The organism is Lysinibacillus sp. RC79, assembly GCF_041262405.1.
GTDB lineage: Bacteria > Bacillota > Bacilli > Bacillales_A > Planococcaceae > Lysinibacillus.
Map to the genome: position 1 here is coordinate 1 of NZ_JBGCCD010000009.1, position 57,671 is coordinate 57,671.

The 57,671-nt window shown below is 37.0% G+C and carries 59 protein-coding genes and 2 riboswitches (1 of these 61 running past the window's edge); of the genes, 50 read left to right on the forward strand and 9 right to left on the reverse strand.

The window, feature by feature from the left end; translation table 11 throughout:
* Nucleotides 1-164 precede the first annotated feature (164 nt).
* The 4 genes from ABH968_RS10730 (at nucleotide 165) to queE (ending at nucleotide 4,098) form a co-directional block, all read left to right on the forward strand.
* On the forward strand, nucleotides 165-1,673 hold the full coding sequence (locus ABH968_RS10730) for a leucine-rich repeat domain-containing protein (RefSeq protein ID WP_370044021.1): 1,509 nt from the start codon (nucleotides 165-167) through the stop codon (nucleotides 1,671-1,673).
* A gap of 253 nt (nucleotides 1,674-1,926) precedes the next feature.
* A riboswitch (PreQ1 riboswitch) is annotated at nucleotides 1,927-1,973 on the forward strand.
* Nucleotides 1,974-2,240: 267 nt separating this feature from the next.
* Nucleotides 2,241-2,900, forward strand: a complete 660-nt coding sequence (gene queC, locus ABH968_RS10735; RefSeq protein WP_370044022.1) for a 7-cyano-7-deazaguanine synthase QueC — start codon at nucleotides 2,241-2,243, stop codon at nucleotides 2,898-2,900.
* A 3-nt stretch (nucleotides 2,901-2,903) separates the two neighbouring features.
* The gene (gene queD / locus ABH968_RS10740; RefSeq protein ID WP_370044023.1) at nucleotides 2,904-3,377 is read left to right on the forward strand and encodes a 6-carboxytetrahydropterin synthase QueD; all 474 of its coding nucleotides are present in this window, start codon (nucleotides 2,904-2,906) and stop codon (nucleotides 3,375-3,377) included.
* Nucleotides 3,370-4,098: a 7-carboxy-7-deazaguanine synthase QueE gene (gene queE / locus ABH968_RS10745; protein WP_370044024.1), complete on the forward strand. Its 729-nt coding sequence runs from the start codon at nucleotides 3,370-3,372 to the stop codon at nucleotides 4,096-4,098. The genes queD and queE overlap by 8 nt, the downstream gene beginning before the upstream one ends.
* Nucleotides 4,099-4,236: 138 nt before the next feature.
* On the opposite strand, the gene ABH968_RS10750 is transcribed toward queE, so the two are convergent.
* From ABH968_RS10750 to ABH968_RS10760, 3 genes are all read right to left on the reverse strand, one after another.
* Nucleotides 4,237-5,091, reverse strand: a complete 855-nt coding sequence (locus ABH968_RS10750; RefSeq protein WP_370044025.1) for a transglutaminase family protein — start codon at nucleotides 5,089-5,091, stop codon at nucleotides 4,237-4,239.
* A 61-nt stretch (nucleotides 5,092-5,152) separates the two neighbouring features.
* Nucleotides 5,153-6,118, reverse strand: a complete 966-nt coding sequence (locus ABH968_RS10755; RefSeq protein WP_370044026.1) for an alpha-E domain-containing protein — start codon at nucleotides 6,116-6,118, stop codon at nucleotides 5,153-5,155.
* Nucleotides 6,072-7,562, reverse strand: coding sequence for a circularly permuted type 2 ATP-grasp protein (locus ABH968_RS10760; RefSeq protein ID WP_370044027.1), 1,491 nt, complete (start codon nucleotides 7,560-7,562; stop codon nucleotides 6,072-6,074). Before ABH968_RS10760 ends, ABH968_RS10755 begins: the two co-directional genes overlap by 47 nt.
* 76 nt (nucleotides 7,563-7,638) lie before the next feature.
* Here ABH968_RS10760 and ABH968_RS10765 point away from each other — a divergent pair, with 76 nt between their 5' ends.
* The 13 genes from ABH968_RS10765 (at nucleotide 7,639) to proS (ending at nucleotide 19,647) form a co-directional block, all read left to right on the forward strand.
* Nucleotides 7,639-8,052 (forward strand): hypothetical protein, encoded by a 414-nt coding sequence (locus ABH968_RS10765; RefSeq protein ID WP_370044028.1) that lies wholly within the window; start codon nucleotides 7,639-7,641, stop codon nucleotides 8,050-8,052.
* Between the two features lie 398 nt (nucleotides 8,053-8,450).
* Nucleotides 8,451-9,428 (forward strand): tyrosine recombinase XerC, encoded by a 978-nt coding sequence (locus ABH968_RS10770; RefSeq protein WP_370044029.1) that lies wholly within the window; start codon nucleotides 8,451-8,453, stop codon nucleotides 9,426-9,428.
* A 56-nt stretch (nucleotides 9,429-9,484) separates the two neighbouring features.
* Nucleotides 9,485-9,805 carry a Gfo/Idh/MocA family protein gene (locus ABH968_RS27840; protein WP_483308124.1) on the forward strand — a complete coding sequence of 107 codons (321 nt, stop codon included), beginning with the start codon at nucleotides 9,485-9,487 and terminating at the stop codon, nucleotides 9,803-9,805.
* 336 nt (nucleotides 9,806-10,141) lie between these two features.
* Nucleotides 10,142-10,657 carry a DinB family protein gene (locus tag ABH968_RS10780; RefSeq protein WP_370044031.1) on the forward strand — a complete coding sequence of 172 codons (516 nt, stop codon included), beginning with the start codon at nucleotides 10,142-10,144 and terminating at the stop codon, nucleotides 10,655-10,657.
* 280 nt (nucleotides 10,658-10,937) lie between these two features.
* Complete coding sequence (locus ABH968_RS10785) at nucleotides 10,938-11,423, forward strand: hypothetical protein (RefSeq protein WP_370044032.1); 486 nt, start codon at nucleotides 10,938-10,940, stop codon at nucleotides 11,421-11,423.
* A 205-nt stretch (nucleotides 11,424-11,628) separates the two neighbouring features.
* Nucleotides 11,629-11,778, forward strand: a complete 150-nt coding sequence (locus ABH968_RS10790) for a transcriptional regulator (protein WP_370044033.1) — start codon at nucleotides 11,629-11,631, stop codon at nucleotides 11,776-11,778.
* A gap of 259 nt (nucleotides 11,779-12,037) precedes the next feature.
* Nucleotides 12,038-12,208, forward strand: a complete 171-nt coding sequence (locus ABH968_RS10795) for a transcriptional regulator (protein WP_370044034.1) — start codon at nucleotides 12,038-12,040, stop codon at nucleotides 12,206-12,208.
* A gap of 385 nt (nucleotides 12,209-12,593) precedes the next feature.
* The gene (locus ABH968_RS10800; protein WP_370044035.1) at nucleotides 12,594-14,297 is read left to right on the forward strand and encodes a putative bifunctional diguanylate cyclase/phosphodiesterase; all 1,704 of its coding nucleotides are present in this window, start codon (nucleotides 12,594-12,596) and stop codon (nucleotides 14,295-14,297) included.
* A 272-nt stretch (nucleotides 14,298-14,569) separates the two neighbouring features.
* Nucleotides 14,570-14,875: a hypothetical protein gene (locus ABH968_RS10805; RefSeq protein WP_370044036.1), complete on the forward strand. Its 306-nt coding sequence runs from the start codon at nucleotides 14,570-14,572 to the stop codon at nucleotides 14,873-14,875.
* A 748-nt stretch (nucleotides 14,876-15,623) separates the two neighbouring features.
* The gene (gene rsgA / locus ABH968_RS10810) at nucleotides 15,624-16,400 is read left to right on the forward strand and encodes a GTPase RsgA (RefSeq protein WP_370044037.1); all 777 of its coding nucleotides are present in this window, start codon (nucleotides 15,624-15,626) and stop codon (nucleotides 16,398-16,400) included.
* On the forward strand, nucleotides 16,378-16,692 hold the full coding sequence (locus tag ABH968_RS10815) for a hypothetical protein (protein WP_370044038.1): 315 nt from the start codon (nucleotides 16,378-16,380) through the stop codon (nucleotides 16,690-16,692). Before rsgA ends, ABH968_RS10815 begins: the two co-directional genes overlap by 23 nt.
* A complete protein-coding gene (locus ABH968_RS10820; RefSeq protein ID WP_370044039.1) occupies nucleotides 16,689-17,705 on the forward strand; it encodes an aminoglycoside phosphotransferase family protein in 1,017 nt (338 codons plus the stop codon). Before ABH968_RS10815 ends, ABH968_RS10820 begins: the two co-directional genes overlap by 4 nt.
* Nucleotides 17,706-18,210: 505 nt before the next feature.
* Nucleotides 18,211-19,647: a proline--tRNA ligase gene (gene proS, locus ABH968_RS10825; protein WP_370044040.1), complete on the forward strand. Its 1,437-nt coding sequence runs from the start codon at nucleotides 18,211-18,213 to the stop codon at nucleotides 19,645-19,647.
* Between the two features lie 48 nt (nucleotides 19,648-19,695).
* On the opposite strand, the gene ABH968_RS10830 is transcribed toward proS, so the two are convergent.
* Nucleotides 19,696-19,902, reverse strand: a complete 207-nt coding sequence (locus ABH968_RS10830) for a hypothetical protein (RefSeq protein ID WP_370044041.1) — start codon at nucleotides 19,900-19,902, stop codon at nucleotides 19,696-19,698.
* 242 nt (nucleotides 19,903-20,144) lie between these two features.
* Between ABH968_RS10830 and ABH968_RS10835 the strand changes: the two genes are divergently transcribed.
* The 21 genes from ABH968_RS10835 (at nucleotide 20,145) to ABH968_RS10935 (ending at nucleotide 39,373) form a co-directional block, all read left to right on the forward strand.
* Complete coding sequence (locus tag ABH968_RS10835) at nucleotides 20,145-20,528, forward strand: hypothetical protein (RefSeq protein WP_370044042.1); 384 nt, start codon at nucleotides 20,145-20,147, stop codon at nucleotides 20,526-20,528.
* A 381-nt stretch (nucleotides 20,529-20,909) separates the two neighbouring features.
* On the forward strand, nucleotides 20,910-21,401 hold the full coding sequence (locus ABH968_RS10840) for a CbrC family protein (RefSeq protein WP_370044043.1): 492 nt from the start codon (nucleotides 20,910-20,912) through the stop codon (nucleotides 21,399-21,401).
* 367 nt (nucleotides 21,402-21,768) lie between these two features.
* Nucleotides 21,769-22,347, forward strand: a complete 579-nt coding sequence (locus ABH968_RS10845) for a DUF1963 domain-containing protein (protein WP_370044044.1) — start codon at nucleotides 21,769-21,771, stop codon at nucleotides 22,345-22,347.
* A 43-nt stretch (nucleotides 22,348-22,390) separates the two neighbouring features.
* Entirely contained in the window at nucleotides 22,391-22,555 is a 165-nt protein-coding gene (locus ABH968_RS10850) for a hypothetical protein (RefSeq protein WP_370044045.1), read from the forward strand.
* Nucleotides 22,506-23,744, forward strand: coding sequence for a DUF6138 family protein (locus ABH968_RS10855; RefSeq protein WP_370044046.1), 1,239 nt, complete (start codon nucleotides 22,506-22,508; stop codon nucleotides 23,742-23,744). Before ABH968_RS10850 ends, ABH968_RS10855 begins: the two co-directional genes overlap by 50 nt.
* A 321-nt stretch (nucleotides 23,745-24,065) precedes the next feature.
* A complete protein-coding gene (locus tag ABH968_RS10860; protein ID WP_370044047.1) occupies nucleotides 24,066-25,748 on the forward strand; it encodes a DUF6138 family protein in 1,683 nt (560 codons plus the stop codon).
* 256 nt (nucleotides 25,749-26,004) lie between these two features.
* Nucleotides 26,005-26,415, forward strand: coding sequence for a hypothetical protein (locus ABH968_RS10865; protein ID WP_370044048.1), 411 nt, complete (start codon nucleotides 26,005-26,007; stop codon nucleotides 26,413-26,415).
* 328 nt (nucleotides 26,416-26,743) lie between these two features.
* Nucleotides 26,744-27,124 (forward strand): IS200/IS605 family transposase, encoded by a 381-nt coding sequence (gene tnpA / locus ABH968_RS10870; RefSeq protein WP_370044049.1) that lies wholly within the window; start codon nucleotides 26,744-26,746, stop codon nucleotides 27,122-27,124.
* 5 nt (nucleotides 27,125-27,129) lie between these two features.
* Nucleotides 27,130-28,209 (forward strand): RNA-guided endonuclease TnpB family protein, encoded by a 1,080-nt coding sequence (locus tag ABH968_RS10875; protein ID WP_370044050.1) that lies wholly within the window; start codon nucleotides 27,130-27,132, stop codon nucleotides 28,207-28,209.
* Between the two features lie 275 nt (nucleotides 28,210-28,484).
* Nucleotides 28,485-28,742 carry a PQQ-binding-like beta-propeller repeat protein gene (locus ABH968_RS10880; RefSeq protein WP_370044051.1) on the forward strand — a complete coding sequence of 86 codons (258 nt, stop codon included), beginning with the start codon at nucleotides 28,485-28,487 and terminating at the stop codon, nucleotides 28,740-28,742.
* Between the two features lie 409 nt (nucleotides 28,743-29,151).
* Entirely contained in the window at nucleotides 29,152-29,379 is a 228-nt protein-coding gene (locus ABH968_RS10885) for a hypothetical protein (protein WP_370044052.1), read from the forward strand.
* A gap of 14 nt (nucleotides 29,380-29,393) precedes the next feature.
* A complete protein-coding gene (locus ABH968_RS10890) occupies nucleotides 29,394-31,058 on the forward strand; it encodes an Imm51 family immunity protein (RefSeq protein WP_370044053.1) in 1,665 nt (554 codons plus the stop codon).
* Nucleotides 31,059-31,137: 79 nt separating this feature from the next.
* Nucleotides 31,138-31,443, forward strand: a complete 306-nt coding sequence (locus ABH968_RS10895) for a DUF5713 family protein (protein WP_370044192.1) — start codon at nucleotides 31,138-31,140, stop codon at nucleotides 31,441-31,443.
* Nucleotides 31,444-31,554: 111 nt separating this feature from the next.
* Nucleotides 31,555-31,965 (forward strand): hypothetical protein, encoded by a 411-nt coding sequence (locus tag ABH968_RS10900; RefSeq protein WP_370044054.1) that lies wholly within the window; start codon nucleotides 31,555-31,557, stop codon nucleotides 31,963-31,965.
* 19 nt (nucleotides 31,966-31,984) lie between these two features.
* Complete coding sequence (locus tag ABH968_RS10905) at nucleotides 31,985-32,770, forward strand: hypothetical protein (protein ID WP_370044055.1); 786 nt, start codon at nucleotides 31,985-31,987, stop codon at nucleotides 32,768-32,770.
* A 424-nt stretch (nucleotides 32,771-33,194) separates the two neighbouring features.
* Nucleotides 33,195-33,662, forward strand: a complete 468-nt coding sequence (locus ABH968_RS10910) for a WGR domain-containing protein (protein ID WP_370044056.1) — start codon at nucleotides 33,195-33,197, stop codon at nucleotides 33,660-33,662.
* Between the two features lie 9 nt (nucleotides 33,663-33,671).
* Nucleotides 33,672-33,902: a hypothetical protein gene (locus ABH968_RS10915; protein WP_370044057.1), complete on the forward strand. Its 231-nt coding sequence runs from the start codon at nucleotides 33,672-33,674 to the stop codon at nucleotides 33,900-33,902.
* 543 nt (nucleotides 33,903-34,445) lie between these two features.
* The gene (locus ABH968_RS10920) at nucleotides 34,446-34,772 is read left to right on the forward strand and encodes an ArsR/SmtB family transcription factor (protein ID WP_370044058.1); all 327 of its coding nucleotides are present in this window, start codon (nucleotides 34,446-34,448) and stop codon (nucleotides 34,770-34,772) included.
* Nucleotides 34,769-35,185 (forward strand): SRPBCC family protein, encoded by a 417-nt coding sequence (locus ABH968_RS10925; protein ID WP_370044059.1) that lies wholly within the window; start codon nucleotides 34,769-34,771, stop codon nucleotides 35,183-35,185. Before ABH968_RS10920 ends, ABH968_RS10925 begins: the two co-directional genes overlap by 4 nt.
* A 204-nt stretch (nucleotides 35,186-35,389) precedes the next feature.
* Nucleotides 35,390-38,560: an ATP-binding cassette domain-containing protein gene (locus ABH968_RS10930; RefSeq protein ID WP_370044060.1), complete on the forward strand. Its 3,171-nt coding sequence runs from the start codon at nucleotides 35,390-35,392 to the stop codon at nucleotides 38,558-38,560.
* Between the two features lie 120 nt (nucleotides 38,561-38,680).
* Nucleotides 38,681-39,373 carry a Dph6-related ATP pyrophosphatase gene (locus ABH968_RS10935; RefSeq protein WP_370044061.1) on the forward strand — a complete coding sequence of 231 codons (693 nt, stop codon included), beginning with the start codon at nucleotides 38,681-38,683 and terminating at the stop codon, nucleotides 39,371-39,373.
* A gap of 534 nt (nucleotides 39,374-39,907) precedes the next feature.
* Here the strand turns inward: ABH968_RS10935 and ABH968_RS10940 are convergent.
* Nucleotides 39,908-40,024, reverse strand: a complete 117-nt coding sequence (locus ABH968_RS10940) for a YjcZ family sporulation protein (protein ID WP_370044062.1) — start codon at nucleotides 40,022-40,024, stop codon at nucleotides 39,908-39,910.
* A 231-nt stretch (nucleotides 40,025-40,255) separates the two neighbouring features.
* A complete protein-coding gene (locus ABH968_RS10945; RefSeq protein WP_370044063.1) occupies nucleotides 40,256-40,870 on the reverse strand; it encodes a hypothetical protein in 615 nt (204 codons plus the stop codon).
* A 186-nt stretch (nucleotides 40,871-41,056) separates the two neighbouring features.
* Between ABH968_RS10945 and ABH968_RS10950 the strand changes: the two genes are divergently transcribed.
* Nucleotides 41,057-41,344: a hypothetical protein gene (locus tag ABH968_RS10950; RefSeq protein WP_370044064.1), complete on the forward strand. Its 288-nt coding sequence runs from the start codon at nucleotides 41,057-41,059 to the stop codon at nucleotides 41,342-41,344.
* A gap of 131 nt (nucleotides 41,345-41,475) precedes the next feature.
* On the opposite strand, the gene ABH968_RS10955 is transcribed toward ABH968_RS10950, so the two are convergent.
* Nucleotides 41,476-42,390 (reverse strand): C40 family peptidase, encoded by a 915-nt coding sequence (locus tag ABH968_RS10955; RefSeq protein ID WP_370044065.1) that lies wholly within the window; start codon nucleotides 42,388-42,390, stop codon nucleotides 41,476-41,478.
* Nucleotides 42,391-43,424: 1,034 nt separating this feature from the next.
* On the opposite strand from ABH968_RS10955, the gene ABH968_RS10960 reads away from it, so the two are divergent.
* From ABH968_RS10960 to ABH968_RS10980, 5 genes are all read left to right on the forward strand, one after another.
* The gene (locus ABH968_RS10960) at nucleotides 43,425-44,525 is read left to right on the forward strand and encodes a helix-turn-helix domain-containing protein (RefSeq protein ID WP_370044066.1); all 1,101 of its coding nucleotides are present in this window, start codon (nucleotides 43,425-43,427) and stop codon (nucleotides 44,523-44,525) included.
* A gap of 70 nt (nucleotides 44,526-44,595) precedes the next feature.
* Nucleotides 44,596-45,528, forward strand: a complete 933-nt coding sequence (locus ABH968_RS10965) for an alpha/beta hydrolase family protein (protein ID WP_370044067.1) — start codon at nucleotides 44,596-44,598, stop codon at nucleotides 45,526-45,528.
* A gap of 80 nt (nucleotides 45,529-45,608) precedes the next feature.
* Nucleotides 45,609-46,379 carry a CPBP family intramembrane glutamic endopeptidase gene (locus ABH968_RS10970; RefSeq protein WP_370044068.1) on the forward strand — a complete coding sequence of 257 codons (771 nt, stop codon included), beginning with the start codon at nucleotides 45,609-45,611 and terminating at the stop codon, nucleotides 46,377-46,379.
* Between the two features lie 387 nt (nucleotides 46,380-46,766).
* Nucleotides 46,767-47,402, forward strand: coding sequence for an HD domain-containing protein (locus ABH968_RS10975; RefSeq protein WP_370044069.1), 636 nt, complete (start codon nucleotides 46,767-46,769; stop codon nucleotides 47,400-47,402).
* Between the two features lie 30 nt (nucleotides 47,403-47,432).
* Entirely contained in the window at nucleotides 47,433-48,938 is a 1,506-nt protein-coding gene (locus tag ABH968_RS10980; RefSeq protein WP_370044070.1) for a succinyl-CoA:acetate CoA-transferase ScpC, read from the forward strand.
* Nucleotides 48,939-49,028: 90 nt separating this feature from the next.
* On the opposite strand, the gene ABH968_RS10985 is transcribed toward ABH968_RS10980, so the two are convergent.
* Together ABH968_RS10985 and ABH968_RS10990 are read right to left on the reverse strand one after the other, a co-directional pair.
* The gene (locus tag ABH968_RS10985; protein ID WP_370044071.1) at nucleotides 49,029-49,979 is read right to left on the reverse strand and encodes a LysR family transcriptional regulator; all 951 of its coding nucleotides are present in this window, start codon (nucleotides 49,977-49,979) and stop codon (nucleotides 49,029-49,031) included.
* Between the two features lie 274 nt (nucleotides 49,980-50,253).
* The gene (locus ABH968_RS10990) at nucleotides 50,254-50,733 is read right to left on the reverse strand and encodes an NUDIX hydrolase (RefSeq protein ID WP_370044072.1); all 480 of its coding nucleotides are present in this window, start codon (nucleotides 50,731-50,733) and stop codon (nucleotides 50,254-50,256) included.
* Between the two features lie 248 nt (nucleotides 50,734-50,981).
* Nucleotides 50,982-51,175, forward strand: a riboswitch (cobalamin riboswitch).
* Nucleotides 51,176-51,367: 192 nt separating this feature from the next.
* On the opposite strand from ABH968_RS10990, the gene mmgD reads away from it, so the two are divergent.
* The 6 genes from mmgD to ABH968_RS11020 all read left to right on the forward strand — a co-directional run.
* Nucleotides 51,368-52,489, forward strand: a complete 1,122-nt coding sequence (gene mmgD / locus ABH968_RS10995) for a citrate synthase (RefSeq protein WP_370044073.1) — start codon at nucleotides 51,368-51,370, stop codon at nucleotides 52,487-52,489.
* 98 nt (nucleotides 52,490-52,587) lie between these two features.
* Nucleotides 52,588-54,021, forward strand: a complete 1,434-nt coding sequence (locus tag ABH968_RS11000) for a bifunctional 2-methylcitrate dehydratase/aconitate hydratase (protein ID WP_370044074.1) — start codon at nucleotides 52,588-52,590, stop codon at nucleotides 54,019-54,021.
* A gap of 13 nt (nucleotides 54,022-54,034) precedes the next feature.
* Nucleotides 54,035-54,949 (forward strand): methylisocitrate lyase, encoded by a 915-nt coding sequence (gene prpB / locus ABH968_RS11005; protein ID WP_370044075.1) that lies wholly within the window; start codon nucleotides 54,035-54,037, stop codon nucleotides 54,947-54,949.
* A gap of 48 nt (nucleotides 54,950-54,997) precedes the next feature.
* A complete protein-coding gene (locus tag ABH968_RS11010) occupies nucleotides 54,998-56,650 on the forward strand; it encodes an acyl-CoA dehydrogenase family protein (RefSeq protein ID WP_370044076.1) in 1,653 nt (550 codons plus the stop codon).
* A 26-nt stretch (nucleotides 56,651-56,676) separates the two neighbouring features.
* The gene (locus tag ABH968_RS11015; protein WP_370044077.1) at nucleotides 56,677-57,462 is read left to right on the forward strand and encodes an enoyl-CoA hydratase-related protein; all 786 of its coding nucleotides are present in this window, start codon (nucleotides 56,677-56,679) and stop codon (nucleotides 57,460-57,462) included.
* Nucleotides 57,463-57,476: 14 nt separating this feature from the next.
* On the forward strand, nucleotides 57,477-57,671 hold the 5' end (the start) of the coding sequence (locus tag ABH968_RS11020) for an enoyl-CoA hydratase/isomerase family protein (RefSeq protein WP_370044078.1). The gene runs 870 nt beyond the window's last position; 195 of the gene's 1,065 nt are visible here — the first part of the coding sequence; it begins with the start codon at nucleotides 57,477-57,479; its stop codon lies off the right edge, out of view.

The window sequence follows — 57,671 nt, forward strand, 5'->3', positions numbered from 1 at the left end:
TCCATTTAAGTAACGCTCAACTGCTTGTAATTTATCTTCTACAGTATATTTAGCCATAGAAAAACTGCACCTCCAATTGTTAGATGTGTCTAACAGTTGGGGTGCAGTTCAAAAGTGAAGTTCTTTTATTCTTTTTAAAAGATATTTTTGATAAAGGTGGAGCAATGCCGACTAAAGAAGAAATCGCAAGTATCCGTTATTTAAAGGCATACTTTTCTGAAGATCAATGGCATTTGGATTACAGCCTTGACGATCCGTTTACAAATAAGCAAGCCGAAATTTCTAACTATATCATTATGGATAAGTTATTAAATACACAAAAAATTGAACAAAAAGATTTTGAAGCCTTTACTGGTCTGACGGTATTGAATTTGATGGGCGATTATGAAATATCACAAAGTGAAAATGTAAGCTTCCGACATCTAGAAGGTTTAAAAAGCTATACAGGTAGCTTTAATGAATCATTTAGTAAAATTGCTGAATATTTTAGCGATAAGTCTAATGTTGTAGAGCTCTCTATCCAAATTCGAAGTAATGATGAACTTGCTTTATTATTAGAGTTTCCTAATCTTCAATCCCTTGAAATTTCGTATTACACCGAGACGGTTACAGACTTTTCTCTTCTGAATCAACTGCCATTAAAATCATTGTCTTTAAGATCTGCCAATGATTTGAAGTGGTTGTCTTCATTAACTAATTTAGAGTCGTTAGCAATAGATATTAGTGAAGCGACAGATTTTAGCTCGTTCTATTCACTGAATCAATTACAAGAATTGAAGCTTACATCGGTAAGAAATTTAAAAACGCTTGATTTTATACAAAACATGCCCAACCTGCAATCGATTGATCTTGAAAATATGGACATTACGAATTTAGAACCCCTTAGAAATAAGTCTTCAATGACAAAGTTGCGTTTAGCTTCTCTTTATAAATTAGAATTGCTTGATATAGTGAACAGCCTGACCTCACTGACCGATTTATCGATAACTGGTTATAGTGGCCAAATAGCATCGATTGTAGCACCCCATTTAAAAAAAGCGGAACTAAAAAGTACTTTCTTATCCAAGTTAAAGGCACCTGCTTTAAAAGATTTGACTGTTGATATAAGTGGGGCACAGTCGTATTTGAATGGAGCAGAATTACTGAAATACCCACAGCTAGAACAACTTACAGCGATGGAGTCTGGCGATTTTACAGGCATTCGTTCTTTAAATCGTCTGCCAAATCTGCAAACAATAAATTTAAATGAAACAACTTTTTATGAAGAGACGAGTAAATTATTCAATTTACAGCATGTAAAAACGTTAAATTGTAATGAGTGTAGGTTTCAAATTAATAGTCAAAATTCATTTAACAACAACATACTGGAACATTTAACTTTGAATAGTGTATCCTTCCGAATAGGTAATGGTGACTGGGTGCATGAAGTTGATAAGGTTATGCCTTACTTTGGTGGCTTTTCAGCTCTGCGTTCATTCACTATACAAGATAGTTCACTACAATCGTTAAGTTTTATGGAAAATTGGCAACAAATTGAGGTGCTTCATTTGGAAAATAACGCTATTTCAAATGTAGAGCCATTAGTGGATTTGCCCAATTTGAAAAAGCTATATATTTTAGGAAATCAGGTGCAAAATAAATCTGTTCTAGATAATGGAATTGTGATTTATTGAGGTAATGTGACTATATATATCCTCACTTAGTCTAATCAAGGTGATCCGTATCACAAATAGTTGAGGTTATTCTGTTCGAAAAAATATAAATGAATCTAAGCTCAGCAAAGTGTTTAGTGTACTGCTAAAATATAGGGCAGTATAACAGTGATTTTTCCAGAGAAGCATTTATAGGAAGATTTTATAAAAAAATCTATTTGACGTTTTATACTATTTTTTGTATTATATTGAAGAAAAGAATGCCCGGACTAGAACGGGAGAGGTTCATAGCTAATACCCTCTATAAAAAACTATGGAAACATGACAATATGCCATGTCCATATCGGACGTGGCTTTTTTTTATGTTTTTACTTATGTTTTAATAGAATGATTGGTGATGCCTCTCTTGAAAAGTGTTGGGAAACATTTTGCAAGGAGGTTTTTTTATGTTTGGCTGAAGCCATGAAGAAGGTTGAAGGATTTAATATTATTGGGTAACCAAGGTACACAATATTTGTTAAAAAACTAAGAAGAAAGTAGCGCTTTTTCTTAGAGTGCTGTTTTCTCGATATAAGGGAGTTTTTATAGATGAAGCAGGAAAAAGCAATTGTTGTATTTAGTGGCGGTCAGGACAGTACAACCTGTTTGTTCTGGGCAAAAGAACGTTTTGAAGAGGTTGAGGCAGTTACTTTTGATTACGGTCAAAGGCATCGCCTTGAAATTGAATGTGCGAAGGTGATAGCAGAGGAGCTCGGTGTCAAGCATCATATTCTTGATATGTCACTCCTGAATCAGCTTGCTCCGAATGCATTGACACGACAAGACATTAAGGTAGAAGACGGAGAAAATGGTGAGCTTCCATCGACTTTTGTGCCTGGCCGAAATCTTCTCTTTCTTTCATTTGCGGGCGTTTTAGCGAGCCAAGTAGGAGCTAAGCATATTGTAACTGGCGTTTGTGAAACGGATTTTAGCGGATATCCGGATTGCCGAGATGTTTTTATTAAATCCTTGAATGTAACGTTAAATTTATCGATGGATGATTCCTTTGTGATTGATACACCGTTGATGTGGCTGAATAAGGCACAGACATGGGAGCTTGCTGATCAGTTTGGGGCACTTGAATTTGTTCGGGAAAGAACGCTGACTTGCTATAACGGTGTAATAGCAGATGGCTGTGGTGAATGCCCAGCATGTAAACTGCGAAAAAAAGGGCTTGATGAGTATTTAAGTTACAGGAAGGAGTTTTAAGGCATGTCAGATTTTAAAATCGTCGATAAGCTCCAAAAAATAGATGAAGATATTCAAAGAAATCAATTGAACTATCATGCAAAGCGTGTTCTCATAAGTAAAGAATTTACCTTCGATGCTGCTCATCATTTACATAATTATGAGGGGAAATGTAAAAACCTCCACGGTCATACGTATCGCGTAGTATTAGGACTGAGTGGATACACAGATGAACGCGGTTTGATGATCGATTTTGGCGATATAAAAGGAATATGGAAACAAAAAATAGAGATTCATTTGGATCACCGCTATTTAAATGAAACACTTCCTCCCATGAATACGACGGCAGAGAACATTGTTGTTTGGATTTACGAAAAGTTGGCTGAGGCCTTGCTTGATGAACAAGGATATAACGGTGCGCGTGTAGAGTTTATAAGGCTATATGAAACTCCGACAAGCTATGCAGAAGCGAGACGGGAGTGGATGGAAGTTGAGTAGAGTACCTGTTATCGAGATTTTTGGACCGACGATTCAGGGTGAGGGAATGGTAGTTGGCCAGAAGACAATGTTTGTGAGAACTGCAGGCTGTGATTATTCTTGTTCTTGGTGTGATTCATCGTTTACGTGGGATGGCAGCGGAAAGGATCTTATTGTCCAAATGACAGCGGAAGAGATTTGGTCTGAGTTGAAACGTCTTGGAGGCAGTGGCTTTTCATTTGTCACGATTTCAGGCGGCAATCCTGCACTCATTCAAAATTTGGAAGAGCTCATTGCAATTTTAAAAGAAAACGACATAAAGGTCGGGGTGGAAACACAGGGAAGTAGGTGGCAAAAATGGATGTATGAAATTGATGAACTGACAATCTCACCAAAGCCACCTAGTTCTGGAATGACCACAGACTATTCGGTGCTCTCCGATATCTTCGAAAAACTTAAAAATCGAAACAGTAATCACCATGTATCCCTCAAAATAGTCGTTTTTAATCAAGAGGATTACGATTATGCTAAACAAATTCACCATCGATATCCAATGATTCCTTTTTATCTCCAAGTCGGTAATGATGATCTCAAAACGACTGACAATTCACGATTAATTATACATTTATTAGATAAATATCATGCGCTGATTGATAGAGTGATTAAGGATGAGGAATTAAGAGATGTTAAAGTACTGCCACAGTTGCATGCCTTTGTTTGGGGGAATAAAAGAGGTGTATAGTGTGCTATTACAAAAATGTCTTTAAATTTACCTGAGGAGTAATATTATGAGAATATTATTTTATATTTAATAAAACCCCTGATTCTTCTGCTTAGCGTAGAAAAATCAGGGGTTTAATTTAAACCATTGCACGTTTTGTTATAAATGATTCAATGCTTTGACACTCACTTTAACTGATAAATCATGCTTTCCACCTGAATAAACACCTTCAACAGGGCTTATATCAGAATAATCACGGCCAATGCATAAAATAATGTGATTTTCTAATACTTCTACGTTATTAGTTGGATCTAGACCAATCCAGCCGATTCCCGGTATCATGACTTCTACCCAAGCGTGGGTTGCAATATCACCGATCAAGGCAGAGTTTTCATCGACGTATAAATAACCGCTAACATAACGAGCTGGAATTCCTTTAGCTCTTAGCACCGCAAGCATGACATGTGTGAAATCCTGACAAACACCTCGCTTTTGGACGAATGCTTCACTTGCCGTTGTCGTAACATTGGTTGCACCAGGGACGTATTCAAAAGTCGAGTATAAATATTGCATTAAATTTAATGAAAATAGTACAGGATTTTCAGCATGACCAATTGCATGATAAACTTCCTCTAACTGATTTTCTGTCATATACGTAAAGTGCGTAGACTTTAAATAGGGCAAATAATGCTCATAAAACAGTTGCGAGTGAAAAATGGTCTGCATCTCTGGTGAATATTGAATGCGATGAATAAATGGTGCACGTTGAATGCTGACAATAGAGGTCGTTTGAATTTCTAGCTCTTGGTGCTGCTCAGGTATATAAAAAGTGCCAACTGTATTGCCCCAAATATCTGTATGCTCACGCGTTAAAGATGATGGAGTAATGGCAATTAGATAGGATAATAAGCGTTGACGCTCATCGCCCCTTGGCTTTAAGCGGATTGTATTTAGGCTTTGATCGACTTCAGACTCATATTGAAAAATATTAGTATGTTGAATTTCAAATTTCATTGTGTCCGCTTCCTTTGGATTACTGACTTGCTTGTTGAAAGGGAGCTGAGGTTGATTCCTTTCAAGGTTGTACGCTGGGTTCATATAAATGATAAATTGTTGCAAATGTATTTCCAAAATCAATACATTGACACAATCTTTCCTCCATTAATAAAATCGTTTCCTCTAATGTAATATTCCATAAATCTACATTCATCATGGCAAATAATAAACTTTTTAATGGGGTATGAAGCTCTAAAAACTTTGCTGAAAGAGGATCGTTTTCTAAACAAACAAATGCTTCTTCTAATTTTTGTAAGCAAAACATCACTGAACGAGGGAAATGCTTATCATGTAATAAATATTGAATAACGCAAAGTAAATTGGTTTGGCGATGCTTTTGCAAATAAGACTCAGTCGCCCCTGATAAATCGAGTAAAAACGAACCGTCCGCTTCTATTAAGGAGATAGCTATTTCCTTATGTTGCTCCAGTATAATTAAAGCCATACGAATCGTTTTTTCAGCACGTTCTAACCATTTCCCAACTTGTATGAAATAAAAGGGTAAATCTCGATCCATCGAGCCTTCGATAAGCCCAGTAACCGTCAAAGAAGTCTTTCGAACATTTTGCAAAAAAGAGTTAAGTACGATTAGTGGAATTGGTCTTTCACGTCCCATTATTTCTTGCTGTAACGATAAATAAAAGGCATTTTGCAATTCCCAAAGCTCAATCGGGATGCTATCTCGAGTTACACGAGCGTTTTCTCTAATCGCACGTAAAGTAGCATGAAGGGCGTTACTATTATTATTAGAAAAAAGTAGATATTCGATAAGTGGATTGACACGAATCGACTCATAAAAGATCAAGTACTCTTCTTTCGAGGCACAAATATCCAACACCGCTTCCCAATGATCAATGTATTCATTTTCTTTGCCAGATTGCTCCAACATATTCAACAGCTGTACTTGTAATATATGTGCATTCGTTTGTGATCGTTCACTATATCGTGCCATCCAGTATAGTGCATCTGCTACTCGACTTAGCATACTGTAATTCCTCCTTTAATATCCATGTATCTTTTGCTCCTCCGCCCTGAGAAGAATTCACGACTAAAGATCCTTCTTTTAATGCTACACGCGATAAACCACCTGGAAGCACATAAATATCCTCGCCCTTCATCACATAAACACGTAAATCGACATGACAAGGATAGAATCTCCCATCCTGGAAGGCTGGTGCTCTAGACAGACTGATCGTTGGTTGTGCAATGTATTGAGACGGGTTTTCTATAATTTTTTCTTTAAAAATAGCCATTTCTTCATCACTCGCATGCGGACCAATTAACATATCATAGCCACCAGAGGCACTAACATTTTTTATGACAAGTTCTCTCATATGCTTAAGAACCCAAGCTCGCTGTCTATCATCAGCTAGATGATAAGTCTCCACATTACGTAAAATAGGTTCTTCTTTCAAATAGTAGCGAATCATATCTGGTACATAGGCATACATCGCTTTATCATCAGCAACACCGTTACCAACAGCATTTAAAATAGCAATATTTCCAGCCTTATAAGCATCCATAATATGAGGAACTCCAAGTAAAGAATCCTCACGAAAAACAACAGGATCTAAGAAATCATCATCAATTCGTCGATAAATAATATCAATTTGCTCTAGACCGTAGATTGTCTTCATGTACACCTTATTGTCTCGAATAACTAAATCATGCCCTTCGACAAGCTGAATATTGAGCTGTTGTGCTAAGAAAACATGATCGTAATATGCCGAATTATACATGCCTGCTGTTAAGAGGACAGCTTTAGGTTCTACATTTGGCTTCATGCCGGGTGGCCGGTGAGCAAGGAGTGCCTTCTTCATAAAGGCCATTTGTCTATCAAGTGATTGGATCGTATGTTTAGAGAAAAATTCAGGATACACTTCCTTCATAGCAGATCGATTTTGAAAGACATAAGATATTCCTGAAGGATTGCGTAAATTATCTTCTAACACGTAGTAAACGCCATTCTCGTCACGAATCAAATCGATACCAGCTAAAAAAATATGATTATCGATAGGTACTTTTACACCAAGCATTTCTTTATAATAATACGGATTGTTTTCGATGAGCTGTTTCGGAATAAGCCCATCCTCAACAATAGACTGTTCATGGTAGACATCTTGTAAAAAGCAATTTAAGGCTTTTACACGTTGCTTCATACCAGCTTCAATTACTTCCCACTGTTCATGTGGAATAATAATAGGTATAAAATCAAAGGGCATTGTCCGCTCAGTTCCACCTTGTGCACCATATACGGTAAATGTAATGCCTTGTTTAAGGAATCTTGAGTGTGCTTGCTGATATTTTTCTTCTAATTGCTCCTTTGTGAAAGCATTGAGCTTATGGTGGAAAGACCGATAATGAGACTTCGGTTGATTGCCATCGAACATTTCATCAAAAAACAAACCAGATTCATAGAATTTCATCATATGGATCGCCCTCCGAATTTAAGTAGTAGAGAAAACGTGTTAAACTTAAAATAAATACATATAAGGAGCTAAAAAAATGACAATCATTAATTTAATGCAAGCATATGAGCTAGACAAGCTTTCAAAATTAGATTTTACAGATGAGGAAATTGTACGCACATTGCAAGCAGGGGATATATCAGTTTGGCAGGAAAAAGTACCAAACTATGAATTTTCTGAAACAATGGCACTTTATCAAGAAGGGAAACAATCGTTCTTGAACGCTCTGCACGGTAACTACCGTATCAAATATGTAACTTTGCCAGGCATTCAACGTTTACTGTATATTCGTTTCCAATTAGAAGAAGGTAAGGATTATCAATCATTAGAAACAGGTATCCAGCATCTAACTTGTAATGAGGAAACTATAGAAAAGCTTCAACATATGCTATCAACAAACTGGTCTCTAGCAAAACAAGTAGATGGGACGTATAGTATTTTTGTTAAGTAACGGTTTTCGCACAGAAAACATTTATTGCTGTCGCTTCGCATTTGCACCGGTAAATAATGCGTCTGAAATCGACAAAAACCAAATAATCCCATGCGCGTTGTGAGGAGAATCGACACGTACAGTTACCCATCTTTTCGTTTTTCGAATCGTCTCATAGCATTTAACTCACTAGATTTAAATATTCATTTTTTTCGCGTTTTATGCCTAAATAGTGAAACTTTCAAAAAACTTTTAAAAAAGGTGATTTTCTTTCTAAAAGAGAATCATCTTTTTTATCGCTCATAAAAAGAACGTATGTTCCAATCTATAAAAAAAGGCATTTTTTTCACCATAAAGTTCCCAAATTTATATTTGGGAACGTTTTTTCGTGGTAAAATAGAGAAAATAGAGGTGATTTTATGGAAAAGACTAAGCTTCCTAAAATAATGAGAGATTTCCTTGTTTATTTAACGACGATTAAAGGGAAGTCTCATCGCACAAGAAAAGAATATGAATATGATTTGACATTATTTTTCCGTTTCTACATAGCAATCCAGAATGATATTGATTTATCAGATTTAACGAAAATAGATATTTCTACTATTTCAATAGAAGATATTCGAGAAATGACACTGGAGGATCTTTATTTATTTATGGAATATTGCGAGGTGCAGCGCGGGAATTCCGCATCTGCGAGAGCACGTAAAGTAGCAACGTTGAAATCATTTTTTAAATACCTGAAAGGGAAACGCCGTCTTCTTGAGGAAAATCCGGCAGATGAATTAGAAACACCAAAAATTGGACGGAAAAGACCTATCTATATGAATATCGAGGAAGCCACACAATTTATAGATGGCATTCAGCCAAATCGTGCTTCACCAAGAAATTATTGTATGATGATGTTTTTCTTAAATTTAGGGATACGTGTGACAGAGCTTTGTCAGCTAAATAGGTCATCCATACAAGGGCGCTACTTAACTGTTGTTGGTAAAGGGAATAAAGAACGGACAGTTTATTTGAATGATAGCTGCGTTCAGGCACTTGCGGACTATGAAAATAGCGGAAAGACACAATATAAAGGGGAGGAAGAAGAGCCTCTTTTCGTCTCACAAAAAGGAACACGCTTCACCCGTCAAACCGTCGCGAAAATCGTCAAACAAATTAATCAGCAATCTGGACTTCAAAAAGAACGACTGACACCACATAAGTTACGTCATACTTCCGCAACAATGATGTATAAATCAGGGGCAGATATTCGAAGCCTTCAGCATATACTGGGGCATTCAAGTGTTGCAACGACGCAGATCTATACTCATATTGAAGATGAAGAGCTACAACATGTACTCGAAAATAATCCGTTTAATATTGTTCGTACTAGAGAGCAGTTCATTGAATAACACAATGCAACAAAAAAAGCCGATTATCCTTACATAAAGGAATCGGCAAAGGGGGAATAACAGATGAAAAAAGCCGTTATCTTTTACACGAAAATAATGGTGCAACCCTTCTTTCCATTAACGGTGGACACTCTTTAGATGTCCTCTGTTATATTTTAGGTGATTTTAAAGAATTATCGGCTACAATGAATGTCCATTTTACTGAAGCGCTCATACAAGAAACAGGCAAGACAACAGAAAAAAATACAGCTGACCAAATATTAATAAACGGGACGCTAGTTGATGGTACTTCCGCATCTGTACATATACAAGGTGGAGTTTATCCTGCTTTTCAATTAGAAATCAGGGGAGAAAAAGGAGCATTTCGCTTAACATAGAAAAATTCCTATGGTCATGTCCAATTTGGTAACCTTAAAATCGAAAAAATGATTCATCCTAATAATTTGTTTTTTAAAGATGTTTTATATGAAGAAGTAAACATTCTATCAGAAATAAATAATGACGCTATAAGCTATGTGAATCAAGCTTATACGATGTTGGCAAAAGATATATTTAAGTGCACAAAGCAAATTCCGGATTTTAATAATGCTGTCAAACTGCATCGGTTGATAGATACAGTTCAAAAATCTGCTAAGACTGGTAAACGAATACTTCACATCATATAAAACATATACAGAAAAGGGAGTAAAAAATTTTAGTGGAGGAGATACCATATGAATCAGTTAATAAACGATCATTTATATGAAACAAGAAATAACTTAGTAGAGGAAATTAAATTATTAAGTGATACTCAATTGAATGCTAAGCCTGATGCGAACAGTTGGAGTATTGCCCAAGTTTGCCATCACTTAGTATTAGTGGAGGAGTCTTCAGTAAAAGCGATTGCATGGGGATTAAAACAAGAAGATAATAAACAAACGGAACGTAAAAATGTTCAACTTATTGTAGATAGAACAAAGAAAATTACAGCACCCAAAATTGTTGAACCAGCTGAAGACGTTTTTACAGTTCAGCAAATTATTGACTTGCTTGACGATTCGAGAGAAAAATTAACATCTTTCCTCGATACAATTGAAGATCCATCAATATTAGCAGAAAAATCCTTTAAGCATCCTGCTATAGGTGAATTACCCCTGGATCAATGGGTAGAACAAATATATTTTCATGAACAACGACATATTGGACAAATAAAAGAAATCAAAGCATTAAAAAAAGTTGAGCACTCTTGAACTAGCTGGAGACTGAATACAAGAATGGAAAAAAGAAAAACACGACAGTATATTAAAGACATTATAATTGAGATTAAAAATTCAATCGCATTAGAAAAAATATGGAACATTTTGATATTTATTCCTAGAACGATTTTCCGATTATTGAAGAATATATGGTGAATGATTCAATTTCTCGTGAACAGCACATTAAAAGAAGGAAAGGACAGAGAGCCTTTTCTTCTTTTTTGCGTATTATGGTATAATTATCATTATTTACTATTTTTAGATAGGAGAAGTTATGAAGATTTATAAATTAGCATGTATATGTACGTTTATTATACTCTTATCAGGGTGTAATTCATTTTCATCTAAAACAGAAGTATCATCTTCAAAAGTAACGTCAGAGGCTGTAAAAAGTGAACCTGTTGTCGTAGATATCACTCAAAAGGAGAAAGGCCCAGAATCAATAGGAACCTCTCACCCAATTGAGATTGATGAAGAGATAGCGGCTCCGATAGGTGAAAGTAAATCATATTTTACTTATGATGGAGATGTTCCGTTTAAAATATCCTTAGCAAACACTGGTACTGAGAGCTTTATATACAAAATTCGAAACGTAAATAAAGAAACAAAAGTTGTAAATGGTGTTTTAAAAAGTAACGAAAGTTTTGAAAAGGTTTTTGACGGATTTCCCGAAGGAGCTTATGTTATATCTTACGTTGTAGAAGAGGAAGAGCCTCCTGCAGATATAAAACTAAAGGTAAAGGTAGAGTTGCTTCCTTAATGTCCTTAATATTCGAAAATGACGAGAGCCATTGTTTTGATCAATCTTTTTTCAAAGCAATGGCTTTTTTTATGTGTGAAATGAATACTTAAAAGTTATTTTTAATCATTTTTTTGTAAAGCTTGACGAAATAAATCATCTGTTATATATTAAATAAAAATAAAAACAACTGTTATAAAACAGTTTGATTTGAGGAGGAATTCTAATGTCAAAGTATCGTGATGGTTATGAATTTTATTGTGAGATGTGTGAGCGTTATGGTTTAGAGCCAATTTCATTCCGCTATTTTGTGCTACAGTTATCGCAGCAGCAACTTTCAGCTTATAATATGCAAGCGAAACAATTAGGAATTTAGAAGGTTTGTGATTAAAGGATGTGGTTATGACGGAAGCCGCCGTGAATATTTTATGAAAAGCCCAGCCATACTAATTTAAATGGACTGGGCTTTCGTGTGTTTGAAAGAAATATCAGAAAATTTATTGACACAGCAAACTAACTGTTATATATTATTAACAAAAAAATAATTCTGTTATAGAACAAGATGTATCCATCAATTATCACAAGAGCAATTAGAATATTATAAGGAAGCTGCCAAATGAAAGGAAGTTATTAGGATGACAGATTATCGAGAAGGCTATGATTTTTATCGTCAAGTATGTGAGAAACACGGATTAGAGCCAATAAATTTTCACTATTATATTTTAAACTTATCTCAGGAGCAACTAGATGCCTACAATGAACGTGCCAAAACATTGGGAGGTCAAATAGAATATGAAATCTCTTAGCTTATAAAATGCCTACTGCCTATATGTGACAGTAAGGCATTTTTTGGATATAACATAAATGAAGAAAATATTCAAGTATCGTAAAATTACAGAAAGTTCATATATTCTAGAGGTAAATAGACTAAACATAACATATAAATAGCACAAAGGTAATTAAAGTATTCAAAAACAAGCGTTATAAGTAAGTTAAAAGACCTTGTTTTCGGGGTCTATTATATTGAAAACCATCAAATATAGATTTGAATGTTTTGATATTTGGGTTGAATTAACTGCTTTTCTAAGACTATAATATAATTACATAATAAAGGGCGATATCCCATAACTTTATACCCCACTTAAATATAAAGCAAAAGTACTAAACCCTTCTAATGAACGGAGAATGAAAATGACGAATATCATGCCTAGTAGTATCAATCAAATTAACTACAGTCTGAAAGAATTACAAGATATTTTTTCAGCAATGAATAGTTCAATCATTGTAGCAATTACAGATCGAACTGGGAGTATTACGTTTGTTAATGATCATTTTTGCAAAATTTCTAAATATACTCGTGAAGAATTATTAGGGCAAGATCACCGTTTACTCAATTCAGGATTCCATCCAAAATCTTTCTTTAGAGAGATGTGGAAAACTATAGGCAAGGGTGACATGTGGAATGGCGAGGTCTGTAATCGCGCGAAGGATGGTAGTCTTTACTGGGTCAAGACCACGATTATTCCTTTTCTTGATGACAATGGCAAACCGTATCAATATATTGCTATACGAGTCGATATTACCGCCCAAAAGGATATAAAAAAGATAACCCATATTGCTTATCACGATGAATTAACGGGGCTACCAAATCGTCGTAAGTTAGAACAGCGTTTAGAAAATGAATTCCATCAATCTCGACGCACAGGTGAGAAGTTTGCGTTATTTTTCATTGATGTAAATCGTTTTAAAAACATTAACGATGGACTTGGTCATATCATCGGGGATATGTTCTTAGTGGAAATGGCGAATCGTTTACGCAACGTTGATTATACATCCAATTCTATTTACCGCCACAACAGTGATGAATTTGTTATTATACTAAACGATGTTGACCGTATTGAGGAAAAAGCCGAGGAAATAATCAGCGTCTTTAATGAGAGTTTTATTGTTGAAACGTTTGAATTTTACGCAAGTATTAGTATTGGAATTAGTATTTTCCCAGATCATGCAAACTCTGTTGAGGAATTATTGAAAAATGCAGATATCGCTATGTATGCTGCGAAATCTACACGCGGTAATCAATTTCGCTTATATCGTCCTAACATGGAGGAAATCAATGATAAGTGGCTATTACTTGAAACAAAATTACATCAAGCATTAAAAAAAGATATTTTAGAATTACATTATCAACCAAAAATTAATTTAAAAACGAATAAAGTGATTGGCATGGAGGCATTACTTCGCTGGCATGATCCTGAACTAGGTCATATGCCACCGGATCGCTTTATTCCATTTGCTGAGGAATGTGGGCTCATTAATGATATAGGGGTATGGGTGTTAAGAAAAGCATCTGCTCAGGCACGTACTTGGAATAATGTACATAATTTAAACTTACGTGTTGCCGTGAACATTTCCCCGATTCATATTAGTACGACAGGCTTTGTCGAAATGATACATGAAGTGATTGCAGAAACAAAAATTGATCCACACTTCTTAGAAATCGAAATTACAGAAATGAGTATGTTGGATTATACGGAGGACTTAATTAATACAATCAAGCAATTAAGGGCACTTGGTATTACGATTTCATTAGATGATTTCGGAACTGGTTATTCATCGTTAAATTATTTAAAAACTTTCCCAGTAGATGTTTTGAAAATCGATCGTGCATTCGTCCGTGATATTGTGCCTGAAAAATCAGGCATTGCTATGATTTCAGCTATGATCTCTCTAGCGCATGCCTTAAATCTGCAAGTAGTGGCTGAAGGTGTTGAGGAAGAGGCAGAATTAAATGTGCTGCGGGAACATGGCTGCGAGTACGTACAGGGCTATTATTTCAGTAAGCCATTATCGGTAGAGGACTTTACGAAGCTAATAGTTGATAGTAACATGTAGTTAAAGTGGAGGATCTTGTCTTTGGTTTAGGACGAGATCCTCTAAGTGTTTACGGTTACTTTATTACAAACTCAGTACACATAGCCAGTCCAATCTCTTTTAGGTGCTCAATCCTTCGAGCCTATTACAATTTTGTTTCGCCTATAAATCTAACAGAATAATGGAAACGCCCGCCCAAGTAGGTTTTTAAGTGAACTAATTTTTTTAAGGTAAATGGAAAATTTATGTTAAAATATTTATCGATTATTAACGTCAATTGGGGGAACGGTGACTTGAAGAAAAAAGTAATAATTATTGTTTCTTTGTTGGTTGTAATTATACTGTTGCATTTAACACCAAGTATGGCATTAAGAACACATATATTTTTTATGGGTTATCCAAAAGCCTCAATTTCTTCAGGAATTATTGAAGATAAAGATCATAATATAGTAGATAAAGATAAATTTGCTGAATTAAATGCCAAAGCATACACCCTAACAAATCCTCCAATAGAAAAAGCTACTCAGGGCGAATTAAGAAACTTTCTTGTGAGGAAATTTGGATTTTTACATTTTGCAGAATATTTAGGTGATACTTGATAACCTTCGTCAGTCAAACGGAGGCTTCATATTATATATAGTTCAGTCAGAACTTTCTGGTTGAACTTTTTTAATTTTAATCTATCAGTAGCCAGGGTAGAACGTACGGGGGCGTGGGACATTGATCCCGTCGACTAAACTGCTCACCCCCTACTTGTAGAATTATGTTTGAGGCTGGTTGGGACTTAGATCTCGTATCTCTTATAGTTTCTGTAATTGCATTGTCGTTTACTTTTACACAAAAAACTAAACGCAGGAAGCCACCTTCAAATCGAGAACGAAGGTGGCTTTTATCATGTTATATGCGATGGTTGGGGGATTGAGTTGTAGAGATAGCTGACCGATAAAATATGCTAATAACCAAATATTCTGTCGATTTCCTATAAAGGGTTATGGCACACTATAGGAGTGGGATTATATTCCAATTTTTTCTGCGAAAGGAGATGTTTTTAATGACAACTTATATGGTATTGGTGGTTTTAACTTAACCGATATCGGGCATAGTAAATTCCAATTTTTGATTATAACTTGGAATGAGAGCAAGCGGGAATATCATCCGTGTTTTTTGCTATGCCGTAAACAGTAACCTTTCGTGAATACTGCTGTTAGCGGGATACGATGAAGGTCGTATTCCTTTTTGATTATAGTCGACTTTTGACTTTTCTCCGCGAAACAGCAGCTTCTTAGGAGGCTGCTTGTTCGCGGTATTTTTATGCCCAAAAACAACTTTTAGGAGAGGATCGGTTCAATGATTGATTTGAAACAATATGGCTATATCGAAGCAGAAACGCCGCCCATAGGTTTAATACCCGGAAGGATCACGGAACTACAGCGAGAGCAATATACCGTCATCACCGAACAAGGAGAAGTGACGGCTGTATTGAAGGGCACTTTCTACCACACTGCGGTGACTCGGGAAGATTTTCCGTGCGTTGGCGATTTTGTATTTCTGCAATACAACGAAAACGGTGCTTCGCGCATTGCCAAATTGCTGCCTCGCCGCTCGAAATTTTCCCGCGCTGACTATTCGGGACACGCAGTAGGATATGTCAAAACCATACTGGAGCAAGTCGTAGCAACGAATTTTGATTACGTATTTATCGTGTCGTCCCTAAACTGGGATTTTAAGGTCAGCCGCATCATTCGCTACCTGACACAGGCACGGCAGAGCAGAAGCCAGCCTGTCGTAATCTTAACAAAAGCTGACTTGGCCCCGGATTTCAGCGCACCGTTAGCTGAAGTTCAAAAAGCAGCTCCTGATGTGCCAGTACACGCAGTTTCCAGCCACACCGGGAGTGGTTTAGATGGGTTGAGCGAATATCTGCAACCAGGAAAAACCGTGGTATTACTCGGCATGTCCGGTGTGGGAAAATCCTCATTGCTAAACGTCTTGATGAATCAGGAAGTGATGACTGTCAAGGCAATCCGCGAGGCCGACAGCAGGGGCCGGCACACAACAACGCATCGCCAGCTTTTCATGCTCCCTTCCGGTGCGATGGTTATTGATTACGCCTGGTATGCGTGAACTTGGGCTGTTCGGTGCGGACAACGGGATCAGCGCGGGATTTAACGATGTGGAGGAATTATTCACACAGTGCCGCTTCAATGACTGCCGCCATCAGACGGAGCCGGGCTGCGCAGTTCTTGCCGCACTTGCCGATGGATCATTGGCACCAGAGCATTGGGAGCGTTACCTTGTACAGAAGCGGGAAAACAAGTTTGTGGATGATAAATCGGGGGATCTCGTAGATAAACAGGCGTGGCAAAAGTCGATTGCCATGCGACATAAGGGTAAAAAGGGAGGATACAAGAAATGAATAACCATGATGAAAAGTTTGTAAAGCCCGAAATACTGGCGCTTGTTTTGAGTAAAATGCTCGACAAGACGATAATCCGCGCAGATTATCAACTTAAAGAGTTGCAAGGCGGGACAATAGGAGTTGTTCGGCTTGTAACAGGCATGGTTGAAACTTCTGATGGCGAAAATCTGCCGTATAAGATAGTTTGGAAAAAACAGAAAAAATTTGAGCGTTATGGTGATCCGGATTCATGGCGTAGGGAATACGACCTCTATGTATCGGATTTCAATAAGGTTTTCTCCGACTCGTTCCGGTGGCCGGAGTGTTATCACGCCGAAATAAATGGCGATGAGATTCAACTGTGGATGGAATATATTGATGGTGTGTCAGGCTTAAATCTAACCTCGGAAATGTATGAACGTATAGCCGAGGAATTGGGGCAATTTCAAGGCAAGTTGTACACTGAGCGACCAAAAGCATTGCAGAATTTGTCCAATTTAAGCAAGGTTGAGTTTATGAAAAACCACTATCTGCGTTATCGGTCATGGAATGTTTTGTATGATTATATACGCTCCGATGACTGTGAAATCCCGAAGCACCTGTGTAAAATGCTCATAGACTTAGATAACAATGCGGACGAAATATTCAGTCGAATTGAAAAGCTACCAATAGTGCTTTGCCACAGAGATTTTTGGGTGGCAAACATATTCTATTCGGACAGTAAAATCGTACTTATCGATTGGGATACCGTCGGATGGGGGTACATGGGCGAGGATATCGCGAGTTTAATAACTGATGAAGCGGACGTCTGTCATATGATTGAATACTACCGAAAATGCATTCCGGCATATTACAGGGGTTTTTCGGAATATGCGGATGTGTCCCATGTATCCGAACATTGTATCTATGAACTAATTCTTGCTATGTTTGGATACAGGCTTGTGGAGTGGTATAAATTCGCTAAGTCGCCCGAAGATAAATCAAATCACCTTGATACCTTGCAAAAAATCCATGAGATGAGAAATATGTAGATAAATAACTTTGTTTATTTTAATTTAATCTATCAGTAGCCAGGGTAGAACGTACGGGGGCGTGGGATGTTTCAATTACTCAGAAATATTTATGAATTTTGGCTAGTTAGAAGCAATTTGGTCACCGGTGAGTAAAGTAAATTTTCTGATATTTCCCGAAAAATAATCGTTTTTAATTAAATATTTGAAATTATTTAACTGTTTTGCTAAAGTTATATAAAATATGATTTGATGATGTGGCCAAGTAAGTAAGAATCGTGAAACAGAGAATATAGCAATTGCTGAGTGCTATATCACCGCTTCTTATCTGAAACCTACCACGGAGATGTTATGCAAACATAACCGAGTCGTTTTCGTTACAAAACGTTTGAGGGTTTTAAGATTTCTTAAAACTAAATTCAAGGTGGTACCACGTTTAGTCGGCACAAAGACGTCCTTATTTGAAGGACAGCTTTGTGCTTTTTATTTTTTCAGTGTGTAAAGTTGCAGAAATGGAGGAGAGAATATGACAGCACAACAAAACGATTTTTCAAAATGGTACATTGAGACAATCCAAAAGGCAGATTTAATGGATTATACACCAGTTCGTGGCTGTATCGCATTTAAACCAGACGGCTATGAAATTTGGGAACATATTCAGGCAGAAATGGACCGTCGTTTTAAAGAGACTGGCCATCGCAACGCTTATTTCCCTATGCTAATCCCTGAATCCTTCTTTCAAAAAGAAAAAGATCATATCGAAGGTTTCTCACCTGAGCTTCCTTGGGTGACAGAGGCAGCAGGTGAGAAATTAGAAGAACGTCTAGCGCTTCGTCCAACTTCTGAAACGATGATTGGCCATCTATATTCGAATTGGATTAAAAGTTACCGTGATTTGCCGGTCTTGATTAATCAATGGGCAAATGTTTTTCGTTGGGAAAAGAAAACACTTCCGTTCATTCGAACATCTGAATTTTTGTGGCAGGAGGGCCATACAGCACATATCGATGAAGACGATGCACGAAAAGAAACAATGCAAATGTTAGCTATCTATAAAGAGGTAGTAGAAGGTTTACTTGCAATTCCTGTCTATGATGGACAAAAAACACCTTCTGAACGTTTTGCAGGCGCAGTTGATACATTTTCTATCGAAGCAATGATGAAAAATGGAAAGGCCGTACAAGCTGGTACCTCTCACTATTTAGGGACAAAGTTCGCTGAAGCCTTTGATATTAAATATTTAAATAAAGCCAATCAGCATGAATATGTACACACAACATCTTGGGGCACTTCGACACGTTTAATTGGTTCAGTAATTATGGTTCATGGTGATGAGCAGGGTCTAATTTTGCCACCACGAATTGCACCGACACAGGTTGTCTTAATCCCTGTAGGTCCATGGAAAAAGAACCCTGAAATTATGGAGAAACTAGATGACATCTTTGCAATCCTTAAGAACAAGGGAATTCGAGTTCGTTTAGATGATTCGGACCAATCACCAGGTTACAAATTTAATGAATGGGAATTAAAAGGTGTACCAATTCGTATTGAATTAGGACCACGTGACTTAGAGAAAAACCAGGCATTGTTAAAAGCACGAGATGAAGATGAGAAGCAATCCATTGACCTGAACGACATTGTTGCAGCAATTGAAGTGGAACTAACAACAATGCAAACTCGATTATTCGATAAAGCACGTAAATTCCGTGATGAAAACGCTCATACAAATATCTATACACTGAAGGATTTACAGCAGCATATTAACATTTCCAAGGAAAAAGGATCTATTCCTGGCTGGATTCTTGCTGGATGGTGTGGAGATGATGCCTGCGAGGAAAAAGTGAAAGAAGAGACAAAATATACTTCTCGTAACATTCCATTTAACCCACCAACTACGAAAACTACATGTATTTGCTGTGGAAATGAAGCGAAACATACAGTTTGGTTTGCTCAAGCATATTAAAAAGAGTAGTGTATAAAGTTGTCAAATTTTGTTTTCATACGCAAGTATTCAGCTTTTGTAATATCTCCATATTTTCAATCCATCGGCTGTTATTTTTTCTAACTCTTGTTGTTTAGTCTTGTATAATTGTTCTAATTGTTTCGATTTCGTCTGAACGATAGGCTGTTTATTAATTTCCTTGATGACAGTGGTCATATCATCGACAAGTGCTATTTGCGCTTGAATGGCTCGTAATACAACTTCTGTGATGTCCACTATACTCATACTGTGTCGTGTGCATTTCCCTCTATGTTTAACTACATGAGTAGAACAATCGTAGTAGGGATATTCTTTCTATTCTGTTTTTGTTTGTTTACGACTCGTTTTCCCCTGCATCTCCATCTGGAAATGCAGTGTTTTTATCTTGATTCAACAATGTTTTTTCTGTGTTTTCAAAAAAATACTAGTATGCTAGAATAAAAAATAGAACATACATTCTTTTTATAGAGGTGAAAACAATGAGTTATGATTTAATGGTCTTTAATAAAGAGGAAGCTCCAAACAATAAAGAAACATTTTTGCAATGGTATGATGAACAAACAAAATGGGCTGAACCACATGATTACGCAACAATAACAGTTACAACACCAGCATTACAAAAATGGTATCAGGATATGGTGGAACAATTCCCCAATATGAATCTGGTGGATGAGGAATTATTGGATGAGGATGAAGATGACGAGTTAGAGAGTCGTTTGACTGAATATAGTATTGGTTATGCCATGGTTTACACAGCTTTTGCCTGGTCTGTAGCGGATGAAGCATATAGTACGATGAAGGAGCTTGCAAAAAAGCATGGAGTCGGTTTTTTTGATGTGAGTGGTGAGGGGGAGATTTTCTAAATCATTAAATCGTATGTCGAGAGATGGATAAGAAATGACAGAAAATCAATCTTATTGCGCAATGGCAAGAGCAAAGAAAGACGTTTGACGCAAATAATGCCAAAGCAATTAACGCCATGCATAAGCTAAGGGAGCAAATTCAAAAAGCGGAGCGAACAGAGATAAATTTGCGCATGCTCGTCGAAATTTTCTGCATGTTGCAAATGTATGACGAGGCATACAAAATTTTTACATCCGTCATGGATTTACGCAATAAAAAAGATCAGAGAAAATACGGCGCGATTAATATTGGATTGACAATCCACAAAATGTAAAGCCATTATTGCCACGTGTCGTTCAGGAGGAAGCGGAGATGAAAATACCATTACCAACATTAAATATATGCCGAATCCAATACAAGCGAATATTTTTAGAACGGGTGAATTAGTTGTTTGCGACTGCTGTGAGCAAGAAGTGGACACTTATTGTACAAAAGGCATTTATGCGATTGAAGAAGTGGAATATCTTTGTCCAAGCTGTATTCATAGTGGGCTGGCTGCACAAAAATTTGATGGTCAATTTCAACAAGATTTATTAAATTCCGAGCTTGTGAAGAATGATGACTATACAGATGAAGTGTTGCATCGAACACCCGGATATATTAGTTGGCAAGGAAATGATTGGGTAGCCCATTGCACGGATTATTGCGCATTTATTGGTTATGTTGGCTGGCAAGAGCTGGTGGAGATGGGCATTACGGAGAAGTTTGAACATTTTAATGGTCATACCAAAGAAGAGCTAGCTGCTACTTTGCGTAATAATGGCTCGCATCAAGGTTATCTATTTCAATGCTTAGAATGTCAGCAATACATTCTGTATTCCGACTTTGATTAAATCTAGGTTACATTGGTGAAATATGGTGAAGTTGACCACGGATCTGGAAAAATGTACCAGATCTACTACACTAGTTAGTGCGGAGAAATGACCAAGAAATAATAGATGAATTTCATGGAGAATATTTGTTTCATTTTAGCGAAATACGCTTGTTTTATAGATTGGAAGGAGACATTTTCAAGCATCTGGATAATCGGTAAGGCATCGATTTCCAGCTTGCGATAATCCTTGTTAATTGGCTGTTCAGGACGGACTAGTGTAACAGCTCTAGCTAAAAGAATGGTGAGTAAAAGTACAATGATTTCTTTTTGGCACAGGATTATTTCAAGTAAGTACATGAATGGTAATAGAGAAAGGAGCTACGAATATGGATAAATTACGCACAGCATTACATGATTTTGAGCTTGAAGAAGCTGCTGAGCAAATTTTACAATTCGCTAAAAATTCTATTCGCGCAATAGCGACACCAACTGCGGATGAAGAAATTCGAATGGGTCATTCTAAGGAGTCTATTAATAGCGCGGTGCTATCCTTTAAAAACGAATGGACATTGCCGTCATGGGAATCGCCTGATGGTCAAAAACTAACAGTTCTTTTAACGGAAGAACAGGCAGATGCTTACGATGACTTCTTATGGAGAGATGAATCAGAACGTACGGCACATCGCATTGATGGATATCCTAATACGATTCAAGGGGATATGTACTTACAATGCGAGTTAGTGACGAACGGTTTGTATTGTGGCGATTCCACAGGCTACGAGCATCCTTTGCGCAAGGAGCTAGAACCTAACGTAAAAGATTGGCAACTGCTATTACAGCTTGATTCTGAAGATGATCTCGGCTATATGTGGGGCGACAGTGGTAGACTATATTTCTGGATTCGCGAGCAAGATTGTAAAAATAAAGCCTTTGATAAAGTATGGGCCATTTTGCAATGTTATTGAAACTACTAGAATTGTAGAAATGGAAGAGGATAGGGTGTTATTCATGGTGTCGAAAGTGCATGTTTGGCTAGGCATTAGTCATGTAGATGATGAAATTGCAGATCCATATGACCATCAATATAAAGTATGCCATTTTGCTGATAATAGGAGGCAATCGGATGAAAGTAAAACAATTTACAGAAAACGAAGCGTTATGGCTACAGCTTGAACAAGAGCTACTAGCAAAGCAACATAAACTTGACGAAGAAAGCTATCCTGCTAGTATTATTACGCCTTCTTTTTCACTAGATGCCTTCGCATTAACGGAGGTGCTTTGCCACTATCAACAACTTACATTATTAGATGAATTTCGCCAAGAGCTTGGCTTTGAAACACAGCGTTACTGCCTTTCTCGCTTCACACAAAAACAACAATCTTTGAGCTATTTGCCATTACTACGCTACTACGCTATCAATTTAAGAAAATACGGTGCAAACTTTGAATCGTTAACGGTTGAGGAATTATTGCGAACGATTAAGGAATTAGATGTGGAAACGTATAACAATCTACTCACAATTGGTTCTGGCGATTTGCCAATCAATAAGCAACGAGCTGAATCTGATCTTATTTTTTGCTATGCAAATGATGTGCTCGCTACCATCTTGATTCATATTAAAGAAGAAACAGAGGAAGCGTATCGTGAAGCCATACTCTATTTAAATGCTTTATTGGAGGAGGATTTCCCGAAAAGCTACAGCATTTTCTATGAAGGCGAAAGTGATTTAGTGCTGCCAATTGAGCGTTTACCTGTCACACCTTCCCATCATTTTTTTGCAAAGGTATTGAGCTATCCAAGCCTACATGCCGCGTTAGTGGAATATAGCTACAAAGCGATGGCTGAGTATCATTTTTACGAGGATGTTGCGGATGAGGAAGCGGCAATGCCAAGCACATTTGCCGTTTTTGGCCTTGGTTTATACGATAAAAGTTATAGCAAGCTCATTATCGACTATATGGAAATATGCGATGCTGATCATTCACCACCGACTGAATATTTTGCGAAAGCCTATGTGGAAAGGTGGGGGTTAACACCTGAAACATTGCCAATCTTTGCTTACATTGTCGCAACTGTGCCAACTGTTCCATACGAACCTTTCTTTGAACAGGCGATGAATACGGATGAAAATTTACAATGGCTTGAAAAATATATGACAACGCCCTTTATCGAGCTTTGTCCCGTGATTTCACCTGAACAAAATGAACGTATGGAAGAATACAAAGATCTAGATGTAGGATCATTACTGTATACATGCTTTGCGATTGTCCATTTGAATGACTTCACCAACCCGAAATTTATGCGGATTTTATCGCCATATCGCGAACGTTTTGAGGAAATATTGAAGGAGCTCGTGTCATGACAATAGAAGAAAAAATCATACACCGAACGAAAGGAACACTCGTTGATTTAGTTCATCAACATTAAAAGTAATTGACAGAAAAGAATATCCTTAATGATGGAACGGTTGGTTTTTGTAAAAGAAGTCATAGCGATCCAAGGGGGCACTGACTTTGCCGTCTAGTGATGAATTGATGGATATTGAAATATACGAACAAGGATAGTCGTGGTTTTGGTGCAAAAATTAGGTACTAGTTTGATAATTAAGAAATCACGATTATCCTTTTTGTGACGCGAAATCAACTACTGATAGAACAAAACAATCAAATGGGGGGAAATGAATTTGTCACAGTATATAGAACAGTTTTTGGCGGATGTATGGCAGCAGTTAGAGCGATTTTATCAGCAGGAAAACGACCGAATTAGTAATACGAAGGACTGGAGCCGGCTCCATATAGGGGTGAAACATTATGTAAAGGTGAAATGGACATCAGAAAAATTGAATAAATTACAATGGGGAACCCCTCATTATGGAACGATTTCTATTTATACATACGAACCATTTAGTTGGCATGATGATGCTTATAAAGTAGCAGCGGGCGATTACATGCAAGAGATCACAGACATCAACCAAATAGAAGAATTATTTTCCGCTTTATGTGCCAAAATGGATACGGTTTTCCAATCCGATGAATATCATGCGAAGCTTTTTGATTATCGCCTTCAACTTATTTTGGAATTTGAGCATGATGGGCGTGAGATATGCTATCAAAAAGAGCTACTAAATAACGACAAATTCACATTAGCGAAACAAACGTTAGCTACTTTTATTGAAACAAAAGTGATGGCTGATTTACCTGTATGTCCTGTTAAGAAAGATGGATTTTTCTTTGCTCGTTGCCTAGTCAATCCTCATTTTTTCCATCAGCGCGTAGCTGATATCGAACCAATAATGCAACGGTTATTGGAGAAGTATAGCGGGAATGAAGAACGCTTAAACCAGTGGATATATGATTATACATCGGCATTTAAAGATTGGACAGAGGAGTATATTTTATCGGTTTATTTTGAGGAGACAGGAGAATATGAAACGAAATGGATACTAAACTCAGCGGCTAGACCTAAGCAGAGGGAGCTAGAGTTCTTTGTTTATATTGCCTTACAAATCGGATCTAAAGAACCTGATACACGTAAGCAATATCTTGAATTGGCGCAGCAACTTGGTTCACAAGAGGCGGAGGATTATATACAAAATGGCAGTGATCATTTTGAACATAGAAGGAAAAGTGCGCGCTTTCAAGGAGCAGCCAATGATATTCGAAAATTCATTTCAATTCACATCATTGTTGAGGAAGAAGAAGCCTATCGTGAAGCGTTGCATTACATCATCGATTTGTTACAAGCGGGCTTTGTCAAGGGCTATAGCTTACAGTTAGAGAGTCAGGAAGAAAACTATTTACCGATTCAAGGCCTTGCGAAAACGGAGCTGCATCAATTTTTTGCAAATTGCCTTGCGTATCCAAACCTGTTCCCATTGATTGCCGACTATGCAAAAGTGGCAATGGAGGAATATGCATGGTATGAGGACGTGGAGCCTAGCGAGCTATCCGCTATGCCTGGAACATATGCTGTATTTGGTCTAGGGCTTTTTAGCGATGCTTATTTTCCCCTTGTGCAAAGCTATATGTCACTTGTTGATTCAGAGCACCAGCTTGTACAAAATAACTATGCAGAAGCTTTTCTTAACATGCACGACCTATCAGTGGAACAGATGCCTGTTCTGATTGACATTTTACTTAGCGCAAATGAGGGGGAGCTCGAGCAGTTAAAAGGAATTCACGTTGATGAACTGGAATTGCTAGCTGAATTAATACATCAACTGGAGAACAAAGAAGATTACCAACGTAGCTATGTATTATATCAAATTTTTGGTAGTATGGAGGATCTAGCACAGCGAATTGAAAAAGAATCAGCGCCAATCCAAGAAATGCTAGAAAAATTACTAGGTTGGATGGAAGATTATTAATTGGTTAGCTTTCCTTAGTTCTTTAAAGAGCAAGACTTCTCATTAAAGTAGGAAGTGCAATGTTGAGGAGATGCTAGCTAATATGTCATTTTTATTAGCTGTCATGTTTTAGATGAAAATAGATGAAATCAGAGCATTACTTAAATCGAGAGCAAAAGAGCTCCGAGATAGTTAAAATCACAATTGCTTTTGATAAAAAATCAGATTTGTTCACCACCTTCGAGTTGCTGAACAATCAAGAAAAAGGAGGATTCCATTGTTAGATATTAATCATACTACTGCTTGGATCGATTTGTTGTCCACCTATGAAGTCAATCCGAAATATGGAGATCCTGATGTCATTGATCAGTACCTGGATCAGCGGGATGCCGATCCGTTTGATTCACAATGGATGGTTGCACATGGCGACCTGACAGCTATCATTGACAGTATGTTGGTGGCGGATCGAAAGAAGATAGAGATGCTTCAGAATCGTGCTAGTAAGCAAATTTACGAAACAATCATTGGACAGACTAGTCACTCTGACCTAGCAGCCTATGCATCCGATGATGTAAGGCTGATTGTTGGCTTCCTTGTGACGGGCCAAGTTAACAGTTTTGTTCTTGAAATGAAGGAAAGTTACGAACGAGGCGATTTACCCAATGTTGAAGAGAGTCCTTTTTCATGAGAAAAACCGTGCCTGCAGATGTTTCAATCCGCTGGGCGCGCAGTGATATCCGGCAATCTAGGCATAGTTCGTGGCTTGATTTAGAGAAAGAATGTGTGCTTGTCAGTGATGGTTGGGGTGTAGCGTTTGCCGCATTGCGACTATGGGCTCTTGACCTGAGTAATGGACGCGAAATGGCATTTTCTGTCTTTTAGAAAAGGAGCCTTATTCATGTATCTAAAATATTCGCCAAGAACCATTGCCTTTTACTGTCCTTTCGGTACAGGAAAACACCGCTATTGCGGTAGTTACAATAGATGTTTTCTACGACGAATAATTGCAGGAGGAGATGCTTTTTACGCGAAAGCGAAGCGTCAGCAGCAAATTGTCACTATCCTCGTCGCAAAGGAGATGTCTCATTAACGCAAAAGTAGAAGAACGTTTCAAAGAGTTAGTTCAAGAAATATGTGGGGAACTGGATATTGCCATTATCGCTATGGAATGCGACAAAGTCCACGTTCACTTGTTTTTGAATACACTGCCAATACTTAGTCCTGCTAATATAATGGCAAAAATTAAAGGAGTGACATCAAAACGTTTGAGAGAAGAGTTTCCTCATCTTCAACATTTGCCGAGTCTATGGACACGTTCTTATTTTGTTTCTACTGCTGGAAATGTATCTAGTGAGACAATAAAACATTATGTTGAAAATCAAAAGACAAGGGGGTGAAACTTGTGTCACAAACTATCACAGTCAAAGTTAAATTGCTTCCAACAAAAGTACAAATTCGGCTATTGGAACAAAGTAGTCACGAGTATATCAGAGTCATTAATACACTTGTATCCGAAATGGCGGAAACAAAGAAATGCACTAAGAAAAGTACAAAAGATGTTGAAGCTAATATACCAAGTGCAGTGAAAAACCAAGCCATTAAGGATGCAAAAAGTGGGTTTTCTAAAAAAGTGAAAAAAAGTAAATACAAAATCGTTCCGATTCTAAAAAGACCTGTTTGTGTATGGAACAATCAAAACTATTCATTTGATTTCACGTACATTTCAATTCCATTTATGGTAAATGGGAGATCAACTCGTTTAAAGGTTCGTGCATTATTGATTGATAAAGACAACCGAAACTTGGATTTGTTAAAACACAAATTAGGCACACTTCGAATCACGAAAAAATCCATTAAGTGGGTTGCACAAATATCTGTGACGATTCCTACAAATGAAAAAATAGGAACAAAGATTTTAGGTGTAGACTTAGGTCTCAAAGTTCCTGCGGTAGCCATCACAGACGACGATAAGGTTCGTTTCTTTGGAAACGGTAGACAAAACAAATATAAGAAGCGTAAGTTTGCTTCAAAACGGAAGGAATTAGGAAACAAAAAGAAAATCAACGCTATTCGTAATTTAGACGATAAAGAAAAAAGATGGATGCAGAACCAAGACCACAAAGTAAGTCGCGCAATCGTAAATTTCGCAACTGATAATAACATTTCTGTCATTCGTTTAGAACAACTAACGAATATCAGACAGACGGCAAGAACAAGCCGTAAAAACGAGAAAAATCTGCATACTTGGTCATTTTATCGTCTATCTCAATTTATTGAATACAAAGTGAATTTAGTTGGTATTAAAGTTGAATACGTGTACCCTGCTTATACAAGTCAATCCTGTCCGAAATGTTCTGAAAAGAACAAGGCACAAGACAGAAAATACAAGTGTCAATGTGGATTTGAGAAACACCGTGATTTAGTCGGTGCAATGAATATTCGATATGCACCTGTGATTGATGGTAAAAGTCAATCAGCCTAAGATGCTATATGCACTGTCTTAGGAGGGGCAATGAGATGCCCTCATCTTGAAGGCTGTTCAAAACAGAAATGGACTACGAACGCTTAGTCATTCAAGAATCCCACCCGTCACACCGTGTGGTGTAGGGCTTGCGGTTTTAACCGTGGGAGTCTCAAAATGGATGTACGCTAGGTATTTCACTCCATGATGTTGAACAGTACAATAATGAAGAACCCCCTTCAATAGATGACAGTATGCGTGTATATGCCGGTGTTGCAGTGCAAGGGGGCAATATCATGGGTGACGCATATGGTTATTTGCGAATGATTGATTTTGAGGGGAATGAACTTTGGCGTTACTTCGTATCTGGGACAATCAGTGGCATGGCATTAAACTCTGACGAGACGATATTGCTTTTCGGTACATACAATGGAACGCTCCATGTACTTGATTTGACTAGTACAGAGCCAAGCCCGTATGAGATTGGCACAAGTTCAATACGTGAATCGTACCGTTGGATCTTCTGGGATACTCAACAACCACTGTACTGGTAGTTTTTATAGGCAAAGTCGACGAAACTATAAGGTTCTTTTTATCAACATCATATGTATTTGAAATGACAGATACTTTTAATAGTTTGCGTTTGGTCTAAATTTCAAGTGTTAGTAAAAGTAATTAATGGCTAGAGGTGTCACGATGAAAACATCTATATGGATTCCTTTAATTAACATCTGAGATGAAGAAAAGATTTGGGTAGGAACAAGAGTTAGATTATACAATGCAGATCTAACTCTTGTTGAAGATAGCAAAGATGATTACTACGAATACTTAATATCATCTATTTATGACAATGAAACTCACTTACAGCTAATGGTTCACTTTAGATATTTATAGATTTATAGTTCAGACAAGAACAAATGTTTGTTGTTTAATAATTTTTTTAATATCTAAGGAAGTGAAAGTATGTTTTATCCGATTGGCAACACAACAATAGATTCTGATAAATATAGAGAAAAATTTGCAAAACGTTATTATCTGCCTTTTATGAAAGAATTGATAGACTTATCAGGATGTTCTTTAAAGGAAGCAAAAGAGTTGATTGATTTAGTGATTCAAGAGGAAGGTATTATTGTTAGCCAAACATCACAAGTGATACAAGATACTTGTTTAGCTGAATTACAAGATGATTGAGAGGGAGTGGGATTATGCAAAAAAAATTATTGAATATGTTAGAAAAATGGTATGAGGAAAATCAACATGACAAAATTGTAGAAGCGATTGAACAATTGTCTAAGTCAGAGCGAGATTACGAAATAGTAGGTCATTATGGTCGTGCGCTTAATAATTTAGGGCGTTATCATGAAGCGTTGTCCCAGTTATGCACAGTTAAAAAACAGGGGCAACAAGATGCGGATTGGCATTGGCGTGTTGGCTATGCTTATTTCTATATCCAAGAATGGCAAGAAGCACTGGCTGCATTTGAAAAAGCGAAGGAATTACAGTTTGATACTAGAACTGAAGAGTATATAGTAGCCTGTCGGAATATTATGGAAAAGTCAGCGGAAGCTCTAGATGATATCAAGCTTGTACCTTTTCATGAGCGTGATTTCAGTCAATTTTGGGAAAAAAGCGATTATGCGGATAAAAATTATGTAGAAGTATCCCCCACTACTGAAATGATTGCTTCTATAGAAGAGGAACTTGGCTATAAATTGCCAGCAGATTATATTTGGTTTATGCAACAACAGAACGGCAGTATGCCAGTTAACACTTGTTTTCCAACGGCTATGCCGACTTCATGGGCGGAAGATCATGTGGCGATTACAGGGATTATGGGCATTGGTCGCGAAAAGGCTAATAGCTTGTGTGGCAGTTTGGGAAGCAGTTTTATGTTGGAAGAATGGGGCTACCCAAATATTGGCGTTGTCATAGCCGATTGCCCGTCAGCAGGTCATGATGTCATTATGCTTGATTATCGTGCATGTGGTGCAGATGGTGAACCTGCTGTTGTACATGTAGATCAAGAGGCAGATTACTATATTACTTTCCTTGCGCCGAACTTTGCGACTTTTATTATCGGATTGGTGAATGAGGAAGTATTCGATACATCAGAACAAGATAAACTTGACGATTTGGATATGGTGAAACATGTACCATTCTCTCCTTTGTTACAGTCGTTATGTGAGAAAGCTGGAGAGGGAAATCGGATAGAAGCAGTTATTCGAGGTATTTGTACGCAAATTGTAGAGGACAAAGGCTATTTTGCTTTACATGCAGACGAGATATCCATGCTGATGTATGATATCCAGTTTTGGTTGTACACTGGTGCTAATTCGAAGGTGACGCAAGCTCAATATTTAGCGGATTACAAGAATATCATTGCACTTGCACAAGGTTTCAGTACAGGAGGATATGCCCCAGACTTTGTTTCAAGTTGGTTAAATGAACGCATAGAGCAGGGGGAAATTGTAAGTCAAGAGGGGATATTAAGTTTTACAGCGGATAAGCTAGCTAGTCTACATGCTCAAATGGTGAATGAAGAACTAAAACCGTTTAGATGGTTAGAACATGATAGTGGAAATATTTCGTTTCTATTAGAAGTAGGCATTTATAAACAGGAGTTGTTTGAAACACGGGCAGACGAAGGATTCCAAGGTAACGGCTACGATTGGTGCTCGCTTGCGGATGTGTATTTGCAAGAGAAGTTGCCAGAGCTAGAAGGCATTGTGCGTTTCGACCCAGAAGCAGATATGTTCTGTGCATATGCCAGCGAAAAGGACGCATTGTTGCGATTCGCTGTTGGATTTAAACAAGCGTGTGAAAATGATGAAAAGATACATGATTTATTTTCTAGGGCGATATTGGATTAATAGAGGGGAAAAGGAACTGGTTTTACTTGGAGATTATTGAGGGAAAGTAGAGTTAAAGGAGGAGTTTTAGACGCAAGAAATAAATTATTTAAAGGGTATGTATCAAGATAGTTATTATCCTAAATTTTTAGTTGATAAAATTAAAGGTATATTGGAGCAAATTGTCCGCTATTTAGAGCAAGGTCCCCATTCATTAGAAGATATACAAGTAAAATTTGATGAAATTACACGTGCGATTAATGATTTAGAAGACGAGTTCTTAGAACATGACAGTGAAATTGAAACGATTGCACGAGATAGTATTGCATTAACTGTTATTGATATATTGGATGTATACAACGTGAAGCTTGATATTGAAGACGCATTAAGAGAACGTGAATGGTAGTGAGTTATGTTTAAAATAACTGTTACGATGCTACCCAATACTCTATATTATAAAGGCTTTTAAAGAGGGAATTTTTACTAATTAGAAACTCAAGATAAAGGGGAATGGCCTATGCAAGATATTCGACCAACGTCACGCTGGCGCAATGCTAAAAGAAAAGAAGAGGAAGAATTTACTGCTGGATTGATTGAGAAAGATGACTGTATTTACGCAGAATTGTTTCCAGATAGTTTTATTCATCAGACAGAAATGGTGCTAGAGCAGTATACAGCATCCATTGCGAAACTGCCAAATCACCCAGATAGCTATCCTGCAATTATGAAATCTATTGAAACGGCGGTACTTGCCCTAAATGAGATTAATGAGGTAGGTGGAGGCGGATTAATTGAAACTGGAGAACGAGAGGAGCTTTGCGACTATTTTGACCAAGTGCTGATTCATTGTGGACTTGATATTGATGACCTTACTAAAAGTCAGAATCTTGGACGTTATGAGTTAACAGATAATTGGCGTGAGTGGTAATTAGAGGGAGGTGTACGTTTTGCTTGAATTGACGAGTGCGGTATGGGGAAATCTGACAGGACCAAAGGGCTCTGGAAAGAATGTGCCAACGTTATTACAGCAATTGAAGCAAGCATACGACCAAGAAACAGTTGATGCGCTTTTTGAAGACTATTTGTTTCATCAAAATACCATTTATACAGTTACCTATGCGGCTGTTCCTTATTTGATGCAGATAGCTTGTTCAACGAACTATCCCGAAGTGCAACATCATTTATTTATTATATGCGGTATTATTGAGATGAGTCGCGGTGATAGCGGCTTTCCGACAGCGTTAAAGATACTTGATGAACATATCGGAGCAGATATTTACAATAGCTATATTGAGGCAATACGTGAGATGGCGTTATTAGGAAAAGATGTGCGTACCTATGCAACTACTTTGGATGATAATGTGGAAAAGCGTTATGTTCTCGCCGCCGATGCAACTTATCGAGGAGCATACAGACTGGCGGATATGCTAATGACGTTTGTGACAGGGGATGAGTATATTGCTATATGTCCACATTGCAAGGAAGATGTATATTTGTGGGAGGGAGCTACACAGGCATTTGTACAAGACCCTGTTTTCGACAATGAACAAGAGGCTCACAAAGTTGTACCTGCCTCGAAATTTTCAGATATGGAGCAAATATTGTTAGCGGAACAAGCGGCAGTGATTGGTGAACACGAACTTGTACATGATTTGCCGTATTTAGCTGGTGAGGTAAACTGTCCTTCGTGTAGTGTAAATATACAAATTTGGTCGGCGCTACTTGAGCAGTAATGGATATATTGAAAATTGAAATGCCAAGAAGAAATGAACTCTATTTTTGTCTCAATACAGTCTCAACAGTGGCGTTGATCCAAATTTTCAACAAAGGGATGCTGTGATTTTGGTCGATGCTTCTTCTATTCATAAATAACATTTATACTTGGGAATAATGAGTTAATTGACAGCCAGAAATACGAGATGACTCTTTCTTTACCACTTAATGCCTTTGACTATGGTATCTACAAATTGTGTGAATTCATCAATACAGGGAATATTTCTCAAAGTATCAATTGATTTAGTGTGATTTTAATAATTATACGATAGTAAGAAGCATTTTGGTGAATGGATTATAAACAGCCTTTCTACCACAAAAGAGTGTGTAACAGTATTACGAAAGTTTGAAACAAAGACAACACAGGAATGGATGTACAGTTAGATGAAAAAAGCTTTTACATATCAAGACGAAAAATCAAATAAATTTTGGACAATTGATTATTTTGAGATGACAATATGTGTACATTACGGAAAAAATGGAACGATCGGGAAGTATGATATGAAAGAATTTGAGTCACAAGAAATTTGTGAAAAAGAAGCGCAAAAGTTAATTGCCAGTAAAATAAAAAAAGGTTATCAAGAAAATCCTACATTTGATTTTGATAATTGTCTTTACTTTGATGTAGGGGAATATGGTCCACAGCCAAAAACGTCACACCCACGTTTTGTCGCCCATTTCACAGAAGAATTTTATTATGATTGTGGTGATGAAGAAGCACCTTTTGGTAGTGATGAAGGGTCTGATACACTTTATGAAATGGAAGAAGTCATAAGAAAGAAGCGCATCATTGACTTTGCTACTTTCCCGAAGCATTTAATAGAGAATATATGGGGAATGCATTATATATAAGTTGACACATTGGATGAAAAAGCTGTGCGTGATATGGCAAAAGAGCATGAAATGGATATGATGCAATGTGACATGATTACCTATGCATCAGCCTTTGGTCAAATCAAAATTACTGGGAAACTAGATTCAGCTTTGAAGAAGAATGCACTTTTAGCATTGAAGCGTTTTGCTATCATGTATTCTGATGGACAATTAACGGAAACACAGCAGACAATGTATAATGATTTACTTGCGTTTTAAATTGAAGTCAACAAGAAATAGACGGATTATAGCAATATTGATCAGTATTTGGAGTAACGAGATGCCGAGCCGTTCGATTCGCAATGGATAGCTGCAAATTTTACAATTTTATAGGGAGAGAAGATGCTTCCATTGAAAAATTATCAATTTCACACTACATTATTTGGAGAATTAGACGTCCCTGTTGATAAAGGGCTTCTTACTACAGAGAATAAATTTTATGGAAATAAAAAGACAAACCGAATGATCTAATTGGTTTGTCTTTTTTAGATGACAAAAAATCGAGTAATCAATTGAAAAGGCGACATAAGTGTCATTGAGGCTTAGATTGCTATTGATACTACAAATACGCGAGGAATCAAAACTAGAACAAATTCTAATGCATTTTCTAAAATGAATATATAGCAAAATGTATTTTAATTAAATTAATGATTAGAGAATAAAACTATTGCCAATATCCCAAAATAAAATTGACTAGACACTAAATGGTGTCGTATAATTAAGACACCAATCAGTGTCCAATTCATAAGGGGGAGGGGGATTTTGAGCGACAAGACTCAAGAGCGTGATGTTTATGCTGCTATTGCTGATCCAACAAGACGCCAATTAATACGCTTGTTGGCAGATGCGGAAGAATTACCTCTTCACGAATTAACGTCTCAATTTCAAATGGGGCGTACAGCAGTTTCTAAGCATTTGGCTATACTTAAAGATGCTGATCTCGTAATTGCTCGAAGGGTTGGTAGAGAAACGAGGTATCGATTGAATGCCAAACCGTTGCAAGAAATTCAAGATTGGGTATCGTATTACGAAGATTTCTGGAAAGAAAGAATGGCTAAATTAAATCTTTTATTGGAGGAAGAAAAATGAAAGCAGATGTATCTTTAGATTATCAATTTACAAGTTCAATTGAGAAAGTTTGGAACGCATTAACGGATTCAGACACTCTTGAAAAATGGATATGGAAAAATGACTTTAAACCAATCGTAGGACATAAATTCCAATTCCGAGCTGAGCCAAATGAATGGTGGGATGGAATTGTCAATTGCGAAGTGCTCAAAGTGGAAGAACCTAATACATTATCTTACACTTGGGCAAGTGCCGGAGAAACAACTACTGTGACATGGACGTTGACAGAAGGTTCAGATGGAATTACACATTTACATCTTGATCAAAGCGGATTCAGTGAAGCAACGAAAGCTCGCCAAGGAGCAATCGAAGGAGCTAAATACGCTTGGGTCAACAATGGTAATCAGCTCGAAAAAGTGTTAGCAGAACTGTAAAAAATGATTTCTTCATTTTGATACCTGCTTTTCAAGATCAAAAGCAGGTATCAAATAGGAAATGAATAAAATAAACTGTTCTTCAACAATTGGACGCTTTCGGAACACGGAAAGCGTCATTTTTATTGTTGATTCATAAACATAACAAATACAGTTGAAGTTATGCTAACATGTCATTACTAGATGGAATGGAGAGAATATCCGATGAAAATAAATCAATTAATTGCTAACAATATAAATCGCTTAGATGTCGACTTGCCGGAAGATCAATCTTTAGGAATTGCTGGTTTGTCCGGATCTGGTAAAACTACATTTTGTCAAACTATTGGTGAAGAATCTAAGAAACGTCTCGTTTCTTTATTGCCAAAGGCAGAATATCAGTATTTGTTTCCCGATATTATGGAAACGAATTTCAGTGCCATCAAGATGGAAGAAATGCCTTTAGTCCTTTTTCTCGGGAAATCATCAATTTCTACTAATCCACGTTCAACGGTCGGTACCCATACAGGTGTTTTTAAAGAGGTTCGTGAAAAGCTTGCAGATAAGTTTGATCTTTCGCCAGAGGTTTTTTCCTTTAATAATGCATTAGGCTGGTGTCCTGCATGTAAAGGGCGTGGAACAACTAAAAATGTCGAATGTAAAAAGTGTGAAGGCAAGCGTTATAGTCCAGAAGTTGAGCAGTATAAGCTAGAATTATGGAATCAACCACATAGTATTTCTGATATTAACAATTTAAGTATTGAGGCGATTTACTCCCTTTCTGAGGAATTAAATATTAGCGAAGAGAGACAACATATCCTAAAAAATATTATCAATATGAACATTGGTTACTTAACTTTAAATCGGATCATGGGTACGTTGTCTGGAGGAGAATTAACTCGACTATACTTGGCAGAATTTATGGCCGCTAGTGAAAATACCGTGATTATTATTGATGAAATTTCTGTTGGTCTTGATCACCAAACCCTTTTGAAAATTTTAGAACAGATTAAACAATTGGGCTATAAAAACCAAATTTGGCTTATTGATCATTCTGATACGGTGCTCGATACAGCGGATGAGCAACTATTCTTCGGGCCAGGCAGTGGGAAATACGGCGGCAGAATCGTTGAAGAATCACCACGTCCAGAGCCAGTTTATGGGCAACGAAATCAGGTAATGCCTACAGACTATTATCAATTTCATGATCTTTACTGTCGTAATATTGAAATGGCTGACATTCAGATTCCAAAAAATAGACTTGTAACCGTTACAGGTGAGTCTGGCTGTGGGAAATCAACCCTTGTCAATGAGTGTATCTCCAAGGATTTTCTAAAACGATATCCAAAAGATAAACTGGTCATGGTAGGACAAGACCGAAACCAATCGATAACTAGCCGATCAACTGTTGCAACGTTTCTTGATATCAAAAGGAAAATGACGAAATACAGTGACGATATTGACGATATTTTTCAACGCTCCATTGAAGACATTATTGAGGAGCTTCCAAATGAAGACATCGCTCATAAACGCCTAAGTTTACTGATCAAGCTAGGACTCGGTTATTTAACGTTGGAAAGAAAAACACAATCTTTATCGACAGGTGAATTTCAATGTGTTCATTTAGTTTCTGAACTGTTTTCGAACGCAAGAAACCCGCATACGCTGTTTATTTTCGACGAGCCTTCAAAAGGTTTATCACAAAATATTTTAAACCAATTCATTGATAGTGTTAGGGACATTCTGCAAGATGAATCCGTCTCTATTATGATAATTGAACATAATGCCTATATGATAGATAGCTCTGATTTTATCGTTGATTTTGGGAAAAGACAGCCGGAACCTGTTCGACATCTTGATGTTGTTAGTCATGATGATTATTTTAGTCAACTTAACAGTACAAGTAGTGATGCTTCATTGCATATAACTTCTACACTAGATTTAAAAAATGACATTCATTACTTAGAAGAAAATCATATTAGCTATTTTAAAAATGCTGAAAACATTTATAAAGGCGGTATTTTAAAAAGCTTATCATCCATGGCCCGTTTAATTTATGGTGAGTACGAATCTGCAACAATTGCACCAGTCGTTGCCATTGATTTAGAAAGACACCTGTATAGCCAGTATAGTTTTTTATATGAAATCGGTGGACTGATCAACCATATCGTGGCTGCACATCCGACGAATAAAGATACAAGAAGCTTCGATTTCTTCAGCCAAGAAAATCATTGCCCTAGCTGTTCTGGTCGCCTGCAAATTGAAAAATTTGATTTCGATATCGTCATACAAGACAAAACAGCGCCATTTTGGGATGGCTTATTACATCCAGACGTGATGGAAGTATTAAAATATTATCAATATCCGAAATTGCAATTCCTTTTTGATGAGATCAAAAATGAACTGGGTCAAGATATTAGTAAAAGCTACAACGAGATGACAGAAGAAGAAAGACATACATTCCTATATGGTTATTGGGAAAAATCATTTTATGATAAAGCAAGTAAGTCCTCAAAAAAATGGGAAGGTTTTAATTTTATCCTTGGACGTTATATCGTTATTTCAAAATCAATTATTAAAGAGCAAATGAAAGAATCAAAAGAAATGATTGCCTGTCCAATTTGTCAAGGAGCGGTGCTAAACCATAAGAAAAAACTAACGTTTGGAGACACTGATATTCGTAAGCTTATTCATCAACCGATCGATCAGGTCATAAAAACTGTAGGAAACTTACCAGAGCTTGAAAAACTAAAAGCAATTGTAGGCGGCGATATGACTCTTACGGAAGATGTCTCCTTACTTCCTAGAGAAACACAAGTATCGTTGAAAATGCTTGAATTAGATCTAGCAAGCTTTGCCGGTTATGAAATAGTACTAAATAATGTTTTACCATTCTGGGACAAAATTAAAGATAATATCGAAGCAATAAGCAGCAATAATCTAATTACAATCTGTGATTTTGCCAACATTGACGAAACGAGAGAAACCATCATTGATAAGTATTTCACTAATGGGAAATACAAAAAACTAACATACGTCTATGAAGCATTTGGTTACAAAAAAATTGTGACACAAATTAATAAAATTAAAGCAAGTCATAAATGTCCATTCTGTAATGGGAAGAAAGTCATTTCAGAAGATAATCTCCATGATGGCGTCTATAAATTATCGGTACCATGTGTTCGTTGCTATGCAAGTGGTATCAATGATGAAGGGCGTAAGAAGATCGTCGAAGGTGTAGACGTTCAAACATGGCTTACAGGCAAAGTAAATGATGTTGTGGCTGAAAGTTTACGAACGGAGGCTGTTGTAGATATTCCAATCTTCAATCGTGTTCGTGAGTTGAATAAACGAGATATGAAGGCGATTTACCAATGCCTTGAGCAAAATAATTAATTATTTTAAAAGTAAACTACCTCATAAACTCATTTGCAAAAATAAATGCAAATGAGTTTTTATGTTATTCTGAGAAAGAACTTGTAAAAAAGTTATTAGAATAAAAGGGGAAAGATATGAATGGCAGAATTAGTGGATTGGAAAAATAATGCTCACGGCCATAAATTTATAGCTTCATTTAGCGGAGGAAAAGATAGTGTCTTAGCTCTATATAAAGCGATGAAGGTTGGAGAGGCGATTGGACTAATTGTCATGCTTGAGGAAGAAGGAAAACGTTCCAGATCTCATGGAATGCCTCCGGAACTCATTCGTGCTCAAGCTCAATCTATAGGTTTATCTGTTTATACTGCAGCAGCAAGCTGGACAGAATACGAAAATGTATTTATGCACCTTTTAGAAAAAGCTAAAAATCAAGGTGCCGAAGTGTTAGTAACGGGAGATTTAGATATGCCGGAACATGGCTGCTGGCATGACAAGGTTACGCAGAATGCTGGGTTAAAGCTAGGCATGCCTTTATGGGAAATGAATCATCGTGAAGCCGTCGATGAGTTCATAAACCTAGGATTTGTTACAATCATTGTCACTGTTAATTTAGCATTAGGAATGCGAGAGGATGATTTAGGGCGGACATTAACCCATGAATACGTAAAGGAGCTTGAAGCTCGTGGTATTGACCCTTGCGGAGAAGGTGGAGAGTTCCATACGACAGTATTAGATGGGCCCATTTTTAAACATCCAATTCCAGTTCGTAAATGTGAGGTTATTAAAAACGGAGAATATGCTTTTTTGCCTTTAGAGCTAGACCAAAACTAAATCTTATAGGTACCGCACAGAAGATTATAATTATAAATTGCGGAATGATACTGTAATTCCTTTAAACACAGAGAATAACGTGAGACATTGTCTATCTATTTGAGGCGTGTTCCATGTTATTTTTTTGCCTGCAGTAAAGAATGTTTGAATTTAGGACTATATGTATTTAGTATCGATAAAAAGATTTTCGTTATCCTTAGGTATCATTTGCGAACTTTTTAACATATTTAATCCCAGATATTCGTGTTTTATTCACTGAAATGCGATTTCTCCATTGGCTTAACACTGCACTAATTAAATAAAACACGAACATTTTAGTTGCCAGTAATATCTTCAACTGACTGTATAATCATGTGTTTCCTTACTAGCTCAAATAGTTGGGATGAAAAAAATATTACTGTAAATAATGGATACTTTGATTAGGAAAATATTAAAAGGGTCACCGGAGGAAAGTGACCCTTAGTAAATTTTTGAAGGGAAAGGATAAGATTATATTATCCTAATAATTATGAGCATTGGAGGCGGTATTGGGTATTAATAGAATCCGATGAAGCTAGTGCCGACAATAATCAATAAAATGAATAGAACAACGATTAGCGCAAATGCTGAACCAGTACCAGTACCGCCGCCAGAACCGCAGTATTCAGACATAGTAATTACCTCCTTTCTACAATCTATAATATGAATTGTTGTTAAAAGGAAGTGCGATATTTATCTACTCATTAGATTAAAATTTTTTTAAAGATCACTCATGTAAAAGTGACCCTGAAATATGGTGATAAAAAGCTAATTATAAAAATTCAGCAAATAATATAAAAAAGATTGATTATGTTGATACTCCTTATTTCACAAAAGCCCCCTTAGCTTAATAATGAATGATATTTAACTAGGTCTAATGTATTCTCCTGTTAAAGCATTAAAGCCCGCTGCTTCCATTTTTGTTTGGTCACTATTCCAACCGATCACTAATAGAAGATTAATATTTCTCTCTATATCTTTTCTAAGCATAAAATTATACCCTTTAGCCCAATTTTTACCTGGATAAATACCGCCGATTTTTAGTGCCTTTTGAAGCAATTCAGGTGAATCATACATAATATTTTTCATTTGTATAAACTCTTTTTTAGGGTAAGGAGAAGTACCATCCCTCGTTAAATCATTTGTATAATCTATTTTTCCGTCATGAATGGTTACTAAAAAAGCCTTATTAGTTTCTGGCACTCCAAATAAAATATTCCAATGCTTTCTTTTGCCGTTACTTCCAATTGACTTCCCAGGCTTATCTAAATCAATATTTATAGCATCTATTAATTGAGTATTTTTATTCCATTTCAATGCAGGCGGATAGGCCAAGTCAATCGCTTGCTTTATTGATAATTCTTGCTGTTCAGCGACTTCTAATGGATCTTCAGTTGATTGTAATGTACGAGCAGATACTTTCTCAACAGCACCAACTGAAATTAACAAAAGTAAGACAACAAACACTATTTTTTTCATTTTCTCGCCCCCTTTTTAGGGATATTGTTTACAAACTTTGTTCATTTATTCTGCGTCGTTATTAAAACAACAAAATCAATAAGCTATTACTTGTCGAACAATTATTCCAATGGTAAAAAGGGATATACTGGATTTTATAGAATACTATTAACCAACCTATAAAATTTTTAATCAGGAGTGATGAAATTGGAAGTTACTCAAGAACAAAAGTCGTTATTCACTAAAATTGGCTATCTCTATTTACAAGCTAACAATATTGATGAAGCAATTGAATGGTACCAAAATAAGCTTGGCTTTCATCAATTCCCCGGCGGACGCTCGGGTCATGGGTTCATTAATTTTCGACCGGGCGCATGTAAATCCGGGATACCTTGGATTTACAGAGTTTATTGGCGTGCAAATTCGATATCTAGGGCTGGAGGGGTTGCAGCGAATTTCATCTCAAACTTCGTGGGTTTTGGAAGAATCCCATGAAATTGATGCAATCTATATTCTGTTTTCCTTGAAGAAAGCGTGACTGGTAGGGAAGTGTGACATGATATTGCCTAGAAGCAAAAGAACGAAAAAAGGCATCTCATCCATAGATGAAACACCTTTTCTTGAAGTTATTGAGCTAATCGTTGAAGGAAGGTATCTAATTGTACTAGTGTGACATTGTCGTTCACCCCGAAAGAATTGTTACCTTTGCCAACCGTAATTTTATTAGAAGAGAGAATGGCTACATAATTGTAAGCCCAATGCGTACTTGGAACATCAACAAATTGTAATGCTGTTCCTTGTTGTTTTAAATGGAATGCTTCCACTAAAACTTTCGCTAATTGACCACGTGTTATAGGAGAACCAGCATTGAATTTTCCGTTTACATCACCCGTAAAAACGCCGAGTTTTTTTAGTGCTTCCGCAGCACCTGCATATTTAGACGTTGGACTTACATCAGGAAAACTTGAATTGGTGGTATTAGTATCTAAATGTAATTGATTAGCCAGTTGAAGAGCTACCTCTCCACGCGATGCATAAACGCTAAAGTCAACTTCAGTGCCTTTTACTTCTCCCAAATCATCTTCAGTGAAGTTTGCAATACGTTTTGCCCCTACGTAACGAGATCCCCAGTAATAAGGATCATTGATTTTATCGATTTTAACCCCAGAACTTGTAGTAGCTGAAATAAAATTGCTGTCACCTATGTATATACCAACATGGGAAACACCGCTTCCCGAAGTATTAAAAAATACAAGATCACCAGTCTTCAACTGATCTTTAGCAATCGAAGTACCTTGTTGATATTGAGCTGTTGATGTACGTTGTAGTGAAATCCCTAACTTAGAAAAAACGATTTGTGTATATGCTGAGCAATCTACACCTGTCTTAATATCTGTTCCTCCATATTGATAAGGAACACCTATATATGCTTTTGCTGTATTTGTTATATCTGCTATTGTTGCTGCTTTCGCATCATGATTACCCATGCCTGTGAAGAACATAAACGATGCGAAAATGGGTAGTAACCATTTTTTCTTCAATTAAACCTTACTCCTTTCAAAAAGCTTTCGATTTTGACTAAAGTAAGAATAGCATGAAACAGGCATGAGTTATTTTTCAATAATATTACCGATTCCCCTTAAACAGCAAAATTGATACCTTAATTTTAACTGTGTAAAACTTCTGCAATAATCATGGGCATTTTTACTAAAAATAATAGAAGTAATTGGATATAGAGGGGCTATAGTGTTAATTTAGATATTTTATCTAACTAAAAACCGTTATTTATTTTTAAGTGATTCCCTAGTTATTTCACTGAGGATTGAGGTGAACACGGTATTTTGGCTGTCACTCTTTAAAGTTTTCGCTATTATTGGTATGATTATCCACCGACCAATTGACTGGTATTTTGAAGATAAAACTTTATTTTCTCGCTTACAATACTGAGAAATTTAGCTTAGATTTACTTTATTATAATTTGAATTGGATATACGAAATAAAATAAAGGATTCTTTTGATGGCATTCGGTACTCCGGAGGTATGAATCAAAAGAATCTTTTTTGTATTACAGGAGGAGGTTTCGAAAAGCTTATACTTGATTAGAAAAAAACAAAAAAACCCAGTTTAATACTGGAGCGACGGTTTGTCAGGTCAAGTATTTTTACTTTTCTGGGTAATCTATATGTAATGGCGGTGGAACTAAACAACCTCTAGTTTTATTAAGTCGTAACAACTAAGTTGAGCTTACCCTGTGTGGAACTGACCATACGTTAGAGCAATATCATTTCTACATTGGTTAAAAAAACCCCATCAACCATTTCTATTAACAAAATAGTTTGAGCGTAAATTACACTCCATTCAAGTATTGATCGAACCGTAGGCTAAGAGAATATAGTGTTGTTTTATTGGCTATGTAATTAAAAAAATCCTTATTAGTGTTTACAAATGCTGGAACGGATTTTGTGTATCACTGGATTTGTTGCCTTGCGGTTGATTTTTTCTACTAAAATAAAATATAACTCCATTGGAATTGACGGTAAAATGCATTTTAATAATAGTATAGGGAGTGAAAATGATGAGAGAAATAAATATTGCAAAAGTTATTACAGCAAAAAGAAAAGAAAAAGGTATCACACAAGATAAACTTGCTGAGTATGTCGGTGTATCGAAGGCTTCCGTATCCAAATGGGAGACGGCTCAAAGCTATCCGGATATCACCCTGCTGCCACAATTGGCAAACTATTTTAATATAAGCATTGATGAACTCATAGACTACCTCCCGCAAATGACAAAAGAAGATATAAAGAAAACATACCAACGGCTGGCTGAGGATTTTAGCAACAAGCCTTTTGATGATGTACTTGATCAATGCCGTGCAATTATAAAGAAATATTTCTCTTGTTTTCCTCTGCTACTGCAAATGGCTAAATTATTTGTCAATCATTTTGTCCTTGCTACGGAAAGGGGAAAACAAGAAGCACTGTTACAGGAAGCCATTGATTTGTGTATCCGGATTAAGAAGGAAAGTGATGATATTTGGATCGCGAAGCAGGCAAATTCATTAGAAGTGCTATGTCATATTATATTAAATCAACCAATGGAGGCTTTGGAATTACTTGACGAAACAATGAAGCCGCCGATTAGTGATAACTTTTTACTCTCCAAAACCTATCAAATGACAGGAAATATAGAGAAGGCAAAGGAAGCTTTGCAGGTCAGTCTGTATCAACATCTCCACGGCCTACTTGCGCCGGCACAGTCATACTTGCTATTAGTTGCCAATCAACCTGAAAAATTTGAGCAGGCCCTTGAACGTTTTATCGAAATTTCAAAAATCTTTGAAGTAGAAAAACTGGACCCTAATTTGGTGTCGTTACTTCATTTGGCCGCGGCGCATGGTTATATGATGCAACAAAAAGCGGAAAAAGCATTGGAAATGCTCGAAAAATACACATACATTTGTACGAACGTCCTTTTACCGTACGAATTGAAAGGAGATTCCTTTTTTGACAGTATTGAAAACTGGCTGAAGGATTATGATATTGAAGCTCCCAGAGACGAAAAGATAGTAAAAGAAAGTTTAGTGCAAAGTGTTGTGGAAACTCCTGCATTTTTCCCATTGCACAATGAACCGAAATTCAAAAGTATTGTTGAAAAACTAAAAGCACAAATTTGAAAGTGAACTGATAGGGTCAACTTGATGCATTCACTTACCTTTTGGTTGTCAATTTAAGGAGGTAAACATAATGGGTGATAAAAAAATTGTTTTAGGTGCTAAAACAAAGTACCCACTGAATGGAATATTAACCATTCCTGATGAAAAAAAGGAGTTGTTTCCTGCAGTTGTATTGGTTCAAGGCTCTGGTCCAAGCAACATGGATGAAAAAATCGGAAACATTTATCCTTTTAAGGACCTTGCTGATGGTTTATCTGGAAAAGGAATTGCAGTACTGCGATATGATAAGAGAACATTCGTATATGGCAAAGAAATGAGAAATGATACGGCACTAACAGTAAAAGAAGAAACCATTGAAGATGCGATCCTCGCTGCAGATTTTTTGAGAAGAGATGCACGTATAGATTCAAATAAAATATTTATTATCGGTCATAGTTTAGGTGGGATGTTAGCTCCGCGAATTGATGCAGAAGGCGGTAATTTTGCCGGAATCATTATTATGGGTGGGTCTCCACGTAAATTTGAAGAACTTCTAATGGATCAAAATAACGAAGTTTTGCATTCATTGAATAAGCTTTTGAAAGGGATTGCCAGAAAACAAATAGCAGCTTTATCATCAAAGTTTGACAACATCTATAACCTAAGTGATGAAGAAGCAAAATCCACGCGAGTTTTAGGAAAACATGTTAGAGCCTATTACTTGAAAGAAATGGGCGAACATCCATCTGCCAATTATCTCAATGTATTAAATAAGCCCCTTTTTATTCTGCAAGGAGAGAAAGATTTTCATGTATCGGTGGAAAAGGATTTTAATGGTTATAAAAGAATATTGGGAGATAGATCCAATGTAACGTATAAACTTTATTCAAACCTGAATCATGCTTTCATGCCTTTTGTTTATGGAGAGATACGAAAAGCCAAAAAAGAGTATAAGGTTGCACAACATGTCGATCAACAAGTGATCAATGATATTTCCGATTGGATGCTTTCTGTATTGCAATAATCATCAGGAGGTAAATAAAAATAGCTAGTTTTATTTATTAACAATAGGCATGTAATAATTTCTTAGGAGAAAACTGACTCATGAAAAAGATAATCAACTGGAAACTATTCTTCCTACTTACTGCCGTAAGCGTCGTGACGGGCGTAATGGTGATACCGTTTACGTACGCGCTTGCGCCGCTGCCAGATAACGCGCCTATGCAGATCATCATACCTGCGCAGATAGCACAAACACTGGTGTTAGGTGCGCTGTCAAGCTTTTTCGGATTGCTTTTGGCGCGACATATTGGATTTGGCGCACCGATTTTGGAGGGAATTACAGGCGGTGAAAAGCGAAAGGGCTATTTGAAATCTATACTCGGTTCATCTGTCCTTTGGGGCATTTTGGGCGGTGTGCTTGTCGTTTTACTGTGCATCCCATTCTGGAATATGTCTGTTGAACTGATGAAGGCAGAAATGGCGGTGCCAGTTTGGAAATCCGCGCTTGCGATTTTCTATGGCGGTACGGCAGAAGAAATATTATTCCGGCTTTTTTTGATGACGCTTTTGGTTTGGATTGCTTCCAAAATCAAAAAGGCGAAAGATGGAGGCCCAACTAAAATCGGCGTGTGGTTGGCTATCATTATAACAGGGGTGATTTTTGGCCTCGGTCATCTCGGAATCACGGGCGCGATGACCGCGATCACCAGCGACGTAATCCTCCGGGCGGTATTGCTTAACGGCTCTCTCAGCGTTATTTATGGTTGGCTCTACTGGAAAAAGGGGCTGGAGTCGGCTATGATTGCTCACTTTTCTACCGACTTTGTGTTGCATATACTCATTCCGCATATAATAGCGCCATTATTTATCTAATCGGAAGTTATGGACATAAACGAAAAAGTAATCATTGGTAGTGGATCAAAATACCCTTTGAATGGAATTCTGAAAACGGTGGAATTTTCCATTAAAATAACCTTGTGATTTTAGAGTTATTGATAAATGAGTTATAAAAAGATTCTTATGTTGGCGTTCGGTACTCCGAAAGTGTGCATCAAAAGAATCTTTTTATTTTCATTTCTCCATATTAACCCATCACATTACGGTTTTACTTATTGAGAAGGTTTAAGTAAGTATCAATTGAAGGGAAAATCATAGAAAAAATCTATGGTTATCATAGAAATTATAGAATTGATATATAGAACTTCGATTCTTATAATTCTTTATAAGCAATAGTTATTTTAAATAAGGGAGGTAATACTGATGACAAATATTGCTGGTATAAAAATTCCTGACAGCCGTTTGGCACTAGAAGCTCAGGATATATTAAAAGAATATGGTTCTGAATTGCTATGGAATCATTCAAATCGTGTTTATTTGTTTGGGGCACTACAAGGTAAAAAAGCTCAAAAAAAATATGATGAAGAGCTGCTATATGTAAGTGCTTTGTTTCATGATTTAGGTTTAACAAAACAATTTAGTAGCTTAGATAAACGCTTTGAGGTAGATGGCGCAAATGCAGCACGTCAATTTCTAGCACACCATCATATTGATGATGATTCAATACAACTTGTTTGGGATGCAATCGCACTACATACTACGATTGGCGTAGCAGAGCATAAAGAAACTGAAGTCGCATTGCTGTATGCCGGGGTAGGTCTTGATGTAATGGGAGACGGTTATCATGATTTGACGAATGAAGAGCGAAATGAAATTATAAACGCTTTCCCACGTAATCAATTTAAACAAAATATTTTGCCAGCTTTTTTTGAGGGATTTAAGCATAAACCCGAAACAACTTTTGGCAATATAAAATCTGATGTTTGTGCATTGTTCATTCCAAATTATAAATCTAAGAACTTTTGTGACTGCGTTTTGCACTCACCTTGGTCTGAATAAAAATTGATAGTAGATAAGGGGATTCATATTATGTTAAAACTAGCACATAAGAAAATTCGACATGTTGCCTTACAAAATAAAGTTGTATCAGCTCAAGAAGCGGCAACTTGGATAAAAGATGGAATGTTATTAGGAATGAGTGGCTTTACAAGGGCAGGCGATGCAAAAATAGTACCACTAGCGCTTGTAGAAAAAGCAAAAGGGGAAAAATTCCAAGTTGATGTTTATACAGGAGCTTCACTTGGTCCAGAGGTAGATCAACAGATGGCTGAAGCTGGTATTATTCGGAAGCGAGCACCCTATCAAGGTGATCCAGCTATTCGACGTATGATTAATAGTGGAGAAGTACTGTATACAGATGCGCATGTTTCACATAATGCAGAATTAATTCGACAAGGAATTGTAGGGCCAATTGACTTTGCAATAATTGAAGCTACTGCAATTACGGAGGATGGCTTGCTGATACCTACAACCTCTGTAGGAAACTCTCCAATTATTATGCAAATGGCTAATGAAATTATTATTGAACTAAATGTTTCGCATCCAGACTCTCTAGAGGGGATCCATGATATTTATATTCCTGATGTACAAGGGAAGAGAAGTCCTATTCCTTTAAATAGTGCAGGGGAGCGAATTGGAACAGTTGGTATCCCATTAGATACTAGTAAGGTACGTGGCATAGTGCTATCTGAAAAAACAGATGCTCCATCAACAATTGTTCAGCCAGATGAGGAAACAGCTAAAATGGCAGAGCATTTACTCAATTTTTTACGTGATGAAGTTAAGGCTGGTCGTTTAACAAAAACATTAGCACCTATCCAATCAGGCGTAGGATCCGTAGCAAATGCGGTTTTAAATGGTTTTTTAGAATCAGAGTTTGAGGATTTAGAAATTTATTCAGAGGTGTTACAGGACGCCGTATTTGAATTAATAGATGCAGGAAAAGTGAAATCCGCTTCCGGTACGTCCATTACATTATCACAGGAACGTGGTGAGCAAGTTTATAGTCAGCTTGAAAATTATAGAGATTGTTTAATTTTACGACCTCAAGAAATATCCAATCATCCTGAAATTATTCGACGTTTAGGATTAATTTCCGTCAATACAGCACTCGAGGTTGATATTTATGGAAATGTAAATTCAACACATGTTTCAGGTTCTAAAATGATGAATGGCATTGGAGGTTCCGGTGATTTCGCTCGTAATGCACGTTTAGGAATATTCGTCACAAAATCCTATGCGAAGGGTGGTAATATCTCAAGTATGGTCCCTATGGTATCTCATGTGGACCATACAGAGCATGATGTGGACGTCATTGTTACAGAGTTTGGGGTAGCCGATTTACGTGGTTTAGCGCCAAAAGAACGGGTGCCTTTATTAATTAATAATTGTGCACATCCTGATTACCGTCAGCAATTGTGGGCATATTATAATGCTGCGGTAGAGAAAACTGGTCATCATCACACACCTCATTTATTAGAAGAGGCGTTGTCTTGGCATGTTCATCTAGCGAAAGCTAAGACAATGAAAAAATAAGAAGTATGATGACTAGTTATAGTGCTTAGTCATTAGAAAAATAGAATCCACCAATCACAGCCATAAGTATTGCTGTGATTGGTGGATTTCTTATTGAGATTTTAGTAATGAATGAACTAATTGTCGACTCTTTTCTGAAATTGAAAATCCACCTTTTTCAAGTTCCTCAACCATTAAACGAATAAAAGCTTTCGCAGCAAAATTAATGAATTTATCTTTTCTATAAAGAAGTACAATTTCTCGAGTTAATGGTGGATTATAGATTGGTCGCTCGCAAATAGTATTTGTTTTATAGAGGTTGCAAAGTGTTTTCGAAATAATTGTTGCCCCGACATTTTGTTCAACTAGTTTAAAAATAGCTTGAATACTAGCTGTCTCTATTTTATGTTTCACATGAAGCTTTTCTTTGCGAGCTGCACTATCAATTACTTTCCTACATTGATGGATAGTTGGAAATAATATAAGTGGAAGCTCTAAAACATCTTGAAATGCTATTTTTTCAGATGCTAATAGTGGATGCTCGCTATGAGCAACGAATAGTAATTCTTCAGTAAACAATGGAATTATTTGAAGCTGCTCATCCTCATAATCGAAATACTCTTGTTTATAGGAAATAGCAAAATCTATTTTATTGTCTTTAAACTGTTTTAATAAATCATCCGAGCTATTTATGCAGATTTGTAAATCTGGATATTCAAGATGATAGTCTAACAAATAGTCCGACACTAAATTTGTTAATTCACCAGGTAAAGTACCGATTACTAATTTCCCTGCTTTTAATTCTTTAAGTTCAATTATCTGGTTGCTTGTATTATCTATTGCTCGAAAAATATGAGTACATTGTTCATGCAATATCTTACCAGCGTCTGTAATAGCTATTTTTTTCCCAAGACGATCGAATAGTGGAATGCCAAGTTCATTTTCCAATACTTTAATTTGATGGCTAAGCGTTGGTTGAGTAATATTCAATTTTTCGGCAGCCTTTGTAAAATGAAGTTCATTGCACAGTACTAAAAAATATTCAAGCTGTCGTATTTCCATATACGTACCTTCTTTAATAAAATTATTTCTTATATTATATCATTATTTATATAGAAAACCGTTTAATTCATCGGAGAATCGATACCAAATTTAGTAATATGAGAGGAGTCAAATACAATATCGAACTCCACCATGCGACTGCCATTTTTTCATAAAACCCTTCATGATTAACACTATTTAGAACGCTATCAATCTAATTATCTTCAACAAAATAATTTATCAGCATGACCACCCGAAAACGACTTAAGAGAAATCATTATTACATAAATTTTCACTATTCATTTGCAAAAGAACTACCTAAATCCCACAATTCATCCTCTAGAGTTTCTAATAGAGTTTTTGTTCTCTTTTCCATATTATCTGGGAGCTCGTTTTTACTGAAATATGTAAGTTTCAAACTCTCACCATCCTTTATCTCCAACACACCACTTACATTTTTAGCACTATAAAGATGAATGACTGTATAGACTTCATCCCCATTTGGATATTGGAAATAATAATCTGGTCCTGAAAAAACACCAATCAAGTCAAATTCATTGGCTACGAGTCCTGTTTCTTCATGGAGCTCACGGTAAGCAACTTCTTCTAAAGTTTCATTTAGTTCCATTGAGCCCCCGGGTAATCCCCAATCCAACGTATCCGAACGATGTTGAAAGAGAATTTTCTTATCATCGTTTATCACAAGAATTGTCGCCCCGATGCTTATAATCGGCCTACTACCGATAAATTTCCTTAATTCTGAAATATAACCCATACTCGTCCCCCTAATACTTGTTATTAAAAAATATTCGCTTTTTCAAAATATGAATCCTCTATTTTACTTACAAGTTTTATAAATAACTTCATTGGTATTGATCAACAATCTTTTTTGTGCAAAATAGTGCTAAAAAATATAGAATAGTTCTTCAAAAATGAAAAATAGCTTTTTATGATCAGGCTTTTTCGAATTTTGACTATATTGATTGTTTCGAAAACTCTGTGTTAAGGTTAAAAGACAAATTGAATATGCTAAATTTTGGTGGTTCAAATGGATTTATTCCATTTGATTAAAAGGGAAGTTGGTGAGAGTCCAACACTGTCCCGCAACTGTATTTAGGAGTTCAATAACAAAGCCACTGTTTTGTTTGTCAAAATGGGAAGGTGTTATTGTAGCGTTGATCATAAGTCAGGAGACCTGCCACTAAATAAGCATCAATTGACCTACCAGGATAGGGAGGTGTTAGCTACTGCATGATCTTTGTGAATTCATGTAAATTCACTGTTTATTTGCTCTGTCATGCTTTTGTAGATTAACAACTTCTCAAAGGGGTAGAAGTTGTTTTTTTATTGTTCTTTCGTGTTTGAATGGTAACGCTTACAAGAATAATTAAACAAAGGGGTTGTAATGAATGGAGTTAAATTATTCACCAGGTCTTGATGGCATCATTGCCGCTGAAACAAAGCTATCTTTTTTAGACACTGTAGGAAGTCAAATTGTCATTCGAGGCTATGATTTGATTGAATTATCACAGAGATATTCATATTTAGACATTGTCTACTTATTGTTGCATGGAGAAATACCAGCTACCGAGCAACGAGCTGATTTACAAGACAAGTTGAAATCTAATTATCAGGTGCCACAAGAGATTTTTCAAATTTTCAAGTTATTACCTAATGGGACACATGCTATGGATGGGCTTAGAACAGGAATTTCTGTTTTAGCAGGCTATGATCAGCACATCAATGATCGTTCTACTGAAAAGAATTTGACGCGAGCATATAGACTTTTAGGTGGTATGCCCAACATCGTAGCGAATAGCTATCGTGTATTAAATGGTCAAGATGTCGTGGAGCCTGATAGCCAGCTTTCCTATAGTGCAAATTTTTATTACATGATTACTGGCAGAAAACCAACTGCGTTAGAAGAAGAAATCTTTGATCAGTCACTCGTTTTATATAGTGAACATGAGATGCCAAATTCGACGTTTACAGCTCGTGTAATTGCCTCTACACAATCTGATTTGTATGGTGCTTTAACTGGGGCTGTCGCATCATTGAAAGGTAATTTACATGGTGGTGCAAACGAGGCTGTGATGTATATGCTTCTTGAAACCAAAACAGTTGAAGGCTTTGAAACATTGCTGGAAAACAAACTACAAAATAAAGAAAAGATTATGGGCTTTGGTCACCGTGTATATATGAAAAAGATGGACCCAAGAGCGCAAATTATGAAAGAGGCTTTGTACAAATTATGTTTGGAGCAAGGGGATGACCGCTTATATCACATGTGTGAAGCTGGTGAAAAAGTGATGGTACAGAAAAAAGGGTTGTACCCAAATTTAGATTATTATGCAGCACCTGTGTACTACATGCTTGGTTTGCCGATTGAAATATATACGCCAATCTTCTTTGGCTCACGAACTATCGGCTTATGCGCTCATGTGATAGAGCAGCATGACAATAATAGATTATTTAGACCTCGTGTCAATTATATTGGCGAGCATCATAACCTTGAAGAATTATCGGTATAATCAAGTTTTAACAACTCGCCATAGAGCTGATGGGCATTCTGACCAATGTCCATCAGTATACCAGTATATCAAATTCATGCCTTGAGAGGAAGATATAGATGATTAAAACAAATGACATATCTAAGACAGATCAATTACTAACTGATATTGCCGATTACGTATTAAATACAACGATTACAAGTGAAGAGGCATACGAAACAGCACGTTATGTTTTAATGGATACTTTGGGTTGTGGCATTTTAGCCTTACAGTATCCTGAATGTACGAAACTTCTTGGTCCAGTAGTACCAGGTACAGTCGTCCCTAATGGTTCACGTGTTCCGGGAACTTCCTATGTTCTTGATCCAGTTAGAGGCGCCTTCAATATCGGTTGTATGATTCGTTGGTTGGATTATAACGATACTTGGCTTGCGGCTGAATGGGGACATCCTTCAGATAATTTAGGTGGCATATTAGCCGTTGCGGATTATTTGAGTCGTGTACGTATTGCAGAGGGGAAAGAGCCTCTTAAAATGAAAGACGTTTTAGAAATGATGATACAAGCCCATGAAATACAAGGCATTCTAGCACTAGAAAATAGCTTAAATCGTGTAGGTTTAGATCATGTTCTGTTTGTCAAAATTGCGACAACAGCTGTTGTGACAAAGGCATTAGGTGGCTCTCATCAAGAAATTATCAATGCATTGTCAAATGCTTGGATTGATAGTTCTAGCCTACGAACATATCGACATGCACCTAATACAGGTTCTAGAAAATCATGGGCTGCTGGAGATGCAACAAGCAGGGCAGTGCAATTAGCTATGATGGCCATGAAAGGCGAAATGGGATATGCAACAGCCTTATCAGCACCTGGCTGGGGGTTCCAAGACGTTCTCTTTAATAAACAAGAATTTAAACTTGCTAGACCACTTGCATCTTATGTCATGGAAAATGTTCTATTCAAAGTTTCTTATCCAGCCGAATTTCATGCACAAACCACTGCTGAATGCGCTGTGCATTTACATCATGAAGTAAAAAATCGATTAAATGGTATTGAAAAAATTGAAATTACTACACATGAATCTGCCATTCGTATTATCGATAAAGAGGGACCTCTCAATAACCCAGCTGATCGTGATCACTGCATTCAATACATTACAGCTATTGGTCTCATCTACGGTGACATTACAGCTGACCACTATGAAGATGATGTGGCCGCAGATCCACGTATCGATGACTTGAGAAATAAAATGGAGGTCGTTGAAAAAACACAATATACAATCGATTACTTAGACCCTGAAAAGCGCTCGATTGCCAATGCTGTTCAAGTTTATTTCAAAGATGGCACATCATCAGAGCTAGTTGAGTGTGAATATCCTTTGGGACACCGATTCCGTCGTGAGGAAGCATTCCCTCAAATCATTGATAAATTCCATCAAAATATGAGTACACATTATTCTCAAAAACAATTAAGTAACATTAATCAGATTTGTGCTGATAAAGAGCTTCTTGAAAATAGTTATGTTCATGAATTTGTAGATTTATTTATTTAGGAGGTTTTTATAAATGGCGTGGATTGTCAATGAAGCTATAACACAAAAACAATTGGCTGAACAATTTCGAGCTCTCATAACTCGTTCAACCATTTTACAAATACCAGGAGCTCATGATGCAATGGCAGGCTTAATGGCTAAAAAAGTTGGCTTTGAGGCATTGTATCTTTCTGGAGCTGCCTACACAGCGAGTAGGGGCTTACCTGATTTAGGAATGATTTATTCAAATGAAGTTGCACAGCGTGCTAGCGATATTATTCGAGCAACTAATTTACCAATGCTAGTAGATATTGATACTGGCTTTGGTGGTGTATTAAACGTTGCACGTACAGCTCGCGAAATGGTAGAGGCAGGAGTGGCTGCTGTACAGCTTGAGGATCAAAATCTTCCCAAAAAATGTGGTCATTTGAATGGTAAAACACTCGTTTCCCAAGAGGAAATGATACAAAAAATAAAAATGATTAAACAAGTAGCGCCAACTTTAGTTATCGTTGCCCGCACAGATGCAAGGTCTGTAGAAGGTTTAGAACAGGCTATCATTAGAGCTAAAGCCTATGTAGCAGCCGGGGCGGATGCTATTTTTCCAGAGGCTCTACAATCGGAAAAAGAGTTTAGACAATTTGCAAGTGAGCTAGGTGCTCCTTTATTAGCCAATATGACTGAATTTGGTCAAACGCCTTATTATTCAGCTAAGGAGTTTGAAAAAATGGGCTATGCGATGGTTATTTATCCCGTTACATCAATGAGAGTAGCAGCAAAAGCATATGAACGAGTGTTTGACTTAATAAAAAATACAGGGACTCAAAAAGAAGCTATTGAGGATATGCAAACTAGAAGTGATTTATATGAAACAATTTCTTATTACAAATTCGAAGATTTAGATAGTGAGTTGGCGAAAACCATCTTACCTAAAGAGGAAATAAAGTAGGAGAAAAGGAATCTGCTTTTCTCCTCTTTCTTTCAAGGGGGGCCTAGTATGGATAAACTAGAAGACAAAATGACGATCTTTACACCTGAGGACTTTCAGGATGAGGAAAAGCTCATAGCAAAAACTGCAGAGCTGTTCATTAAACAAGATGTCTCACCTAATATTTCAGCTATTGAGCAGCATCAATATGATGTCACTCGTCAATTATTTCAAAAAGCAGGTGACCTTGGTTTACTTGCCATTGAGATACCCGAAGACTATGGCGGACTTGAGCTCAACAAAAAAATCTCAGGGCTAGTTGCAGAAAGAATGGGCTATGGTGGCTCATTTAGTGTATCTTACAATATTCATGCAGGGGTCGGTACATTACCCTATGTCTATTTTGGAGATGAGTCACAAAAGCTAAAGTACTTACCAAAGCTAGCTTCAGGTGAATGGATTGGAGCCTATGCCCTGACGGAGCCAGACGCAGGTTCAGATGCATTACGTCCCAAAACAAATGCGATTTTGAATGAGGATGGCACAGCATGGATATTAAACGGTGAAAAGCAATGGATTACCAATGCTCAGCTAGCAGATATCTTTGTTGTTTTTGCGAAAACAAACGAAGGAATGACAGCTTTCATTGTAGAACGTTCCTTGGCAGGAGTATCTGTGGGGCAAGAAGAAGAGAAGATGGGCATTAAAGGGTCTTCGACGGCAACCCTTATTTTGGAGGACGTTGCAGTACCAAATGATAATGTTCTTGGCGAAGTTGGAAAAGGCCATAAGGTTGCTATGAATATATTGAATATGGCGCGACTAAAGCTAGCTTTTTCCAACATCGGAACTGCTAAACAGGCACTACAATTAACTGTGAATTACGGTAAAGAACGGAAACAATTTCAAAAACCCATCGTTGATTTCACAATGATACAGGAAAAACTTGCTGACATGGCGACCTTAATTTATGGCGCAGAAAGTGCTGCATACCGAACTGCTGGAGAAATGGATGATGTCATGGAGTTAGCTAGTAAAGAGTCAATGGTTCATAAAATTGCAGATTTCGCTATGGAATGCGCACTCAATAAAGTCAATTGCTCAGAAGCACTTGGAAAAATTGTAGATGAAGCCGTACAAATACATGGCGGATATGGCTATATGCAAGATTATGAAGTAGAACGTTTGTATCGTGACGCAAGAATTAGCCGTATTTTTGAAGGAACGAATGAAATCAATCGCCTAACAATTGCTAAAATGTTATATAAAAAGCATGCGCATACAGCTTCTACAGAAAATGCCGCATACCAGCCATCAGAAAGTAATCACAAATACATCCAGCTTTCCAAGTATTTAATACAAATAGCCATTTCTGTCATTGCAAATGCACAAATTAATTTGGAAAAAGAGCAGGAGTACATGCGTCTGTTGGCTGATATGGCAAAGGATATTTATGTTATGGAATCTTCTTTGCTAAGAGCGGAAAAGGCCGCATATGAAAAAATGAAACACTTGATGACAGATATCTTGTGCCAGGAGGGCTACCGTAAAATAGAAGAAAGTACAATTGACATTATTTCTGCTGCTGAAACAAATGAGCCAATACTAAAAACATGGTTGGATGATATTCAACACTTAAACATCCCGCTACATCAGAATCTCTTTATGAAAAAGCGAGAGATTGCGAGAAGTATCATCGACAATCCAAAATCTATTAGTTAATTTTCAAAAACAGGAGGGAAACGATTATGGTCGATACATTTGCAAATGTAAGCAAAGAAGGTTCCATCACGATTATTCATTTAGATCATCCACCAGCAAATACCTTGTCATCAGCATCTATTGAAAACCTTCGTCTCATTTTCCAAGAGCTAGCGGTGGACGAAGAAACGAACGCCATCATTATTACAGGCTCTGGACGGTTTTTTGTCGCTGGTGCAGATATTAAGGAATTTGTTTCTGCCTTTGGACAACAGGAAAGAGCATTGCAAATGGCCGAGGCAGGACAAGCTTTATGTAATGAAATTGAAGCCATGAAAAAGCCTGTTATTGCTGCCATTAATGGTCCAGCCCTTGGAGGGGGACTAGAGCTAGCGTTAGGCTGCCATTTCAGACTCGCTTCTAGTAATGCCATTGTTGGCTTACCAGAATTAAAACTTGGGCTACTTCCAATATTCGGCGGTACACAACGACTTAGCAGAATGACGAGTCAAGCAAAGGCTCTAGAATTAATTTTAACCAGCAAACAATTAAGTGCCGACGAAGCCCAACAACTAGGTATTATTCAACTGGTGACGGAACCTGAGGAACTTCTACCAACTGCAAAAGCTATTGCTCAGTCCTTTGTTGATGGTAAAAGTATGACAAGTGTCTCCCGTACAATTGAATGTGTAATTCAGGGCGGGAAAGATCATCTCCAAAAAGGACTGGAACTTGAACGTACACGTTTTGCTGAGCTATTTTTAACAGAGGATGCTAAAGAAGGCGTTCAGGCATTTATTGAAAAAAGACAGCCACACTTTAAACATTTTTAAGGGAGGGATCTAATATGGAGAACGAAGTAATATTTTCGGTCAGTCATGGTGGTGCTGCAATCATTACACTGAATCGACCAAAAGCTTTAAACTCACTTTCCACCGAAATGCTAAAGCCCATCGGAGAGAAATTGAAGGAATGGGAAGCAAATGATCAAATCCATCTTATTATCCTAAGAGGTGCTGGTGAAAAGGGATTTTGTGCTGGT

Excerpts from the sequence above, each read along its gene's own strand:
- ABH968_RS10765 (WP_370044028.1), top strand. The coding sequence starts at position 7,639 with ATGACAATCATTAATTTAATGCAAGCATATGAGCTAGACAAGCTTTCA.
- ABH968_RS11000 (WP_370044074.1), top strand. The coding sequence starts at position 52,588 with ATGATTAAAACAAATGACATATCTAAGACAGATCAATTACTAACTGAT.
- ABH968_RS10790 (WP_370044033.1), top strand. The coding sequence starts at position 11,629 with ATGTCAAAGTATCGTGATGGTTATGAATTTTATTGTGAGATGTGTGAG.
- ABH968_RS10970 (WP_370044068.1), top strand. The coding sequence starts at position 45,609 with ATGAAAAAGATAATCAACTGGAAACTATTCTTCCTACTTACTGCCGTA.
- ABH968_RS10980 (WP_370044070.1), top strand. The coding sequence starts at position 47,433 with ATGTTAAAACTAGCACATAAGAAAATTCGACATGTTGCCTTACAAAAT.
- ABH968_RS10960 (WP_370044066.1), top strand. The coding sequence starts at position 43,425 with ATGAGAGAAATAAATATTGCAAAAGTTATTACAGCAAAAAGAAAAGAA.
- mmgD (WP_370044073.1), top strand. The coding sequence starts at position 51,368 with ATGGAGTTAAATTATTCACCAGGTCTTGATGGCATCATTGCCGCTGAA.
- ABH968_RS10885 (WP_370044052.1), top strand. The coding sequence starts at position 29,152 with ATGTTTTATCCGATTGGCAACACAACAATAGATTCTGATAAATATAGA.
- ABH968_RS10795 (WP_370044034.1), top strand. The coding sequence starts at position 12,038 with ATGACAGATTATCGAGAAGGCTATGATTTTTATCGTCAAGTATGTGAG.
- tnpA (WP_370044049.1), top strand. The coding sequence starts at position 26,744 with ATGCTTTTTACGCGAAAGCGAAGCGTCAGCAGCAAATTGTCACTATCC.
- ABH968_RS10930 (WP_370044060.1), top strand. The coding sequence starts at position 35,390 with ATGAAAATAAATCAATTAATTGCTAACAATATAAATCGCTTAGATGTC.
- ABH968_RS10975 (WP_370044069.1), top strand. The coding sequence starts at position 46,767 with ATGACAAATATTGCTGGTATAAAAATTCCTGACAGCCGTTTGGCACTA.
- ABH968_RS10785 (WP_370044032.1), top strand. The coding sequence starts at position 10,938 with ATGAAGATTTATAAATTAGCATGTATATGTACGTTTATTATACTCTTA.
- ABH968_RS10820 (WP_370044039.1), top strand. The coding sequence starts at position 16,689 with ATGAATAACCATGATGAAAAGTTTGTAAAGCCCGAAATACTGGCGCTT.
- ABH968_RS10940 (WP_370044062.1), bottom strand. The coding sequence starts at position 40,024 with ATGTCTGAATACTGCGGTTCTGGCGGCGGTACTGGTACTGGTTCAGCA.
- ABH968_RS10855 (WP_370044046.1), top strand. The coding sequence starts at position 22,506 with ATGAAAGTAAAACAATTTACAGAAAACGAAGCGTTATGGCTACAGCTT.
- ABH968_RS10910 (WP_370044056.1), top strand. The coding sequence starts at position 33,195 with ATGAAAAAAGCTTTTACATATCAAGACGAAAAATCAAATAAATTTTGG.
- ABH968_RS10900 (WP_370044054.1), top strand. The coding sequence starts at position 31,555 with ATGCAAGATATTCGACCAACGTCACGCTGGCGCAATGCTAAAAGAAAA.
- ABH968_RS10780 (WP_370044031.1), top strand. The coding sequence starts at position 10,142 with ATGAATCAGTTAATAAACGATCATTTATATGAAACAAGAAATAACTTA.
- ABH968_RS10845 (WP_370044044.1), top strand. The coding sequence starts at position 21,769 with ATGGATAAATTACGCACAGCATTACATGATTTTGAGCTTGAAGAAGCT.
- ABH968_RS10890 (WP_370044053.1), top strand. The coding sequence starts at position 29,394 with ATGCAAAAAAAATTATTGAATATGTTAGAAAAATGGTATGAGGAAAAT.
- ABH968_RS10935 (WP_370044061.1), top strand. The coding sequence starts at position 38,681 with ATGGCAGAATTAGTGGATTGGAAAAATAATGCTCACGGCCATAAATTT.
- ABH968_RS10835 (WP_370044042.1), top strand. The coding sequence starts at position 20,145 with ATGAGTTATGATTTAATGGTCTTTAATAAAGAGGAAGCTCCAAACAAT.
- ABH968_RS10730 (WP_370044021.1), top strand. The coding sequence starts at position 165 with ATGCCGACTAAAGAAGAAATCGCAAGTATCCGTTATTTAAAGGCATAC.
- rsgA (WP_370044037.1), top strand. The coding sequence starts at position 15,624 with ATGATTGATTTGAAACAATATGGCTATATCGAAGCAGAAACGCCGCCC.
- ABH968_RS10850 (WP_370044045.1), top strand. The coding sequence starts at position 22,391 with ATGGTGTCGAAAGTGCATGTTTGGCTAGGCATTAGTCATGTAGATGAT.
- ABH968_RS10990 (WP_370044072.1), bottom strand. The coding sequence starts at position 50,733 with ATGGGTTATATTTCAGAATTAAGGAAATTTATCGGTAGTAGGCCGATT.
- prpB (WP_370044075.1), top strand. The coding sequence starts at position 54,035 with ATGGCGTGGATTGTCAATGAAGCTATAACACAAAAACAATTGGCTGAA.
- ABH968_RS10770 (WP_370044029.1), top strand. The coding sequence starts at position 8,451 with ATGGAAAAGACTAAGCTTCCTAAAATAATGAGAGATTTCCTTGTTTAT.
- ABH968_RS11010 (WP_370044076.1), top strand. The coding sequence starts at position 54,998 with ATGGATAAACTAGAAGACAAAATGACGATCTTTACACCTGAGGACTTT.
- ABH968_RS10755 (WP_370044026.1), bottom strand. The coding sequence starts at position 6,118 with ATGCTAAGTCGAGTAGCAGATGCACTATACTGGATGGCACGATATAGT.
- proS (WP_370044040.1), top strand. The coding sequence starts at position 18,211 with ATGACAGCACAACAAAACGATTTTTCAAAATGGTACATTGAGACAATC.
- ABH968_RS10965 (WP_370044067.1), top strand. The coding sequence starts at position 44,596 with ATGGGTGATAAAAAAATTGTTTTAGGTGCTAAAACAAAGTACCCACTG.
- ABH968_RS10750 (WP_370044025.1), bottom strand. The coding sequence starts at position 5,091 with ATGAAATTTGAAATTCAACATACTAATATTTTTCAATATGAGTCTGAA.
- ABH968_RS10760 (WP_370044027.1), bottom strand. The coding sequence starts at position 7,562 with ATGATGAAATTCTATGAATCTGGTTTGTTTTTTGATGAAATGTTCGAT.
- queC (WP_370044022.1), top strand. The coding sequence starts at position 2,241 with ATGAAGCAGGAAAAAGCAATTGTTGTATTTAGTGGCGGTCAGGACAGT.
- ABH968_RS11015 (WP_370044077.1), top strand. The coding sequence starts at position 56,677 with ATGGTCGATACATTTGCAAATGTAAGCAAAGAAGGTTCCATCACGATT.
- queD (WP_370044023.1), top strand. The coding sequence starts at position 2,904 with ATGTCAGATTTTAAAATCGTCGATAAGCTCCAAAAAATAGATGAAGAT.
- ABH968_RS10800 (WP_370044035.1), top strand. The coding sequence starts at position 12,594 with ATGACGAATATCATGCCTAGTAGTATCAATCAAATTAACTACAGTCTG.
- ABH968_RS10925 (WP_370044059.1), top strand. The coding sequence starts at position 34,769 with ATGAAAGCAGATGTATCTTTAGATTATCAATTTACAAGTTCAATTGAG.
- ABH968_RS10945 (WP_370044063.1), bottom strand. The coding sequence starts at position 40,870 with ATGAAAAAAATAGTGTTTGTTGTCTTACTTTTGTTAATTTCAGTTGGT.
- ABH968_RS10880 (WP_370044051.1), top strand. The coding sequence starts at position 28,485 with ATGGGTGACGCATATGGTTATTTGCGAATGATTGATTTTGAGGGGAAT.
- ABH968_RS10985 (WP_370044071.1), bottom strand. The coding sequence starts at position 49,979 with ATGGAAATACGACAGCTTGAATATTTTTTAGTACTGTGCAATGAACTT.
- ABH968_RS10840 (WP_370044043.1), top strand. The coding sequence starts at position 20,910 with ATGCCGAATCCAATACAAGCGAATATTTTTAGAACGGGTGAATTAGTT.